This window comes from Massilia sp. LXY-5, assembly GCF_059801075.1.
In genome coordinates, this window is record NZ_JBNNEH010000001.1 from 627,846 (window position 1) to 685,516 (window position 57,671).

Here is a 57,671-nt window from a genome sequence, read left to right on the forward strand (position 1 = left end):
GCGCCTGGGCGTGACGACCATGGTCACGGCCGAGAAGGACGAGTCCCTGACCGGCGTGCTGGCGCACGAGCGCTTCGTCTTCGACACCATCATTTCGCTCACGCGTGAAGAAACCCGGCGCCGCGTGCACCGGCGTCTGACGATCATGAAGTCGCGCGGCCAGGATTTTATTGGCGGCAGCCACACGATGCGCATCGAGCCGGGCATGGGCGTGCACGTCTACCGCCGCGCCCAGTCGCGTCCGATCGCCCATGCCGACCAGCCGACCTCGGAAGAGCGCATGTCGACCGGTTCGCCGGCGATCGACAAGATGATGGACGGCGGTATCTATAAAGGTTCCGTCACGCTGGTGAGCGGCATCTCCGGTACCGGCAAGACGGTGCTGAGCGTGCAATTCCTGACCAATGCCATCAAGGAGGGCCACAAGACCCTGCTGGTGAGCCTGGACGAACACCCGGCCCAGCTGATCAGGAACGCCAAGTCGCTCGGCTTCGACCTGGCGGGCCTGGTCGAGTCGGGCGATCTGTTCATCCATTACGAGTCGCCGCTGGAACTGGAACTCGATGTCCATTTCGACCGCATCGTCAAGCTGGTCGAAGAGCAGGGGATCGATTGCGTGGTCTTCGATTCGATCGCCGTCTACGAGATGACCAGCCGCAGCGAAGTGGCCGACTACCTGTACGCGCTGGCCACCTTCTTCAAGGACCGCCTGGCGACGATCCTGTTCAACTACGAAAGCCCGGAGCTGCTGGGCGTGTCGCAGATCAGCGAAGAGCTCAAGGGCTCGCACCTGGTCGACAACATCATCCTGCTGAACTACGTCGAGGTCTCCACCGTCCTGCGCCGCGCGATCGCCGTGCCGAAGGTGCGCGGCAGCCGCAACCAGCAGATCACGCGCGAGTACACCATCGGCGTCGGCGGCCTGCTGCTGATCGACGAGAGCGACAACGACACCCAGTCCAGCGCCGTGCCGCAACTGCCGTTCTCCTCGTACTACGGCCTGCTGTCGCGCTCGCCGTCGCGCCAGAGCCCCCTGATCGAGGAAGCCGTCGTCAAGGGCAAACCCCTGCCCGAATCGCCGGACCTGCCGACCGAAAAGCCGCAGTGATCAGGGTCGAACTGCCTGGTAATACGCCGGTCGACTGGGAGGACTGGGACACGCCGCTGACGCAGTTTACGGAAGCGACGGGCCTGGTCACGTCCGCCTGGGACACGGCCGGCGTGCGCCGTATCGGGCCGAAGACGGGCTCGCGCCTGGCGAGCCTGCTGGCCCGCTCGCGGCTGTGGGACGAGGATGGTCCCGGCACGGCGCTCGAACGCACGCTGGTTGAAGCGGCCTGCGCCAGCGGCGAATGCGGCTCGGCGCAGTTCGGCGGGCTGCGCGTCTGCGCCCAGCCGCTGCTGCTGCGCGGCGAGGTGTATGGCGTGCTGGTGTTCGGCTGGCGCTTCGCCGACTTCAGTTCGCCGCTCGAGTGCGAACGCATCGCCAAGCAGATCGGCCTGGCGGGCCACCTGCTGTGGAACGAGGTGCGCCTGGACGCGCCCGTGTCCGAGGGGCGCATGGCCACCTATGCGGCGCTGCTGGGTACCTTGTCGAACACGCTCGACCGCCAGCGCGAAACCATCGATGACCTGACGCGCGTGAACCGCACGCGTGAACTGTTCCTGGCCACGGTGTCGCACGAAATGCGCACGCCGCTGTCGGCGCTGTCGATGCGCATCGAACTGCTGCTGCGAACCATCCCCGACCTGCCGCCGAAAGTCGTCAGCGGCCTCGAATCGATGCGCGTGCACGTGCGCCAGGAAGCCGGCATGGTCGACGACCTGATCGACGCCGCGCGCACGCTGACCGGGCAGATGTCGATCACCCGTTCCCCGATGGCGCTGGGCCAGGTCCTGCGCGACGCGATTTCGACCGTGGAAACCTTCGCGCATACCAAGCACATCCGGATGCTGGTCACCCCCAGCGATTACGGCGACGCCATCCGGCTCGAGGCGGACGGGCGCCGCCTGCAGCAGGTGATCTGGAACCTGCTGTTCAACGCCACCAAATTCACGCCCGAAGGCGGCCTGATCCGGATCACGATAGGACGCACCGCGGATACGGTGGCGATCGACATCGCCGACTCCGGGCAGGGCATCGAGCCGGACGACCTGCCGCACGTGTTCGGCGCGTTCAATCTCCAGCAGCAGGACAATGCGACCGGGCTGGGTCTGGGCCTGTACATCGCGCGCCGCATCGTCGAGCTGCACGAGGGCACCCTGAGCGTCAGCAGCGCCGGGCGCGGGCAGGGCGCGACCTTTGCGATCCGGCTGCCGGTCGCGCCAGGGTAAGCGCGCGCCCCGGCGGCGCCGTCACACCGCCAGCTGCTGCAGCAAATACAATCTCTGGTACAAGCCGCCTTCGATGCGCATCAGCTCCTCGTGTGCGCCCGATTCCGTAATCCGCCCGTGGTTCAGCACCACGATCCGGTCCGCATCCCGGATGGTCGACAGCCGGTGCGCAATCGCGATGATCGTCACGTGCCCGCGCAATTCGTCCAGCGCTTCCTGCACGATCTGTTCGGTCGCGCTGTCGATGCGCGAGGTCGCCTCGTCCAGCAGCAGGATGCGCGGCTCGCCGGCCAGGGCGCGGGCGATCGCGATCAGCTGCTTCTGGCCGGAGGACAAACGCGAACCGCCTTCGCCGAGCGAGGTCTCGTAACCCTGTTCCAGCGCTTCGATGAAGTCGTGCGCATGGGCGGCACGCGCGGCCGCTTCGATGCGGTCCAGCGACAAGCCGCGCCCCATGTCGATGTTCTCGCGCGCCGATGCCGCCAGGATGAACGGGTCCTGCGGTACCAGGCCGACTTCGTTGCGGAAGCGTTCGTTGTCGATGCCGGCGATCGGTTCGCCGCAGATCTCGATGCGGCCATGCTCGGCCGGGTAGTAGCGCAGCAGCAGGGATAATAAAGTCGACTTGCCGCTGCCGGTGTGGCCGACGATGCCGAAGAAGGCGCCTTGCGGGATGTCGAGCGTGATGTCGTGCAGGACGTTCTGGCCCGGCACATAGGCGAAACTCAGGTCGCGCACGCGCACGGCCGGTGCGTCGGGACGCGCTTCCAGACGCGATCCGGCGGCGCGGCCAGCCAGGTGTTCGGCGGCGCCGGCTTCGTCGAGCAGGCCGGCGACGCGCGCGGTGGCGACGACCGCCTGCTGCAGGCCGCTGAACTGCATCGTGATCTGGATGAGCGGCTCGACCACGCGTGCGATATAGCTGATGAAGGCGTACAGCACGCCGACTTCGACCGCGCCGATTTGCCGCTGGCCGAAGCTGAAGATGACCACCGCCAGCAGGATCACGTTGAGCAGGTCCAGCGCCGGGCGCAACAGGAACGCGTTGGCCTTCAGTTCGGCCAGGCGCGCATGGTAATGCCGGTCGTTGGTGGCGGCGAAGCGCTCGCCGAAGCGGCCCGCCGCATTGCTGGCCTGGAGCACCGTCATGCCGCCGATCGACTCGGCCATCTGGCCGTTGATGTCGCTGCGCAAAGCGCGTGCGCGCGTCACCGCCGGCGCCGACAGGCGCTGGTAGAGCCAGACGATCACCAGCACCGCCGGCAGCAGGGCCAGCACGATCAGCATCAGGCGCCAGTCGAGCCAGGCCATGGCGATCATGGTGCCGACCAGGACGATGCTCGAGTCGAGCAGCACGAACAGCACCTGGATGTACAGGGTTTTCACGGCCTCGGTGTCGTTCGTCACGCGGCTGACCAGCTGACCCGTGATGGCGCGGTCGAAAAAGGCCATCGGCAGGCGCATCACGTGGCCATACACCCATTCGCGCAGGCGCCGCACCGAGCGCATCGCCATGCCCGACAGGCGGATCAGCTGCAGGTAGCGCAGCCAGGAGGCGGCCCAGCCTGTGACGAGCACGCCGCCCAGCAGCAAGCCCATGCGGGTCCAGTCGGCGTGGCGCGGGACCAGGTGCTCGTCGATCAGGGCTTTGCCGAGGATCGGGCCGATCACTTCCAGGAAGGCCGACAGCATCAGCCACAGGGTCGCCAGCATCAGCTGGCGGCGGTCCGGCCAGGCGGCGCGGCGCAGCAGCGAGGCCGCCTGGGTGAGCTGGGCGCGGCCCGCTTTCACGATGGTCTCAGGCTGCGTCAAGGCTGGCCTCCAGTTGTTGGTAGCGCCACTGGCTGGCATACCAGCCATTCAGTAGCAGCAGGGTGTCGTGGTCGCCCGATTCGACAATGCGGCCATCTTTCAGCACGACGATCAGGTCGGCGTTCACCACGGCCGACAGGCGGTGGCTGGCGATGATCGCCGTCAGCTCCGGCCGTGCAGCGCGCAGTTCGGCCAGGTGTTCGAGGATGCGGGTTTCGGTGCCGGTGTCGACGGCCGACAGGGCGTCGTCGAGCAGCAGCAGCGAGCTTTGCGCCAGCAGCGAACGGGCGATCGCCACCCGCTGGCGCTGGCCGCCCGAGAGCGTGATGCCTTTTTCGCCGACCGGGGTGTCGTAGCCCTGCGGGAAGCGCAGGATGTCGTCGTGGATCGCGGCCATGTCCGCCGCCTGTTCGATCTCGGCGCGGCTGGCGCCGGGACGGGCGAGCGCGATATTCTCGGCGATGCTGGCCGAGAACAGGAAGGATTCCTGCGGCACCCAGCTGGTGGCCGCGCGCAGCGCAGCGAGTCGATAAAGCTCCAGCGGATGGCCGCCCCAGGTGACGGAGCCCGCCTGCGGCGTCGCCTGGCGCAGCAGCACGCGCAGCAGGGTCGACTTGCCGGCGCCGGTCGGGCCGACCAGGCCGAGCGTCATCCCGGGCCGCAGCGCCACCGAGACGCCGTCGAGCGCAGGCCGCTCCGCGCCGCCGTAGGCGAAGCGCAGCTCGCGCAGCACCAGCGGGCCGTCTTCGATGCGATCGAGTTTTCCCTCGTCGACCACGCTCAAGGGCGCGTCCAGCATCGGCTGCAGGCGCGCCAGGCCGGCGCGTCCGCGCTCGATCAGCGACAGCACCCAGCCGGCCGCGAACATCGGCCAGATCAGCTGGCCGAGGTACATGCTGAAACTGGTCAGTGCGCCGATGGTCAGCTGGTTGTTCCAGACCAGGTAGCCGCCCAGGCCCAGGGTCAGGGTGCTGGCCGCGGTCAGGGTCAGGCCGACCGCCGGCTCGTAGGCCGCTTCCCATTTCTGGGCGGTGAGGCTGGCGTCGGCCGCCTGGCCGGCCAGTTCCGAGAACTGCTTGCTGCTTCGCGCTTCCAGGCCCAGGGCGCGCACCGTGCGCACGCCGGACAGGGATTCCTGCACATGGTCGTTCAGGCTTGAGAAACGTTTTAGTGAATCCGTTTCCGCCGTGTGGATGTGGCGCGAGATGTACCAGAAGGCCAGGCCCATGAGCGGGAAGGGCAGCAGCGCGATCAGGGCCAGGCGGTAGTCGACCCCGAGCAGCATCACGCCCAGCACCATGATCAGGGTCAGCGTGCCGTCGAAGCCGGCCAGCATCGCCTCGCCGGCGGCCATCTCGATGGCGTCGATGTCGTTGGTGGCCAGCGCCATCAGGTCGCCGGTGCGCTGCTTCTGATAGAAGGCCGGGCCTTGCGCCGACAGGCGCGCATATAAACGCGTGCGCAGTTCGACGCCGAGCCGGTAGGCGGCCGAATACAGGCGGATGCGCCAGCTCACGCGCAGCACGTAGATCGTCAGGCCCAGCGCCAGCAATTGCAGGATCTGCACGGTGAGCTCATGGTCGGATAAGCGGTGCGCGGCCAGGCCGTCGATCATGGCGCCGACCTTGCGCGGGATCCAGACGGTGCAGATGGCGACGCCGGCCAGCATCACCGCCGACGAAGCGTAGGCTTTCCAGTGGCGCAGCACGAAATTGCCGACCAGGCTTGCGAGACTCATGAGTTTCCTTGCGTTGCTGCCCGCGCAAAGAAGGCCGCGCCCGAAAGCACAGGGCGCGGCGCGAAAAAAAAGCGGGCCGAAGCCCGCTAGTTTACTGTCTTTGATCGTCAGGCGCAGCGCGCCTCAGGAAGCCGGTCAGTTGTGCTTGCGGCGGCCCTTGGTGCCACGCAGTTCCGTGACCTTGGTCGTCCCCGGCGCCGCCACCGGCGGCGTCGCGTCGACCGGTTCGACCTTCGGCAGCTCGATCTCGACCGAGACCTCGACCGGGACGCTGGCGGCCACCGGATGCGGCGGCGCGACCGGGATGTCGAGCACTTCGCTGGCGGCCTTGGCGATCGCCGTCGGCTCGGCGCCCGGTTCGACGTCGGAGGTGACGATCGCGATGGCGGCAGCCTTCTCCGCTTCGGGTTCCGGAGCAGGCGCCGCTTGCTGGGCGGGAGCGGCCGGGGTCACGCTGGACACGGCGGCGTCGACGGTTTGCTGCGCCGCAGCGGCAGTCGCCGTGCTGATGGCATTCAGGGCGTCGACGCTGTAGCTGCGCAGCGGGGCGAAGCCGGTGCCGGCGGCGATGGAAAACAGCTCGCTGCCGAAGTTGAACATGGTGCGCAGGTTCTGCTGCGATTGGGCGCCCAGCGCGAGCAGGTCGCGCGGGTCGCGCACGGCCAGCAGCTGGCGCAGGGCATCGGACGATTGTGCGATGGCGGCGCGCGAAGCCTCGAACTGGAGCGCGACGACGCGGCTGGTGCGGTCGAGCGCTTGCTCGCTGAAGCTTTGCAACAGGTTGAAACCATTGTCGAGCTGGGTAGTGCGGGCTGCGGAGAACTGTTCTTGAAGTGAAGTCATCGTGATTCCCTTATCGGTCGGCTTATCGTTTGGCAGTTGATTCGACGGCTAATGATTCGTTATGGCGCACTGCAACATAAACAGTGTAGCCTCGTTGCTCAACGCCGCAAAGCGAAATTTGCCAATGTAGCATCGGTGCAATATTGCACTGCAGCACCCCGGCACGTCCTCATCCGGAAATCGTCGAAAACGATGGGAAATCGCTACAATCAATGCATCTGAACAGGAGCGTCCATGGACCTTGTCATCCGCAATGCCACCCTGGCCGACGGCCGCCGCGGTATCGATATCGGGGTGGTCGGCTCACGCATCGCCGCCGTCGAGCCCGCCCTGCCGGCACGGGGCGTACGCGAAATCGACGCCGGTGGCGACCTCGTCTCGCCGCCCTTCGTCGATGCCCATTTCCACATGGACGCGACGCTCAGCTACGGCCTGCCGCGCGTCAACGAATCCGGAACCTTGCTCGAAGGCATCGCACTGTGGGGCGAGCTGAAACCGCAACTGGCGCAGGAAGCGCTGATCGAACGGGCGTTGCATTATTGCGACTGGGCCGTGGCGCGCGGCCTGCTGGCGATCCGGACCCACGTGGATATCTGCGACGACCGCCTGCTCGCCGTCGAGGCCTTGCTCGAGGTCAAGCGCCGGGTGGCGCCGTATATCGACCTGCAGCTGGTTGCCTTTCCGCAGGATGGGCTGCTGCGCAGTCCCTCCGCGTTCGAGAACCTGAAACGCTCGATTGCGATGGGCGTGGACGTAGTCGGCGGCATCCCGCATTTCGAGAGAACAATGGCGCAGGGGGCGGAATCGGTGCGGCTGCTGTGCGAGTTCGCGGCCGGCAAGGGGCTGCGCGTGGACATGCATTGCGATGAGACCGACGACCCGCTCTCGCGCCACATCGAGACCCTGGCTTACGAGACCTGGCGCCTCGGGCTGCAGGGGAGAGTCGCCGGTTCCCACCTGACCTCGATGCACTCGATGGACAATTACTATGTCAGCAAACTGCTGCCGCTGATGAAGGAATCGGGCGTGGCGGCGATTGCGAATCCCCTCATCAACATCACGCTGCAGGGCCGCCACGATACCTATCCGAAGCGGCGCGGCATGACCCGCGTGCCCGAGCTGCTGGCGGCGGGCATCGACGTTGCCTTCGGCCACGACTGCGTGATGGACCCGTGGTACGGACTCGGTTCGGGCGACATGCTGGAAGTGGCGCACATGGGCCTGCACGTGGCCCAGATGACGGGGCAGGCGGCGATGCGCGAATGTTTTCTTGCCGTCACCGAGACGCCGGCACGCATCCTCGGACTCGAGGGCTACGGTATCGAACCAGGCTGCCATGCCGACTTCGTGCTGCTGGGCGCATCGAGCCCGGTGGAGGCGATCCGCCTGCGCGCCGCGCGGCGCGCCGTCGTGCGCCGCGGAGCGGTCGTGGCCGAAGCGCCGCCTGCGGCCTCGACCCTGCACCTGGACGGGCGCCCGGCCGCGGTCGATTTCCGAATCAAGCGCTGACCTCGCTTGCCCGGTGCTAGAATCGCCAGCTTGTTTATTGATTCATGAGTTTCTACCAGCCGTGAAAGACATCCAGATCCGCCCCGCCACCAGCGCCGATTTCGAGGCCATGTGGACCATTTTCTGCGCCCACGTGAGTGCCGGCGAGACCTATCCGTTCGGTCCCGAGGTCACCCGTGAAGCGGCGCAGATGTACTGGTTCGGGCAGGGCGTGACCAGCCGCGTGGCCACGCTCGGCGAGCGCGTGCTGGGCATGTACCGCGTGGTGCCGAACCAGCTCGGACGCGGCCGCCACGTCGCCAACGCTTCCTACATGGTCAGCCCGGCGGCGCAGGGCGTGGGCGTGGGCCGCCTGCTGGGCGAACACAGCCTTGGCGAGGCGCGCAGCCAGGGCTACCTGGCGATGCAGTTCAATTATGTCGTCAGCACGAACGTCGCCGCCGTCATGCTCTGGAAGAAGCTCGGGTTTTCGATCGTCGGCACCCTGCCGAAAGCGTTCCGGCACAAGCGGCTGGGCTATGTCGATGCCTACGTGATGTACCAGTTGCTGCAGGATCCGGACCACTGGCCGACCGCTGACGAGTAAGCGCGTCCGGTATTTCCGCCCGGATGCAGTGCAGCGTGGCGTTCTGTGCGATGGTAGGATGAGATTGTCAATTCATCATCCCTGAAAGCAGCCAGAATCCCATGCCATCCGCCGCCCCCGGTCCGAACGCAGCCTTCTATGTCGTGATGAACGCCGGCTCCGGTCACTCCGAAACCGAGCTGCGCGAGTCGACCATCCGCGACGTATTGCAAGCTGCCGGACGCAGCTGCCACCTCGAAGTCGTCGACGATCCCGAAAAACTGGGCGAGATCGCACGCCGCATGGCGCAGAAGGCGAAGGAGGACAACGGCGTGGTGGTCGCGGCCGGCGGCGACGGCACCATCAACACGGTGGCGCACGAGGCGGTGCGGCAGGGCTGCCTGTTCGGCGTGCTGCCGCAGGGGACCTTCAACTATTTCGGCCGCACCCACGGCATCCCCGAAGACCTGGCCGAGGCTGTGCACGCGCTGCTCGACGCGCGCGTGACGCCGGTCCAGATCGGGATGGTCAACGACCGCATCTTCCTCGTCAACGCCAGCGTCGGCCTGTATCCGCAGCTGCTCGAAGCGCGCGAGCTCGATAAACGCCACTACGGTCGCAGCCGCGTGGTGGCGATCATCTCGGCCCTCAAAACGGCGCTCGGCCGCTACCGCCCGCTGCGCATCACCCTCGACACCGAAGGGCAGACGCGCAAGCTGCGCACACCGACCCTGTTTGTCGGGAACAACCGGCTGCAGATGGAGCAGGTCGGCATGGAACCCTTGAAAATTGCGCTCGAAGAGGGAGAGCTGGCGGCCATTGCGCCGCGCTCGGTCGGCAAGATCGGCATGCTCGGCCTGATGCTGCGCGGGGCGCTCGGGCGGCTGGGCGAGGCCGAGAACGTGGTCGCGTTTTCCTTCAAACGCCTGATCGTCAAGCACGCGCGGCTGTCGCCGCGGCGGCGCATCAAGGTCGCCACCGATGGCGAAGTAACGCATATGAACATGCCGCTCGAGTTCCGGGTGGTGGAGGGGAGGTTGAAGCTGCTCAAGCCGGCGGCCGAAGCCGCCGCGAGCGCGCCCGTATCGGCCGAGCGGGCCTGAATTGCGGCCAGCCTTCTGCTAGAGTAGGGTGTCCGCGCCCGGAGGCGCGCTCCCAACCGATACGAGGTGCGCATGTCTGGTTCGATGCTGGTGCTGGCAGCCGCCGGCGCATTCGTGGCAACCCATTTCATCCTGTCCCATCCGCTGCGCGGGCCGCTGGTGCGCGCCGTCGGCGAGAAGGGGTTTCTCGCCCTCTACTCCCTCGTTGCCTTCGTCACGCTCGGCGCCACCGTCTGGGCCTATCGCAGGGCGCCGGCGACAAGGCCGCTGTGGGAAGTCGGCGACGGCCTGTGGGCCTTCGTCACCGTTGCCATGCTGATCGCCTCCATCCTGCTGCTCGGATCGCTGATCCGCAATCCGGCCCTGCCCGGCGCCGCCAGGAGCGCTGCGACGGCCGAGGCGCGCGGGGTCTACGGCATCACGCGCCATCCCATGATGTGGGCCTTCGCGATCTGGGGCGCCTGCCACATCCTGGTCTATCCGGTCGAAAAGAACATCATCGTGGCCGGCGCCATCATCGTGCTCGCCCTGGTCGGCGCCGCGCTCCAGGACCGCAAGAAGGCCGCGCAGGACCCGCAGGGATGGAGCGCCTGGCAGGCGCGCACCAGCTACCTGCCGTTCGCGGCGATCGCGGCGGGCAGGGCGCGCTTCGGCGGCTTCGGCGGGCATGCGCTCGGCGGCGGCATCGCCGTCTGGCTGCTGGCCACCTGGCTGCACATTCCGGCTTCCGGCTGGGCGGCAGGGATCTGGCGCTGGCTGACCTGAATCATTCCACCCGCTGCACACGCACCCCATACAGGTCGACCCGATTAGACGGCCCGCCCGTGCCGCCGGCGCCGCTGAAGCTGGCGTTGCTCTCCAGGTAGCTCATGTTATAGAAATCGGCGAGCCGTACGCGGTAGGCGCCCGGCTGCAGGTGAGCCGGGAGTGGTGTCGACAGCGGCGCCGGCGTGTTTGCGCGCGCCGGTTTCGTGTGTGGCAGCTGGACCACGCCCTGCGCGATCGGGCGGCCGGCCGCGTCCTCGATCGTCATCCACTTCACGCCGCCGCTGATGCCGAGGTTGATCTGGTTCGCCTCGTTGCGGTAGCGCAGCTGGATGCGGTAGTCGCCGGCGCGCTCGATGCGCAGGTCGCGCAATTCGAAGCGGTCTTGCGGTGCGCCCCAGCCGGCGATGCGCGGTGCGGCATCCGTCGTCATCTTCAGGTTCGACGATACGCGCGCGTCCGTGATCGCGATTTCGGTTGCGGCATCAAGGCAGCGCGGCACGCTGTGGTGGCTGCGGTTGCCGGCGTTTGAAAATTCCGCCTCGACGGCATAGCAGGCATAGGGATGCGCTTCGGGATCGAGCCAGGCGCCGCGTGCCAGTTTTGCCGCCACCAGCTTGCCGTCGCGGTAGACGTGATAGACGGTTTTCGCCTTGGCGCCGGCCCCGTTGTTGCCATTGTTTCCGCCTGCAGTAAAGCGCAGGCGGGTATGGCCCGATATATCACGGTCGAGGGCCTCGATGACGGGTTCACGCGGACCGAACACCGCGGGCGATTCGAGGTAGGGATCCGCGTTCACACGGCGGATGCCATTGTCTCCCTTGATGACGGCGCCGAGCGCGATCTCGATGACGTCGCCGTCGCGCAGGCGGGCCCACGGGATCGTGGCACCGGTCGGCGCGCCGTTGAGCAGCACCTGCTCGACCTTGTGATAACCCTCGCCCGTGCCCGCGGGCGGAAGCAGCAGGCGCACGGTGACACTCGCACCGCGCAGGCGCAGGCTGTGCAGCGTGACCTGGTTCGTGCCGGCGAAGGTCTCGCGCCGCAGTTTCGCCGTCACGAAGGGCTGCAGCCGGATGCCGTCATCGAGCGCCGTCACGCCGAACACGTTCTCGATCACCATGCCCAGATAGGCGCCGACCGACCATAGCTGGCGCCGCGAATTGATCACGGGGCCGATCAGGGCAGGGTTTTTCTCGTCGAGCAGCAGCGGCTGGCCGCTCAGCCATTCGAGGTTCTCCATGTTCGACATGTTCAGCGCCGCGCCGCGTACCAGCGAATCGTAGGCGGCATCGGCCACGCTTGCATTGCCACTCATGGCCGCGGCCTTGAGGCCGTAGGCCGTCACGAAGGGCCAGATCGCGCGGTTATGGTAGACCGGCGTACCTTGCTGCTGCGGCCAGATCACGGGCGGTCCCATCGGGCCGTGCGGATAGCGCGCGAGGATGCTGCGCGCCTGTTCGCTGCTCGCGATGCCGGTGACGATGGCCAGCGATTGCCCGAGCCAGTCGAATTTATGCAGCGGCGCGCCGTCGAAATGGGCGGCGGTGAGACTGCTGTACATGCCGGCGTCGGGCAGCCACAAGCGCGCGTTGATGGCCTGTTTCAGCGCGCCGGCCCAGGCGCCGTACCGGGATGCGCGCGCGCTGTCGCCCGCATCCTGCGCGAGGCGCGCCGCCAGCGTCAGCGCCTTGTAGTACGCCGCATTGGTCGAGACCGATTTCGAAACCGCCATCGAGGCCAGGTCGTCCGTGATCCAGGACGCGTAGCTCTGGTCGCGCCAGTCGAGGAAGGATTGCTCGCCCGTGTACAGGCCATCCTGCGCATCGAAGGCGGCGATGCGGTCGTTCTCGATCGTGTTCGACAGGGCCGCCAGGGCGCGCGCGGCAAAGGCGGCGCGCTCGTCCGGCGGCAGCATGCGCAGGGTTTCCTCGGCCGCGAAGGCCCAGGCGACGCGGTCGGTGCTGACCGGCCAGCTGCCGCCGCTGCCCGTGTCCTGCACGATTTGTAGGCCGTCCGGCGTGCCGGCCACTTGCGGCGCTTTCGGCACCCCGGCACGGTAGCCGGCCAGCTTGAATTCGAGCGAATTGCGCACCCGCTGCGGATCGAGCAGGGCGAGGCCCAGGTCGGCCGCATACGACAGGTCGCGGGTCCACACGTAATGCCACTTTTCACCGGTCTCGAAGCAGTCGCAGGCAATCGCAGCGCCGCCCTTGTAATTGCCGTCGCGGATTTCGCTCACCGCATCCTGGCGCATCTCGTTCGCCGCCAGCGCGAACAGGGCGTCGAAGGCAAGGTTCCCGCTGCGGAGAATGGGCAGCTCGGCGCGCTCGGCATAGTTCGTGTGCTGCGGCACCGGGTCGCGCAGTGTCATCGTCGTCGAATGGGTGTAGCTGCGCAGCTGGGCTTCGGGGTCAAGCAGCGAGAAGCGCGCCGTTTCCTGCCTGCCGTCCCAGGTGGCGAAGGCGAGCGTGGCGACGCGTGCGCGGCCCGCATGCGGATCGGCGGCCGGGCCGCTCTTGCGCTCGGCCAGGCGCGTCACGCGCAGGATCGGCGCCCCTGCCTGCTTCGCGTCCAGCGTGAAGCGGTAAGTGGCGGTGCTGCGTACGAACAGCGTGGCCTCGGGGCCAGCGTGGGTGGCGAGCCGCACCGGCTGGCCTGGCTTGACGGCGACGCTGGTGTCAACGCTCGGCACCCATTCGCGGCTCCAGTCGCGGGTGCCCAGTTTAAAACCGTGGTTGCCGGGGCTGACCTGGATGTCTGCCTCGTAGACGCCATGGCCCTTGTGCTGCAAGGCGTTGTCGAGGCCCCAGGCATTGAAGCCGCCGCGGACAAAGAAGGCTTCGCGCAGCGGGCCGGGATCGGCGGCGACGGTGCTGCAGGCAAGCAGGAGGGTGGGCAGCAGCCAGCGGGGCGAAATCATGGAAGCCTTTCAATCTGAAACTTAGCGGTATTCGTGCCGTTCGATGATGCCGCGCAGCGCATCCTGCGAGCGCAGCACGGGGAAGTCCTCGCTGCGATAGGTCTTCGGCGTGACGAAGCGCAGCGTGCCGATCGTGGCGGCATACGAAGGCCGGGCTTGCGTCACCGCCAACCTGCGGCCGTCGAGCGCCGCACGGCGCGTGCCCAGCGCCAGCGTCACTGCCTTGCCGGGCCCCAGCCTGAAGCTGGTCAGCGAGCGGCTCTTGTCCTTGTTCAGCCAGGCCATGCGCAGGGTGCGCGGTGTGCTGCCGCGCAGGGTGAAGGTCCAGCGCTCGCCATGTTGCGCGCGCACGAAATCGACGCCGACTTCTTCGCCCGCGCCGAAGGGCAGCAGGGCTTTGAATCGCGTCCAGGCGGCGGGAATCGCCGGCTCGAAGGCGAGCGTATCCTGCGGCAGGTCGGGTTTGAAACCGACGTAATCCTGGTAGCCGTTGCGCGCATATTCGGCCACGCTCCAGGACTGGGCGAAGGTGCCGCTCGGCTTCAGGCGGCCATTCTCATGGGGCAGGGCATCGAGGTTCTCGCTCATGCTGCCCAGGGTGCCCAGGCCGAGGATCTGCCGGCCGAGGTTTTGCGTGAGTTGCCAGCTCAGGTCCTGGTAGCCGAAGCGGTTCAATGCGGTTACCGTAAAGCCCGCGTTCCAGCCCCAGATGGTGCCGTTGTGGTAAGCCGCGTCCTTGTGGTGGAAGGCCGGGTTCTCGTGGCGTGGGTGGAAGTACGGGTCGTCCTGGCTCAGCGAGGCGATGCCGTAGGGGTAGAGCAGCGCCGACACCGCATTCTTCGTCACGCGCGCCTGCACGACGGGCGGGACGAAATCGTCGAAGGGGATGGTCGCCAGCATCAGCTGGTTGGGCCGCACTTTGATGTCGCGGCTGCCGTCTTCGCGCAGGCGGTCGGCCATGGTGGAGCCATCCCAGAACAGGCGCAGGAAGCTGGCGCGGGCTTTGGCCGCCAGCGCGCGCCATTCGCCTGCGCGCTGATGGTCGCCGGCCTGCTCGGCCAGCCAGGCGCCGGTGTCCAGGGCCGTGTACCAGAGCGCCTGGATGTCGTTGGCACGCGCTCCCCGGTCGGACCAGGGCTGGTGCGTCGGGTTCTCGACGCGCGCATCCATCCAGGTGTCGGACGCTGCATGTTTCAGCAGGCCGTCGGCGTCGACATAATTGGCGATGGCGCCCTCGAAATAGGGCACGGCCAGCTTGTACATCTCGGCGGCGAACGCCTTGTCGCCCGTGTAGCGGATGTATTCATGGGCTTCGCGCAGCATCCAGGGTGTGCCGTCGACCGTGTTGTAGATGATCTCGTCCGGGGATACCCGGTTCGGGATGCGGCCATAGTCCTTGTCGCGCGGGGTGCGCAGGTTCTGGAAGCGGGCGAAGTTCGCCAGCACGGCGCGCGCGTCGGCGAACTGGCCGGTGACCAGCAGGGTGCCGGGCAGGGCGATAAAGGTATCGCGGCCCCAGTTCTCGCGGAACCAGGGCAGGCCGGCCCAGATGCCGGCGCCGTATTCGTCGACGACGAATAAACGCGCGGCGGCCTTGGCCCAGTTCAGCGCCTTGTTGTATTCGAGGTCGCTGGTGGCGAGGTAGCTGCTCGTCAGCGCCGCGTGGGTGGCGCGGCGTTCGTCGCCGATCGGGTCGCCGGCGGCCAGCCTGCGCGCGCGGCCCGCTGCCTCCTCGGCCGTCGCACCGAAAGCCGCGACCACGGTGAAGGAAGCCGTCGGCGCGCCGGCGCGCAGCAGCAGGCCGTCTTCCAGCACGAAGGGGAGCTGGCTTGCCAGCGCCATGAACTGCGTCGCGCCCTTGCCTGGGGCCACGGTGACGATGCCATTGTCGAACGTGACCGCGCCCTGGGTCTTCAACAAAGGCCGGATCGCCAGCCGCGCCGGCTGCGCACCCGTCACGCGCAGCGCCAGCGCATGCTTTTTCGAGAGCAGGGCCAGTTCCTCGGTACTGCCGTTGGCATACGCAACGCGGTGACCGAAGGGCAGCACCTGTTCGCGCCCGGACGCGCGTTCGTTGCGCACGCCGTCCAGGTAGCTCATGTAGTTATGGAAGACGGTCCCGCTCTTGAACACGTAGCCGGCGCCGAGCTCGTGGCTGTGCGTAAAACCTTCGAAATAGCCGGCCAGGTTGTCGCCGGCGACGAAGCGTGCTTGCTGTCCCGGCGCGGCCTCGATCGCCATGGAATTGAAAAAGGCGTCGACGCCGGGCTTGTCGACGGCAGCGGCGGGCGCCAGCGCAAGCGCGAGGGACAGCGAAAGGAGCGTGCGCCGCATCATGCCCCCGGCAGTTCGATGAGCAGCGTCGCCTTCGGCGCCAGGCGCAATTCGCGTGTCAGGTCGACCGTCTTGCCGCTCAGGAGATCGACGCCGTTTGCCGTCCCCTTCAGCATCTCCTCGAAGCGTGCGGTCGGCAGGACCATCTCTTTGTCGTTGTTGTTCATTGCGACCATGATGCGTTTTTTATCGTTGTATCGGAAGTAGACCCAGGTATTGTTCTCGGGGCCGAAGTGCATGAGCTTACCGGTGTGGATCACCGGCTCGCCTTTGCGCCAGTTGGCGAGCTGGCGCACCAGCGCCAGGGCCGCGCGCTGCTGGGCGGAGAGGCCGGCGCCTGTGAATGCGTTGCGCTTGTCGCCTGCCCAGCCGCCGGGGAAGTCGATGCGGTAGCTGGCATCGTCGCGCCCCTTGACGGTGCTCGTCATGAGGATCTCGTCACCCGTATAAAACTGCGGGATGCGCGGCATCGTCATCAGGAACACCAGGTTCATGCGGTAGCGGTCGAAGTCTTCGCCCACGACGCTGAACATGCGCGCCATGTCGTGGTTGCCGCCGAACAGAACGAGTTTATCTGGCTCCGGATACAGATGGTCCAGCGACAGCGTCTCGTAGACGTCGTTCAGGCTGTTTTCCTCGGGCTTGGCCAGGGCGCTGCGCATGCTGTCGACCAGCGGGAAGTCCATCAGGCCGGGCAGCGAGGAGACGTAGCCGTCGGCGTTGACCTTGCCGCGCTGCCAGTGCGCGACCACCGGCACACGCGTGCTCCATTCCTCGCCCACCATGTTCAGGTTCGGGTATTCGTCCATCAGGCGCTGCGTGTAGCGGGTGAGGAAGGCGCCGTCGGAATAGCCGTAGGTATCGATGCGCAGGCCGGACAGGCCCGCGTACTCGATCCACCAGATATTGTTCTGGATGAGGTAATTCGCCACCAGCGGGTTGGTCTGGTTCAGGTCGGGCATCGCCGGGCCGAACCAGCCGGCCGTGAAATTGCGGCGATCCGCCTGTGCGGCATATGGGTCCTGCACGGCGACGCGGTGGTGCGCCGTGGGCACGAACCGGCCGCCGAAATTGATCCAGTCCGGCGTCGGCAGGTCCTTCATCCACCAGTGGTGCTTGCCGATGTGCGAGAGCACCACGTCCTGGATCAGGCCGATGCCGCGTTGTTTCGCTTCCCGCGACAGCCGCACGAAGTCCTCGTTGCTGCCGTAGCGCGGATCGATCCGGTAGTGATTGGTGGCCGCATAGCCATGGTAGGAATACGCCGGCATGTCGTTTTCGACCAAGGGCGTGGGCCACAGCTGGGTGAAGCCGAGGCCGGCGATGTAGTCGAGGCGGTCGATCGCGCCCTGGATGTCGCCGCCGTGGCGCCCGCCGGGCTTCTTGCGGTCGGCTTGTTCCAGCATGCCGGGGACGCTGTCGTTGGATGGATCGCCGTTGGCGAAGCGGTCCGGCATGATCTGGTAGATGGCGTCACGGTTGCCGAACCCCTGGCGCATGGCGGAACCCGCCTCGCGTGCGCGCAGCTGGTAAGGGTAGCGCAGGGGTGCGCCGTCGCCCGCGAACACGATGTCGAAGCTGCCGGGTTGCGCATCCGGCGCGATCTCGAGATCGATGAACAGGTAATTGGCGTTCGCGACCCGGGTGGTGGAGGCGATGCGCACGCCCGGGTAGTCGATGGCCGGCTGCAGCTTGCCGATGCCGGCCCCGTGCACCATCAGTTGCAGGCCAGTGTGGCGCATGCCGGTCCACCAGAAGGGCGGTTCGAGGTGTTGGACGGCAGGCGCGGCGCCGGCAGGCGCCAGGCAAGCGGCGGCGAGGAAAAGTGTTGCAAAAGAGCGTCGCATGGCGGGACTCGGTTAAACAAAATCGGGATAAAAATTACCGGGCTCGGCGCATCGGTGCCGAGGCCAGCCGCTGTGTAAAAACCGGGCGGCGCCAACCGGTTTTCCAATGACATCGATACCATTGCGTGAATTGCACCAAGTTAGTGCAATTACGCACTAACTTGGTGAAATGCAAGCAGGATGTAGTACGACTACACGTATGCACAGGTGCCTTTGTAGCTGCGATACAACGATAGTGCATGTCATTCTATATAAGAGCGTAGGAAAATGACCAGAACCGTAGTGTGGATGAACTCCCGTTGACAGTGCATCTAGTTTTAGTACAGAATTCTTGCCAGAACGTCTAAAAAAGACGTTGATTCAGGATCCCGTGCCGTGGCTGTCGCTGTTTTTCGGGAAATTACACAGTTTGATCTGAGGGGACACATGACTATTTTCGCCAACAAGCGCGCCGCTGGTACGGGCCTTGTATTCCAGCTGAGCCCAGTTGCGGCCGGCTGCGCCATTTTCGTGTCGGCCATGGCCGGCAATGCTTACGCACAGACCACCACCGAACAGGCCGAGCCGGTCGTCGCGACCGTCAAGGTCAGCGGCATCCGCCGCGGTATCGAAGACGCGATCTCGGTCAAGAAGGATTCGAGCTCGATCGTCGAAGCCATCTCCGCCGAAGACATCGGCAAGCTGCCGGACGTCAGCATCGCCGAATCGATCGCGCGCCTGCCAGGCCTGGCGGCCCAGCGCGTCGGCGGCCGTGCCCAGGTCATCAGCGTGCGCGGCCTGTCCCCGGACTTCTCGACCACGCTGCTGAACGGCCGCGAACAGGTCAGCACCGGCGACAACCGCAGCGTCGAATTCGACCAGTACCCATCCGAGCTGCTGAGCGGCGTCACCATCTATAAAACCCCTGACGCGGCACTCGTCGGCCAGGGCCTGTCGGGCACGATCGACATGCAGACCGTGCGTCCGCTGTCCTTCGCCGGCCGCACCGTCGCCATGAACGCGCGCCTGGAGAAGAATTCGCTCGGTTCGATCTCGAACGCGAATTCGCTCGGCAACCGCTTCAGCATCAGCTACATCGACCAGTTCCTGAACCGCACCCTGGGCGTGGCGATCGGCTATGCCCACCTCGATTCGCCGGTGCTGTCCCAGGAAACCGGCCTGTACGAGCCATGGAAGATCCAGTCCCTGTCGGGCGTACCTGCGAATACCTATATCACCGAAGGCATCAAGGCAGTCGGCCGCAGCGGCGACAACAAGCGCGACGGCATCATGGGTGTGGTGCAGTACCGTCCATCGAAAGAGTGGACCAGCACCCTGGACGTCTACGCCTCGAAATTCCAGCGCGAAGAGACCGCTAACCAGATCGAAATCAACCTCGGCGGCTACAACGGCGGCTACAAGCCTGACGTGTTGTTCAACCCGGTCACCACCGCCAACGGCGTCCTGACCGGCGGCACCGCCAACAACGTGTACCCGCTCGTGCGCGGCATGTACAACAACCGCGAAGACAAGATCCGCGCGGCTGGCTGGAACAACCTGGTCAAGCTGGGCGATATCACCGTCAACGCCGACCTGAGCATCTCGAAGGCCAAGCGCAACGAGCTGAACCTGGAAAACAACACCCAGTTCACCAACGCCGCCGGCGATCCGTTCCTGGACAACGTCGGACTGGCATTTGCCGGCGGCGCTTTCCCGAGCATTCGCCCGACTCGCGACTACAGCAACCCGTCCAACCTGTTCGTGCGCGGCACGATCTACGGTTCGGGCTACGGCAAGGTGCCGAGCGTCGAGGACGAGCTGAAGTCGGCCAAGCTGGCCGCCAACTTCCCGCTGCCGGAATCGATGGCCACCTTCTTCTCGAGCGTGGACGTGGGCGTCAACTACTCCGACCGCAGCAAGAAGAAGCGCCAGCCGGAAGGCGACATCACCCTCAAGGGCAATGCCTTCACGGTGCCGGGCGAGCTGCAGTATGCACCGGTCAACCTGGGCTTCGCCGGCGCCGGCGTCATCCCGTCGTGGAACGTGCCGGCCGTCGTGGCCTACGGCATGGTGTTCCAGCCGAGCGATACCAAGGACTACCTGATCGCCAAGGCATGGGACGTCAACGAAAAGATCACGACCTCCTTCGTCAAGGCGAATATCGAGCATGAATTCGGCTCGGTCAGCCTGCGCGGTAACGTCGGCGTGCAAGTCCAGCGCACCGACCAGTCGTCGACGGCCAACTACTTCGACGGCACCGCCCCGGCCGGCAGCCAGGTCAAGCCTGTCACCGATGGCAAGACCTACACCGATGTCCTGCCAAGCATGAACCTGGCCTTCGGCTTCGAGGGTGACCAGACCCTGCGCTTCGCCGCAGCCAAGCAGGTGGCGCGTCCGCGCGTCGACCAGCTGCGTTCGGCCCTGGACTTCGGCGTCGACAAGACCAACTTCAAGCCGGGCGGCAGCGGCGGTAATGCGCAGCTCGATCCATGGCGCGCAAATGCCTTCGACGTCTCGTACGAGAAGTATTTCGGCAAGAAGGCTTACCTGGCCGCTGCGCTCTTCCACAAGAAGCTGACCAGCTACATCTACACCCAGACCAACGACGCCTACGATTTCAGCAAGTTCGTCCCGGGTACGATCGCCAAGACCCCGATCGGTAACTACACTGCGCCATACAATGGCCAGGGTGGCACCCTGAAGGGCCTGGAACTGTCGGGCTCCATGCCGCTGAACCTGGTCACCCCTGTGCTCGACGGCTTCGGCGTCACCGCCAGCGCGACCTTCAGCAAGAGTGGCATCTCGATCAAGGATCCGGGCGGCAGCATCGGCGAAGACATCCCGCTGCCGGGCCTCTCGAAGCGCGTGACCAACCTGACCGTGTACTACGAGAAGAATGGTTTCGAGACCCGCGTCAGCCAGCGTCGCCGTTCCGACTTCGTCGGCGAGATCGGCAACTTCAACGGCAACCGCAGCCTGCGTTACGTGGTCGGCGAGAACGTGGTCGACTTCCAGGTCGGCTACAACTTCGAGACCGGCACGCTGAAAGGCCTGGGTCTGCTGCTGCAGGTGAACAACATCACCAACGCGGCCTACGAGACCTATGCGGCCCGCCGCGACCAGCCGCTCGAGTACCAGAAATACGGCCGTACCGTCCTGCTGGGCGCGAACTACAAGTTCTAAGCCACACCGCGTTTTTACCCTGGAAACCCCGTCGCGCCAGCGGCGGGGTTTTTTTTCTTTGGCGCCGTCCACGCGCCGCCCTGTCCCGTTTGTCTCCAAATTTGCACGTTGCCCGCCCTGAGCGAGTAAACTAGCGCTTTATTCAGTATCGTTTTTCGAAAGTCATCCATGTCCGACACCCCCATCCCATCGTTTGCCGACCTCAACCTCCCTGCGCCCATCGTCAAGGCACTCAAGGACGTCGGCTACGAAGCACCGTCGCCAATCCAGGCCGCCACCATCCCCCTGTTGATGGAAGGCCGCGACGTGCTGGGACAGGCGCAGACGGGCACCGGCAAGACCGCGGCCTTCGCGCTGCCGGTGCTGGCGCGCATCGACACCAAACAGACCACGCCGCAGGCGCTGGTGCTGGCACCGACGCGCGAACTGGCGATCCAGGTGGCCGAAGCCTTCCAGAGCTACGCTGCGCACATGAAGAACTTCGCCGTGCTGCCGATCTACGGCGGCCAGAGCTACGGCCCGCAGCTGCAGGCGCTGCGCCGCGGCGTGCAGGTCATCGTCGGCACTCCGGGCCGCGTGATCGACCATATCCAGAAGGGCTCGCTCGACCTCTCCCAGCTGAAAACGCTGGTGCTGGACGAAGCCGACGAAATGCTGCGCATGGGCTTCATCGACGACGTCGAGCAGATCCTGCAGCAGATCCCGGAAGAGCGGCAGATCGCGCTGTTCTCGGCCACCATGCCGCCGGCGATCAAGCGCATCGCCAAGACCTACCTGCGCGATCCGCAGGAAGTCACCGTCGCCGCCAAGACTGGCACCGCCGACAACATCACCCAGCGTTACTGGCTGGTGTCGGGCATGCAGAAGCTCGACGCGCTGACGCGCATCCTGGAAGCCGAGCCTTTCGACGGCATGATCATCTTCGCCCGCACCAAGCTCGGTACCGAAGAACTGGCGACCAAGCTGCAGGCGCGCGGTTTCGCCGCCGTCGCCATCAACGGCGACATGGCCCAGCAGGCACGCGAGCGCACCATCGAGCAGCTCAAGAACGGCAAGATCGACATCCTGGTCGCCACCGACGTCGCCGCGCGCGGCCTGGACGTCGAGCGCATCAGCCACGTCATCAACTACGACGTGCCGTCGGACCCGGAAAGCTACACCCACCGCATCGGCCGTACCGGCCGCGCTGGCCGCAGCGGCGACGCGATCCTGTTCATCACGCCGCGCGAGCGCGGCCTGCTCAAGGCGATCGAGCGCGCCACGCGCCAGACGGTCTCGCAACTGACGCTGCCGACGATCAAGGCCGTCAACGACGTGCGTATCGCCAAGTTCAAGGAACAGATCGCGGCGACCCTGGCCGCCGGCGGCCTCGAGCAGTTCCGTTCGCTGATCGAGGAATTCGAGCAGGAACAGAACGTGCCGGCAGTCGACATCGCCGCCGCCCTGGCAAAGCTGGGCCGCGGCGACGTGCCGCTGCTGCTGGAAAAGCAGGACCGCGAGCCGAAGGCATCGACCTGGGAAGAGCGCCCAGCGCGCACCGACTTTGTCGAGCGCCTGCCGCGCGCGCCGCGTGAAGCGGGCTTTGGTAGCGGCTTCAAGAAGGAACGCATTGCGCGCGCACCGGACGAAGGCATGGCGACCTTCCGCATCGAAGTGGGCCACGCGAACGGCGTCAAGCCCGGCAACATCGTCGGCGCCATCGCCAACGAAGCCAACATCGATTCCAAGATGATCGGCCGCATCGAGATCTACGACGATTTCAGCACGCTCGACCTGCCGGCCGATATGCCGCCGGACCTGATCGATCACCTCAAGACGGTGTGGGTGGCCGGCCAGCAGTTGCAGATCACGCGCGACGGCGAAACGCCACCGCCGAAGAAGGCGCCTGCCAAGAAGTCCTTCGGGGCGGAGCGCCGGTATGGCGAGAAACCGGGATTCAAGGCGGACAAGCCGCCGTTCAAGAAGGCGCGGCCGAAGGCGTAATGTCGATGCGGCTTCGGCCGCATGGATGAGATGAGCGGCGAATCAGTCTTCTGGCTGATTCGCCGTTTGCGTTTCGGAGTGCCGTAGGGTGGGCTCTCGAGCCCGCGCGGATGCGGCCCGTGCAGATCGAAACATCATTTGGCCGCAAAGGTGTGCGCATTGAATTGCTGCACCGCTGTGCGAACGGTGCGAACGCGTGGGCTCGAGAGCCCACCCTACGCTGCACCGCTGCTACGGACTATCGGACGGCCTTCTCGTCCGCAAACATCCACAGCAGCGCCTCGCGCAGCTCGCTGCTCCAGAAGCCCTCGTTGTGCTTCTGCTCCGGCACGATTTTCAATACCGTGTTCGCCGCCGGATGCCCGCTGGCCTGTACCACCTGCGCCATGTGCTGCACGTCCGGCACCATCGAATCGCCTTCCTTCTCTCCCATCAGCAGGTAGACCCGCGCATCCTTCGGCAGCGGGTGCTGCGCCATGAAGTCGAAGGAGGGCGCCGCCGTCCAGTAGGCGGGCGAGAACACGCCGGCCTTGCTGAACACCTGCGGGTACTGCGCGATCGCGTAGTGCGACGCCAGTCCGCCCATCGAGCTGCCCATGATCGCCGTATGCGCGCGGTCGGGCAGGGTGCGGTATCTGGCGTCGATATACGGCTTCAGCGTCCTGACGATGAAGTCCGTGTACTGCTTGCCCTCGGCCGCGCCGAAACGCGGGTTGTCCCAGGCGTTCAGTTCCGTGATGCGCTTGTCGCCGCCGTTGTCGATGCCGACCACGATCAGTTCCAGCTTCCCCTCTTTCGAGAGCGCGTCCAGCGTCTCGTCGACCTTCCATTCGCCCACGAACGAGGTCGCGTCGTCGAACAGGTTCTGGGCGTCGTGCATGTACAGCACCGGATAGCGCTTGTTCGACGTCGCGTAACCCGGCGGCACGTACATGCGGATCTGGCGCTTGCGGTTCAGGCCAGGGATCTCGAGCAGCTCGGGCAGCAGGCTGACGCCGGGCAGGGCGGTCGAGGTTTTGGCGGGCGCCGGCATGTCGGCGGCGCAAGCGAGCGAAGCGGCGAGCAGGAAGGGGGCGAGGCAGAGTCGGATCGATGGCATGAAGGAGGTCTCTCTTGTTATTCAGTGTGAAGCGGCGAATGCGGGCGTGGCGGCCGGCGCCGCCTTGCTGTCGCGCACCAGCAGCCACAGTGCGCTCGACACCGCCAGGCAGCCGCCGCAGATCAGGAACAGCAGGCTTTTGTCGGCTGCCGTGTTGAGCGCGAAGCCGACCACGGTCGTGGCCAGTTGCGGCAGCACCACCGACAGGTTGAACAGGCCCATGAAATAACCCATGCGGCTCTTGTCGACCTTCTCGCTCATGATCGCGAAGGGCAGGCTGACCACCGCCGCCCAGCCGATGCCGACCACCGCCATCAGCACGTACAGCACGCCGGGCGAGCGCGCGAACAGGGCGATTGCGAAGTAGGCCAGCGCCATGATGCCGATGCAGGCCGCCTGCGTGCGCACGCGTCCGAAGCGCGTGACCAGGGGCGCCAGCACCAGCGCCGGCAAGAGGAAGCCGACCACGTTCATGACGGCGAAGGAGATCGCGATCACGTGGCCCGATTGCGCCGCCGCCTGTTCGGCGCCGGCACCGGGCGTGACCACGTGCTGCTGGATGAACGAGATGATGTAGACGAACATCGCCTGCACGCCGAACCAGGTAAAGGCGTGCGCGGCCCACAGGCGCCACAGTTGCGGCCAGTCGGTGGCGGAGGCGGCTTCTTTGCTGACCGGTGCAATCTCGCGCGGCTCTTCGATCAGCAGCACGGGCAGGATCGAGAACACCAATATCAGCAGCACGCCCACCGAAATGAGGGTGTAGTTGTCGATGAAGGCGCCGATCAGATACGCCATCACGCCCCAGAAGCCGGAAATCGTCTGCATCCAGGTATAGCCGCGTGTGCGGGCGTCGCCGTCCGGCGTCACGTCCGCGATCAGGGAGCGGGTCGGATTGAAGCCGACGTTGATCGACAGGTCGAGCGTCAGCGCGATGATCACGGCCACCACAAGTAGGTTGCCGATGCCGAGCAGGTCCGCGACGACCTCGATCCGCGGCAGCAGGAACACGGACAGCGCCGCCAGCACGCCGCCGATCAAAATAAACGGCCGGCGCCGCCCGCCCCAGAACCAGGTTTTGTCGCTGATAAAACCGATGATCACCTGGCCCAGGATGCCGGCCAGCGGGCCGGCGGCCCAGACGATGCCGATCTCGTGGATGTCGAGGTGGTATTTGGTGCTGAGCAGCCAGCTGAGCGCCGAAATCTGGATGCACAGGGCAAAGCCCATGGCCGTGGCCGGCAAGCTGCTCAGGGCATAAAAGGCATTGCTCAGCCGGCGCTGCATGTCGAGCATGGGTGTCTCCCGCTTTTTAGTTAAATTCTCTGTTATTTGACTACAAATCCGCCCCCTGGAATGGCGAGCGTGATGATTCTACTACCACTTAGCCTGATTGACACCCGGAAAACGCCATGTTATTTTGCTACAAATATAGTTAGGTAACTTAGTCTGCAACAGCCCGTCCTCATGGCCTACGGACGGGGACGCTCCCCAGCCTCTTCCTCGACTTCCGCATTGGCGCGGTATCGATAGCGAGCACGTGGCGCGTTCGCCACACATATCGAGCCCGGACCCGGGCCATTGGGGACACAGATGGACATGCATACCAAGGCGCTCAAACCACGCCTGTCGTTCTGGCAGTTGTGGAACATGAGCTTCGGCTTCTTCGGCATCCAGTTCGGCTGGGCGCTGCAAAACGCCAACGCCAGCCGCATCTTTTCCACGCTTGGCGCGGATGCCGACAATCTCTCGCTGTTCTGGCTGGCCGCGCCGGTGACGGGCCTGCTGGTGCAGCCGGTGATCGGCTATGCGAGCGACCATACCTGGCACCCGAAATGGGGCCGCCGCCGTCCGTTCTTCTTCGGCGGCGCGCTGCTGGCCGCGATTGCGATGTTCCTGATGCCCAATTCCTCGATGTTGTGGATGGCGGTCGCCGTCCTGTGGATGATGGACGCCGCGATCAACATCTCGATGGAGCCGTTCCGCGCCTTCGTCGGCGACAAGCTCGACGCCTCGCAGCAGACCGCCGGCTTTGCGATGCAGACCTTCTTCATCGGCTGCGGCGGCGTGATCGCCTCGCTGCTGCCGCAGATCCTGGCCTGGCTGGGCGTGTCGAACGTGCCGGTCGACGGCGCCATTCCCGACACCGTGCGCTATTCCTTCTATGCCGGCGCCCTCGTATTCTTCCTGGCCGTCAGCTGGACCGTGTTCAGCGCCGACGAACTGCCGCCGCCCGACCTCGAATCCTTCCACAAGGAGCGCAAGCACGCGCGCAACCTGAACGTCGCCTTCGTCGAAATCCTGAGCGGTTTTACGAAGATGCCGAAAACGATGGTGCAGCTGGCCTTCGTGCAGTTCTTCACCTGGATCGGCCTGTTCGCGATGTGGATCTACACCGGCAGCGCGATCGCCGACACCATCTACGGCACCCGCGACGCCCAGTCGGCCGCCTTCCAGGAAGCCGGCAACTGGGTCGGCGTCATGTTCGGCGTCTACGGCGGCGTCTCCGCCCTGGCCGCCTTCATCCTGCCGGTGTTCGCGCGCGCCACCAGCCGCAAGATCGTGCACGCGACCTGCCTCGCCATCGGCGGCATCAGCCTGGCGGGCATCGTCGCCATCGGCAGCAAGGAAATGCTGATGCTGCCGATGGTCGGCGTCGGCATCGCCTGGGCCAGCATCCTGACGATGCCGTATGCGATCCTGGCGGGCGCCTTGCCGGCCAGCCGCATGGGTTATTTCATGGGCCTGTTTAACTTCTTCGTCGTGATCCCGCAGATCGTCAGCGGTTTGCTGCTCGGTTTCGTCACCCGCGAATTTTTCAACGGCCATACCGTGCAAACGCTGGCGCTGGGCGGCGGCTGCATGCTGCTGGCAGGCGTATTGACGCTGTTCGTGACCGACAAGGCAGGGTCCTAGACCTGCGCGCCATCCTTTTCGCTCCTGTCGTATCGTAACGTTTTACTAACAAACACACGCGATCACAGGAGCGAAGCATGACGATTCAGACCGTGGCAACGACGCCATTTGCCGGCCAGCGTCCGGGTACCTCGGGCCTGCGCAAGAAGGTGACCGAGTTCCAGCAGCCGGGCTACCTCGAGAATTTTGTCGAAGCGATTTTCCTGACCCTGGGCGACTGCAGCGGACGCACCCTGGTGCTCGGCGGCGACGGCCGCTATTTCAACCGCGACGCGATCCAGACCATCCTCCACATGGCCGCCGCCCACGGCGTGGCGCGCATGCTGGTCGGGCGCGGCGGCATCCTGTCCACGCCGGCGGTGAGCTGCGTGATCCGCAAGCACGGCGCCTTCGGCGGCATCGTGCTGTCGGCCAGCCACAACCCCGGCGGCCCGGACGGCGACTTCGGCATCAAGTACAACATCGAGAACGGCGGCCCGGCCCCGGAAAAGGTCACCGAGGCGATCTTCGCCCATACCCAGACCCTGAGCGCTTACCGCATCAGCGATGCACCGCCGGTCAACCTCGATGAAATCGGCACCACCTCGCTCGAAGGCATGCAAGTGGAGGTCATCGACCCGGTCGCCGACTACGCGGAGCTGATGGGACGCCTGTTCGACTTCGACGCCATCCGCGCGCTGTTCAAGCGCGGCTTCACCATGAAATTCGACGGCATGAGCGCCGTTTCCGGACCCTACGCAAGGGCGATCATCGAAGGAGTGCTCGGCGCGCCTGCGGGCACCGTCATCAACGGCGAGCCGCTGGAAGATTTCGGCGGCCACCATCCGGACCCGAATCCCGTCAACGCCGCCGAACTGGTCGCCTTGATGAACGGCCCCGACGCGCCCGACTTCGGCGCGGCGTCGGACGGCGACGGCGACCGCAACATGATCGTCGGCCGCGGCATCGCGGTGACGCCTTCCGACAGCCTGGCCATCATCGCCGCGAATGCGACGCTGGCGCCGGGCTACGCGGCCGGCATCAAGGGCATCGCCCGTTCGATGCCGACCTCCACCGCCGCCGACCGCGTGGCCGAGGCGCTCGGCATTTCCTGCTTCGAGACCCCGACCGGCTGGAAGTACTTCGGCAACCTGATGGATGCCGGCATGGTCACGCTCTGCGGCGAAGAGAGCTACGGCACCGGATCAAGCCACGTGCGCGAGAAGGATGGCCTGTGGGCGGTGCTGTTCTGGCTGAACCTGCTGGCCGTGACGGGCAAACCAGTCGAGCAGCTCGTTGCCGAACACTGGGCGCGCTTCGGCCGCAATTATTATTCGCGCCACGACTACGAAGCCGTCGACGCCACGGCAGCGGATGCCATGATGGCCGCGCTGCGTGCGAAGCTGCCGAAGCTGGCCGGCCAGACCCTGGGCGGCTATCGCGTGGCGCTGGCCGACGATTTCGTCTACACCGACCCGGTCGACGGCTCCGTCGCCTCGAAGCAGGGCGTGCGCATCGTCATGAGCGACGGCTCGCGCATCGTGTTCCGCCTGTCCGGTACCGGCACCGAAGGCGCCACCATCCGTGTCTACCTCGAACGCTACGAGGCCGACCCGGCACGCCACCATCTCGAGACCCAGCAAGCCTTGTCCGGCCTGGTCGCGATTGCCGACGGCGTGTCCGAACTGCGCCAGCGCACCGGCCGCCAGCGGCCGAGCGTGATTACCTGACCACTTTTTACCAGGAACCCTGCATGAAATTATCCGCACTTGCCGTCTCCCTGCTGTTCGCCACGCAAACGGCGAATGCGGCCCCCGCACCCTGGGCCGCGCCGTCGAAACCTTTCGTGTGGGAGAACGCGACCGTCTACTTCCTGCTGACGGACCGCTTCAACAACGGCAATCCGGATAACGACCATGCCTATGGCCGCAAGGACGATGCCGCGAAGCTGCGCGGTTTCATGGGGGGCGACTTCGCCGGCATCACGGCGAAGATCAAGGAGGGTTATTTCAACGAGCTGGGCGTGACCGCCCTGTGGATCACGCCGCCGGTCGAGCAGATCCACGCCGGCACCGACGAAGGGACCGGCAAGAGCTACGGCTTCCACGGCTACTGGGCGCGCGATTTCACCGCCATCGACGCCAACCTCGGCACCGAGGACGAGCTGCGCACCCTGGTCGAAACCGCCCATGCGCACGGCCTGCGCGTGCTGTTCGACGTGGTCATGAACCACACCGGCCCGGTCACCGGGAGCGATCCGGTGTGGCCGGCGGACTGGGTGCGTACCGGTCCCACCTGCACCTACAAGGATGCGCGCACGACGATCGACTGCACGCTCGTCAAAAACCTGCCGGACATTCGCACCGACAGCAACAAGCCGGTCGCGCTGCCGCCTGCGCTGGTCGAGAAATGGAAACGCGAAGGGCGCTACGAGCGCGAAGTCAGGGAGCTCGACGCCTTCTTCAAGCGCACCGGCTATCCGCGTGCGCCGCGCTACTACCTGGTGAAATGGCATGCCGACTGGGTGCGCAAATATGGCGTCGACGGCTTCCGGGCCGACACGGTAAAACACACCGAGCCGGGCGTGTGGAAGGATCTCAAAAAAGTCGCGAGCGCCGCCTTCGAGGACTGGAAGAAGGCGAATCCGGCGAAGAAGCTGGGCGACACTCCGTTCTACATGACGGCCGAGGTCTACAACTACGCCATCAAGCATGGCCGCGCTTTCGACCTGGGCGGCATGACGGTGGACTATCCGGCGCAAGGCTTCGACAGCATGATCAACTTCGCGATGAAGGCGGACGCCGTCGAGTCGTACGAGAAGCTGTTCAGCGAGTATTCACAGGCGCTGCAAGGGCCGATGAAAGGCTATTCGGTGCTGAACTACCTCAGCTCGCACGACGACGGCGAACCGTATGACGCGTTGCGCCAGCGTCCTTACGAGTCGGCCAACAAACTGCTGCTGGCGCCGGGCGCAGCGCAGATCTACTACGGCGACGAGACGGCACGCCTGTTGAAAGTGGAGGGCGCCGAGGGCGACGCCACGCTGCGCTCCTTCATGAACTGGGACGAACTGGCGGCGAACGCCCAGCGCGGCCTGAACCGCGTGATGGATGTACGCGAGCACTGGGCGAAACTGGGGCGCTTCCGCCAGGCCCATCCCGCCGTCGGTGCCGGCGTGCACCGCATGATCCAGCACTATCCGTACACCTTCAAACGCACGTATGAAAAGAACGGTGTGGTCGACCGCGTTGTCATCGCGCTGGGGCTGCCGGTCGACAAACCGGCGGCAGTGCCGGTGACGGGCGTCTTCCTCGATGGCCAGACCGTGCGCGACGGCTATTCGGGCAAGACGGCGGTCGTCAAAAACGGCAAGGTGCAGTTCGATGCGCGTTATCCGGTGGTGCTGATCGGGCAGGAGTAGGACCCGGCCGGCACAGGTAGTTGCCGACGTGTTCATACCTGTTATGCATGCGATATTAGCTGTGAAAACTTTGTTACTGGAGCGTTGTATGGCGCCCACCTGATTGTGGTGAAAGTTTCACACAAGCTACATTTTTTGCATTGAGTGATTGTTTGTTGTTTCGTAGGAGTTATCCTACCTGGGCATCTCGTCCATACAAACAACAGGCTTACTCATGAACATGTCGAACTTCAAGATTGGCACACGTCTCAGCGGTGCTTTTGCAATTCTCCTCCTGTTGCTGGGCGTCGTGCTCGCCAGCGCCCTGTGGCAGCTCTCGCGCATCGATGAGGCCAAGGCCATCATGGTCGGCACGAACTACAAGGCCAAGCTGGCGGCCGCCTGGCGCGAGGGCGTGGCCACCAACAGCGTACGCACGCTCGCGAAAGCCAATACCATCGATGCGGCCGAGGAAAAACACCTGGATGCCGAAATGAAGGCAGTCAGCGCCCAGGTCAGCAAGGTGCAGGACGAACTGGCCGCCCTGGTGACGAGCGAGAAGGGCAAGGAAAACCTGCGCCTCGTCGCCGAGCAGCGCAAGGTCTACACCACGGTCCGCAACGACCTGTTCAAGCGCAAGGCCGATTGGGGCGTGGACGACGTGTTCAGGAAAAACGTGGACCAGACCCTGGTGCCGGAGATGAAAAAATACCTGGCCGCCGTCGACAATGTCGTCGCCTACCAGGATTCGCTGTTCCAGGCCGCGAACACCCGCATCGACGAGGTGTATGCCGATTCGCGCAAGATCCTGATCGCGCTGGGCGTGTTTGCCCTGGCCTGCGGCGTCGCGCTCGGCACCACGCTGACGCGCAGCATCACGCGTCCCCTCGCGCGCGCAGTGGCGCTGGCCCAGCAGGTCGCGTCCGGCGACCTGACCGCCGATATCCGCGTGTCGTCGAAAGACGAAGTAGGGGCATTGCTGTCGGCCCTGAAAGACATGAACGAAAGCTTGCTGAAGACCGTTGCCGAAGTGCGCACCGGCACGGACACGATTGTCACGGCTTCCCAGCAGATCGCCGCCGGCAACCTGGACCTGTCGTCCCGGACGGAACAGCAGGCAAGTTCGCTGGAAGAGACGGCGTCCTCGATGGAGGAGCTGACCAGTACCGTCAGGCAGAACGCCGACAACGCACGCGAAGCGAACGCGCTGGCGCAGGACGCATCGAGCATCGCCACCCGTGGCGGCCAGGTCGTCTCCCAGGTGGTCGACACGATGGCTTCGATCAACGAATCGTCGAAGAAGATCGCGGACATCATCGCGGTCATCGACGGCATCGCCTTCCAGACCAACATCCTGGCCCTGAATGCCGCGGTCGAGGCGGCGCGCGCCGGCGAGCAGGGCCGCGGTTTCGCCGTGGTCGCGTCCGAAGTGCGCAACCTGGCGCAGCGCTCGGCGGCGGCGGCCAAGGAAATCCGCGGGCTGATCACCGATTCCGTGAGCAAGGTCGAAACCGGCGGCCACCTGGTCGAAGAGGCGGGCGCCACCATGCAGGAGATCGTGCAGGGTATTTCGCGCGTGACCGCCATCATGTCCGGCATCGCCAGCGCGAGTGCCGAGCAGACGCTGGGCATCGAGCAGGTCAATGCGGCGATCACGCAGATGGACGACGTCACGCAGCAGAATGCGGCCCTGGTCGAAGAGGCCGCAGCCGCGGCCACGTCGCTCGAGGAGCAGGCCGCCTCCCTGGCGCAGCTGGTCAGCACCTTCAAGCTCGACGGCAGCGCCGGTGGCCAGGCGGCCATGCACGCGGCGGGCGAGCGTGCAGGCGCATCGGTTCGAGCGTCGGGGCGCCTGGCCCTGGCCTGAGTCGCCAGGCAGGGGCGGTCGTGCGTGAACTGCTACCGCAAAAGGATTGAAGCACGCTGCCGGTAGCGGTACGTGAACGACGATGCCTGGCTTTGGCGCACTGCGTAGCGTGCGGACGGTCCGGGGTATTCCTCCAGCGACCAGGTGTGGATGACGCAGTTGTCATGCAGCCGGCGCTGGCCGGGTTGCCGCAATACGCGGCAAGCCGTCTCCATGGCCACGCCAGCTTCGCACAGCATGCGGGTTGCGGCGTACATTCCCTGCGCGCGCAAGATATTGATCGACGCATCGATCAGCTCGGCGGATACATGGTTTTCACGAGGGTTCATCAGGGGACTATAGTCCCGGATCGACCGGGTGTGTGAATTCGTTCAATGGCGCACCGCAACTGTATGCGGGCGCCATCCGGCCACGCATGGGGCGGCCGGCAATCGATAGCCGGCTGGTAGCAATCAAACAATGCTATCCTGTGCGCCTCCCAGGTATCCCAGCCGTACAGCACTGCCATGATCACCGAACCAGACACCGAACAAAAATCCAGCCGTGCCTCCTACGCCGACGGCCCGCGCCTGCTGGCCGACATCGGCGCCACCCACGCCCGCTTCACGCTCGAGACGGCGCCCGGCGTGTTCCGCCAGACCGCCGTCCTGCGCTGCGACGACTACAGCGGCATCGTCCCGCTGCTGAACGCGTATCTCAGCCCATCCATCGCCGAGCAGAAGGGCGAGCGCATCACGCATGCGGCCTTCGCCATGGCCAATCCGGTCAGCGGAGACATGGTGCGCATGACCAACCGCGACTGGCAGTTTTCGACCGACGAAGTGCGGCGCACGATGGGATGGTCGACCCTGGTCATCGTCAACGACTTCACGGCCCTCGCCATGGCGCTGCCGGGCCTGCAGGCGAACGACGTGCTGCAGGTCGGCGGCGGCAAGGCCCAGCCGCACGCGGTGGCGGGCGTGCTCGGCGCCGGCACGGGTCTCGGCGTGTCGGGCGTGATCCCGACGGCCGACGGCTTCGTCACCCTGGGCAGCGAAGGCGGCCACGTCAACTTCGCCCCGAGCGACGAGCGCGAGTTCGCGATCCTGCAATACGCCTGGCGCGAGTGGCCGCACGTGTCGAACGAACGCATCCTGTCCGGTCCCGGCATGGAACTGGTCTACCGCGCCCTGGCGGAGCGCAACGGCGTGCAGGCGCCCGCGCGCACGGCCGCCGAGATCGTCGCCTGCGCGCTGGACGAACGCGATGCGCTGTGCCTCGAGGTGCTCGAATGCTTCGCCGGCATGCTCGGCGGCGCGGCGGCCAACCTGGCGCTGACCCTCGGCGCCTTCGGCGGCATTTTTATTGGCGGCGGCATCGTGCCGCGCATCGCGCAGTGGTTTGCGACCTCTCCGTTTCGCGCGCGCTTCGAGGCGAAAGGGCGTTTTACGGACTACCTGGCCGCGATCCCGACCTATGTGATCATGACCCCCAATCCCGCCCTGCGCGGCGTGTCGACGATCCTGTCCGAACACCTGCGCGGGCGCAGCGGCGCGAATACCCTGATGGAGCGCGTCCAGCACCTGCAGCACGAACTGTCGCCTGCCGAGCAGCGTGTGGCCGCCCTGGTGCTCGAGCATCCCCGTAAAGTGCTGTCGGAGCCGATCGCCGAGATCGCGCGCCTGGCCGACGTCAGCCAGCCGACCGTGATCCGCTTCTGCCGCTCGCTCGGCTTCCAGGGCCTGGCCGAATTCAAATTGAAATTCGCCGGCAGCCTGACCGGTTCGATCCCGGTGCGCCACAGCCAGGTGCGCATGAGCGACAGCACCCATGACCTGTCGGCCAAGGTGATCGACAACACCGTCTCCGCGATCCTGAAATTCCGCGACGGCCTCGACGTGCACGCGATCGACCGCGCGATCGCGATGTTGAAAAATGCCGGCAAGGTCGAGTTCTACGCGATGGGCAACGCGCGCGTGGTCGCGCTCGACGGCCAGCATAAATTCTTCCGCTTCCGCATCCCGACCACGGCCCACGGCGACGCCCACCTGTTCCAGCTCGCTGCCGAACTGCTCAAACCGAACGATGTGGTCATCGCGATTTCGACGGCGGGGCAGGCGCCCGAACTGCTGTCGGCCGTGGACGCCGCGCGCCGCGCCGGCGCCGGCGTGATCGCCATCACCAGCAGCAAATCGGCGCTGGCGAAGAAGGCGGACGTCTGCCTGGCGGTCGACCACGCCGAGGACAGCACGGTCTTCCTGTCGATGATTTCGCGCATCCTGCAGCTGCTCCTGATCGACATCATGGCGGTCGGGATTTCACTCGGTGCCCAGGCGGGGCAGGATGGGGACATCGAGGCGAGGAAGCTGCTCATTTCGCACCTGGACGTGTAGCGCCGGCATGGACGACAGCAAACGCGACGAACTCCTACGAATGGGCTGGGAGATACACGCTGCCGTCGAAGAGGCTTACCGGCTTCATCCGGCGACAAGGAACGACCCCGGCGCATGGCAGGCCAGGCAGCGCCTGCTGCTGGCTGACATGGCCATCCATTTGCTGCAGACGGCGATCGGGCCCGGGGACATCGAGCTCGAGAAACTGCGAAACAACCTGCACGCGATTCTCACCATTTCAGACCAGTTCTTGCCGCAGGCCGGGTTGAAGCGGGCGACTGAAACCTTGTATGCCGGGCGCTGACATCAGGGGCGCCGCCAGCGGTATTGGTCAACAAAGGCCTGCCTGGACAAAATAGCAAGCTGGCCACTCCAGGGTGCCAGGGACAGGCTTTATGATGAAGGCCGGGCATGCTAAAGTGCAAGTTGGGCGGTTTTACAATATCCGGCAGATTTCCCGCCGCGATGCCGTCGACGTGGCTGGGAATTGATGAAAACACGCAGTTACCTCCTCTTGATGCTGGTTGCGATCATCGTGCCGGTGGCTTGCCTGGCAATCCTCGGCTTATCGATGTTGCTGCGCTTCGAGCAGGAGTCGCGTTTTCGCAGCATCGAGGAAATCGCGAAATCGACCTCCCTGATGATCGACGGCGAAATCGCCGCCGCTGAAGCATCCGTCACCACGATCGCCCATTCGCACGATCTCAGGACGGACAACTTCGAGCGCCTGTACACCCTCCTGTCCGCGACGCGGACCTCCCCCCTGAGCTGGACCCTGATCGCCGACTACGAAGGGAACGGGCTGCTCAACACGCTGATGCCCTACGGTACGCCCCTGGCCAGGCGTTCAGGGAAATGGGCGGCAATCGCCTACGATAAGCAAAAGTCGTCTGTCGGCGGTTACTTCATCGGCGCGCGGTCGCAGCGCGGCGTGGTGTCGGTCAACGTTCCGGTGCCTGCGTCGGCCGGCAAGAAATACGTCGTCACCCAGATTTTCGATCCAAACTATTTCAATAAAGTCTTCCGCAAGAACACGCTGCCCGCGAGCTGGATCGTCGGCGTGTTCGACGCGAACGGCGTCTCGATCGCGCGCAACCGCAATCCGGAGAAAATGATAGGAGGGCGGGTGCGCCCCGAACTGTTCGACGCCTCCCGCCGCCGGCAAAGCGGGCTGGTACGCCACATGACCCGGGACGGCATCGAGGTCTACGACACCTTCGTGCGCTCGGAATTGACCGGCTGGACCGTTGCCGTCGGGGTGCCGGTCGCGGAAATCGAATCGGCTGCGCGCATGACCACCTGGTTCGCCGCGATGGCCTTGTTGGGCGTGCTGGGAGGCGCGGTGGGAATTGCCGTCTTCTTCGGCCACCGGATCGACAAGTCGCTGCGCAACGCCACCCTGGCGGCCCATGCACTGGCGCTGGGACGCGTGACCCCGGCCACCCGCTCGCAGCTGAACGAAGTGAACGTGCTGCTGGAAGAACTGCACCGAAGCAGCCTGGCCCTGTCGCAGGAAAGCGCGGCGCGCGAGGCACTCGAGCGCGAGCGCGCACGCCTGTTGACGAGCGAACGCGCCGCCAGGAAGCAGGCCGAAGCCCAGAGCGACGCCAAGGACCATTTCATCTCGATGCTGAGCCATGAACTGCGCAACCCGCTTGCGGCCATCAGCGGGGCGATGTCGGTGATCCGCCTGCCGTCCATGCCGGCGGCAAAAACCGAAAAGGCCTGGGAGATCGCGACGCGCCAGTTGCGGCAGCTGACCCGAATGGTGGAAGACCTGCTCGACGTGCGCCGGGTCTTGTCCGGCAAGGTGATGATCGAGAAAGCGCCCGTAAATATCGGCAGCGTCGTGAAATTCTGCTGCGATTCCAGGATCATGGCGACAGCCTCGACGCACGAATGGCAGATCCATACCGAGGACGCCTGGGTCATGGGCGACAAGACCCGCCTCGAGCAGGTCGTCGACAACCTGCTGGTCAACGCCATGAAATATTCGCCCGAGGGCAGCACGATCAGCGTCCGCAACGACGCGGCCGACGGCATGGCGGTGATCGAGGTGATCGATAAAGGTGTCGGCATGGAGGCCGATGTTTTGCCGACCATCTTCGACTCCCTGGTGCAGGGTCCGACGACCATCGACCGTTCCCTTGGTGGATTGGGACTGGGCCTCTCGATCGCGAAAGGGCTGGTCGAACTCCACGATGGAACGATCGCTGCGCACAGCGAAGGCGTAGGCAGGGGCAGCACCTTCGTCGTACGCTTGCCGCTGGCCGAACCGGATGCGGAGGCTGTTCCTCAACCATAGAAAGGAATGCGCGCCACTGTTAGGCAAGGCACATTTGATGCGATTTGTATATTTTATAATTCGCCGACATATGCCCACTTGCCAGCGGCAGCGCCATCCAATCTTATGTAAGGGGCATTCATGCATGCCGATATTGAACGAATTAAGACGGGCATCCCGGAGCTCGACGCGGTCCTGCGCGGCGGCCTGATCCGCCGCCGTGTCCACCTGATCGAAGGCCGGCCGGGAACCGGCAAGACCACCCTCGGGCTGCGCTACCTGATCCACGGCGCCTCGCTCGGCGAAGGCTGCCTGTACCTGACTTTGTCGGAAAGCCGGGAAGAGCTGCTCGCGAACGCGCACAGCCACGGCTGGAACCTGGACGGCATCGAGATCGAGGAAATCATGCCGATCGCGCCGGACACCAGGGCCTCGCAGACGATCCTGCTGCCGACCGACAGCGAGCTGTCGGCCCTGGTGGCGCGGATCGCCGAACGCATTGCGCACAGCGGCGCCAGGCGGGTCGTCATCGATTCGATGGTCGAAGTGCGCCTGCTGGCGCGTGACAGCGCCCATTACCGGCGCCAGATCATCGACCTGCGCCAGCGCCTGGCCGAGTTCCAGGCGACCGTCATCCTGCTCGACGACCTGACCTCCGACGGCCGCGAGTTCGAGCTGCAAAGCGCGGTGCACGGCGTGGTCACGCTCGAACAGCTCGAGCGCAGCTTCGGTGCCACGCGGCGCCGGCTGCGCGTGGTCAAGCTGCGCGGCGGCGACTTCCAGAGCGGCTGGCACGACTACGCCATCAAGAAAAGCGAAATCCTGGTCTTCCCCAGCTTGATCGCCCAGGAGCACCATCGCGACGACGACGTGCTCGACATCCTCAGCAAGGTCGATAGCCTCGACCGCCTGGTCGGCGGCGCGCTCATCGCCGGCAGCTCGACGATGGTGGTCGGCCCGTCGGGCTCCGGCAAGTCCACGCTGGCCCTGCAATACGCGCTGTCGGTCGTCGAAAGCGGCCGCCAGGTCGGCTACTTCACCTTCGACGAGTCGGAGGTCACGCTGCGCTCGCGCATGGTCGAACACATGCACCAGGACGACGCGACCGACGAACAGCGCCTGTTCCACCTGCAGCGGGTCAATCCCTCGCGCATCTCGCCCGGCGAATTCATCTGGAACGTGCGGCGCCTGGTCGAGGACCGCGGCGCGCGCCTGATCATCATCGACTGCATCAATTCCTATCTCGACGTGATTCGCGAGGAAAAGTCGCTGCTGCTGCAGATGAACGAACTGTTCTCCTACCTGAGCAACATGAACGTGACCTCGATCATCGTCGGCGCCCACTCGGCCCGACTCGATACCTCGAAGGAACCGGACGCGCTCAGCATCATCACGGACAACATCATTTCGCTGCGCTACTACGAGCACGACAACGTCGTGCGCAAGGCCATCTGCATGCTCAAGCGCCGCCACGGCCGCCATGAGCACGACGTGCGCGAATTCCACCTGACCGATGCGGGTATCGAGATCGGCGCGCGGGTCGCGGTACCGGTCGTCGAGTCGGGAGGCATGCCCCTTGAGTTCTGACGCGCTCGGCGCCGTCGCGGCCATCTTCGCGCCGATCGAAGGCGACGCCCACACGCTGCGCCTGATGCTGGAAGAAGAGGGCGTGCAGGTGCAGGCCTGCGCCGACGCGCAAGCCTTCTATGCCGCCCTCGGCGACTGCACCTGGTGCGCGGTCGTCACCGAGGAAGGCCTGGACCGCTGTTCGCTCGAAGGCCTGGATGCGAGCCTGCGGCGCCAGCCGCCCTGGTCCGACCTGCCGGTGCTGACGCTGGCCGGCCCGGACGGCGGCAAGGTCGACAGCAACCGCTTCGCGCGCCTGGCGCGCATCGGCAATATCACCCTGATCGAACGGCCCACCTCGCGCGAGGTGCTCCTGATGTCGATCCGCGCGGCCCTGCGCACGCGCCGCCTGCAGTTTGCCCTGCGCGATCAATGGCAGGCCTTGCAGGAGCACGCCGGCTCGCTCGAGGAAGCGGTGCGCGAACGCACGCTGTCGCTGGAGCGCGAAGTGGGCGAGCGGCGCCGCGTCGAACGGGCGCTGGCCGAGGCGCGCCGGCTCGAATCGCTGGGCCGGCTGACAGGGGGCGTGGCGCACGACTTCAACAACATCCTGCAGGTGATCTCGGGTTCGGAGACACTGCTGCGCATGCTGCTGGCAAAGGACGCCAATCCGCGCAGCGAGCGCGCGCTCGACAGCATCCGGCGCGCCGCCGGCCACGGCGCCGCCCTGACGCAGCAACTGCTGGCCTATGCACGCAGGCAGCCGCTGAACAACGTCGCCCTCGACCTGCCCCTGTACCTGAACGCCGCCGCCGAACTGCTGCTCGGATCGCTGGGACCGGGGATCGACTTGCGGCTGCAGATCGCACCCGCGCTGTGGCCGGTGTCGGTCGATCCGGCCCAGCTCGACGCGGCCTTGCTGAACGTGGCCGTCAACGCGCGCGACGCCATGCCCGACGGCGGCAAGCTGGTGCTGGACGCGCGCAACCTGCACCTGCCCGATGCGGCCCTGCCGGAGGCGGGCGAGCTGGCCGGCGAATTCGTCTGCCTGGCGATGACCGACGAGGGCGAGGGCATGTCAGACAAGACGGCGCGCCAGGCCTTCGAACCCTTTTTCACGACCAAGGCGGTAGGCAAGGGCACCGGCCTGGGCCTGTCGCAGGTGTACGGCTTCGCCAGCCAGAGCGACGGCCTGGCCTTCATCCGGCGTGAAGCAGTGGGCACCACGGTCGGCATCCTGCTGCCGCGCAGCAGCCGCAAGGCCGAGGCGGTGCAGGGTGGCACGGCCGAGGTGGCGCCGCACTCCCTGTCCGGGGTGCGGGTCCTGTGCGTCGAGGACGATCCGGTCGTGGCCGAGACCATGTCCTCGCTGCTGGCGGTGCTCGACGCCGAGATCACGATCGTCGACAGCGCCGACGCCGCCATCGAGGCGGACTTCGACGAAGTCGACCTGGTACTGTCGGACGTCATGATGCCCGGCCGGCTGGACGGCATCGGCCTGGTGAACTGGCTCGCCAGTCACCATCCGCAGATCCCTGTGGTGCTCACCAGCGGCTACATGGTCGATCCGGGCCGCCTGCAGACCTTGCGCATCCAGTTCCTGCGCAAGCCCTATACGCTGGGTGCGCTGACCAACGCCATCTCGCTGGCGCTGTACAAGGCGGCCAGTTCCTAGGCGCCGCCCGGCTCACTCCTCGACGAACACCACGGCCGTGCGCGGCGGAATGTCGAAGCTGCCGGCGGTGCTGTCGAAGCGCGCTTGGGCGGCGCGCTTGTCGCCGGCCGTGGCGGCGGCCTGCACCGGATGCAGGCGCAGCCGCATGCCGCGCGCCGCTTCGTCGGTGACGGTGTGCGCCAGCTTGTCGACATTGATGAAGTAACGGATGCCGGTAAAACCCGCGCCTGGGTAGCCGCGCCCGTCCAAATGGGCCGCGATCACGGTCGCTTCCTGCTGCGGCCCGACGTTGAAGAAGCGCAGGCGCTGCGCCACCTCGTCGGCCGTGCGCAGGCGGAACAGCGTCGAACTGGCGCGGATCGCCAGCAGGTCGCGGAAGGCGTCGCGCGTAAAAGCGATGTCTTGCGGCTGCGGACGCAAGGCCGGGTTGGCCAGCAGCGGCTTGAACAGCGGCCAGTCCTGCGCGTTGTCCGGCGCGGGCGGCAGGCCGGTGCCGAAATGATTGGTGCGGTAGGTCCAGTCGAGGCGGTTGAACCAGTCGCCGGAATTGAAGCTGTTGCGGTCCAGCGATTTGGAACGCAGGATGTCGGAACCGGCGTGGAAATAGGCCACGCCCTGGCTGAAGGCGTTGATGGCCAGGCCGAGTACCTGCACGCGGGCGCGCTCGGGCGTGGAGGTGGCGAGCGGCAGCTTGAGGGCGTTGGCGTCGTACAGGGTCTGGTTGTCGTGGTTCTCGACATAGTTGACGGTCTCGCCGGGCTGGCTCGCATAGCCGGCCGGCTGGCCGCCGTAGTCCATCTGCGCCAGCTTGCGCGTGACGCCATCCGCATTCACCAGCGGATAGCTGCGCAGGGTGCCGGCCAGGCCCACGCGGATCATGTCGGCGGCCTGCAGCAGGTCCGAGCGCGGGCGTTTGTCCGCCCTGGCGTTGGCGTCGTAGACGAGGCCGTTGATATAACCCTGGCGCTTGATCACGGCCTCGCCCGCGTCTCCGGCACCGCCGCCGCGCGCGGCGTCGCGGGCGCGGTCGCTGAAGGTGCCGATGCCGCTGCCGTTGAGCGACAGCTGCGAGGCCTGCACGAAGCGCGCGCCGTTTTCCACCTCGCCGAAATTCCAGCCCTCGCCGATCAGCTGCACGCTGCGGCCGGCGGCCTTGTCCACCGCTGCCTGCAGGCGCTCCATCGCCGCACGCGGCTGGTGCCCCATCAGGTCGAAGCGGAAGGAATCCATGCGGTAGTGCTTCGCCCACAGCACCGCCGAATCGATCATGAGTTTAGCCATCATGCGGTTCTCGGTCGCGGTGTTGTCGCAGCAGGTCGACTGCGCCACGGCGCCGGCCGCGTCGAGCCGGTGGTAGTAGCCGGGCACAATGCGGTCGAGGACCGATTTCTCCTTCTGGCCGGCGGCAAAGGTGTGGTTGTAGACCACGTCCATGCCGACGCGCAGGCCGGCGCGGTGCAGATTCATCACCATCTCGCGCAGCTCGATGATGCGGCGTGCACCGTCGCGCGGGTCGCTGGCGTAGCTGCCTTCGGGCGCGTTGTAGTGGTACGGGTCGTAGCCCCAGTTGTAGCAGTCGGTGCGGGCGGTCTTCATGACCAGCGCCTGCTGGCGCTCGCTGCTTGCCGCACCCGCCGGTTTCGGCAGCGCGCACCCGGTCTCGGGGACGCTGGCGATGTCGTAGACGGGCAGCAGGTGGATGTCGGTGAGACCTGCTTTTGCCAGCGCCTGCAAATGGCGCATGCCGTTCGAATGCGTTTCGCCGAAGGCCGTGTACTTGCCGCGCTTGTTCACGGGCACGCTGGTGTCGTCGCGCGAGAAGTCGCGCACGTGCAGTTCGTAGACGCTCATGTCGGCCGACGCCCTGACGGTATCGGGGGCGCGGTGCATGTCCCAGCCCTGCGGCTTGAGCCTGGCCGCGTCGAGGTCGGCGATGTAGCTGCGCTTCGAGTCGGTGGTGAGGCTGACCGAATACGGATCGGTGACCAGGTTGCGCACCAGGCCGCTGCCGTCGGCAACCACGTCGACGGCATACTTGTAGTACCGGCCGGACAGGTCGCCCGCGGCCTGTGCGCTCCAGGCGCCGGTCGTTGCGTCGAAGGCCAGCGGGTGGATCGCGCGGGCGCGGCCCGTGCCCTTGTCGTAGATGCACACCGCTGCCTGCTGCGCGGTCGGCGCCCACAGTGTGAAGGTCGTGGCGCTTGCGCGCGGGATGGCGCCGAGGTCGGGGATGGCTTCGGCGGCCGCGTACAGGTCGTCGAGGGCACCGGCCGCCTGCAGGCGCGTGGCGGCGAGCACGGTACCGCTCGCGTCTTCGCGCACCAGCACCAGCTGTTCGCGGTGCAGCTGCGCGATGCGGGAGAGGTCGGCGTCGTTCAGGGCCAGCACCGGGCCGGGCGCGACGTACTTGAAGCGCTGCGCCGCCGCGGGCGGAACGGCGCCGGCCTGCACTGCAAGTTCCAGCACGCCCGCCGCGCCTTGTACCTTCGCGCCGGCGGCGGCGACGATCGCTCCGCCCGGGGAGTGGTAGAGGCGGAAGCGGCCCTCGCTTGCCATGCCGGGCCATTGGGCGAGGCGGCGATCGAGCCAGACGGCGCGCGCTTCGAGTCTGGCCGGGGCCGCGTGCAGGACCGTGGCGAAAGCGGGGCTGTCGCAGGCCTGCAGCGGAATGGCGGCGTGGGCCTTGCCGGCAAGGCCGAGGAAAGAGAGGAGGAGGGCGCGGCGGATGGATGAGCTCATGCGCCGCATTTTAAAGGATGCCGGATATCGTACTCACGATATCCGGTATTCGAGCCTGCATCAGGCCTTGACGGCCGCCGGTGCCTGCGCAGTCTCGTTGCTGCGATAGTGGTCGACCATCCTGTAGCGCTTCGCGTACAAGCCGAACGCGATCGCGGCCAGCAAGGCAAAGGCCGCGAAGAAGTACATCTGGAAGGCGATCAGGCCCAGGCCCGAGTCGCGGATCCTGCCCAGCACAGCGTCGTTCTTGACGGCCGCGTTGACGACCAGCACCCACAGGTTGCCGACCGTGACGGCCAGGCTCCACAGGGCCATGATCGCGCCCTTCATCGAGGCCGGAGCCTGGCTGTAGGCGAATTCGAGGCCGGTGGCCGAAACCAGCACTTCGCCCATCGTCAACAGCGCATACGGCAGGATCTGCCAGGCCATCGAGGTCGGGGTGCCGGCGTCCATCGAGACCTGGATGGTGCCGATCACCAGCCAGGACAGGGCCGAGAAGGCGATACCGGCCGTCATGCGGCGCAGCGGCGTCGGCGTGAAGCCGATCTTTTGCAGCATCGGGAACAGCACCAGGTTGTTGAAGGGGATGAGCAGCATGACCAGCAGGGGATTGAGGGCCTGCATCTGCGCCGGCAGCAGCGTGAACTCGTTGCCGAAGACGGAGAAGGTCGTGATCATCGAATTGGCCTGCACCACCCAGGTCGAGGCCTTCTGGTCGAACAGCGACCAGAAGGGCGTGACCAGCGAAAACACGATCAGGATGCGCAGCACCGCGCGCACGCCGTCGACCGCCTCGTCCGGATGCAGGCCGCGCGCACGCTCGAGCTGCATCGAAGTGCCGATGCCGCCGAAAGCGAGCAGCAGTACCAGGGCCGTGCAGGCCGCGATCACGAAGCCCCATTGCGGCGTCATCGCCAGCGACAGCACGGCACCCGCCACGCCGGCCAGGGCGACGGTGAGGCCGGGACGCCCTGCGCCCGGCGCATGCGCGAGCAGGGCGCTCTTCGCCACGCGCGTGAACGAATGCGGCGAGGCCGCGGCGGGCGGCACGTGCACGTACTTGCGGCGGCCGCTCCACAGCACCATGGTGGCGATGAACATCATCACGCCGGGGATGCCGAAGGCCACCGCAGGCCCGTAGTTTTTCAGGAACAGCGGCATCAGCAGCGAAGCGAAGAAGGAACCGAAATTGATGATCCAGTAGAAGGCGTCGAAAACGAGCTTCGCTTTTCCCTTGTTGGTCTGGTCGAACTGGTCGCCCACAAACGATGCGACCAGCGGCTTGATGCCGCCCGAGCCGAGCGCGATCAGGCCCAGGCCGAGGTAGAAGCCCTTGACGTTGTCCTCGAAAATGGCAAGGCAGGCGTGGCCCGCGACGTAGACGAGGCTGAGCCAGAACACGGTGTTGTACTTGCCGAAGAAGCGGTCGGCCAGCCAGCCGCCCAGCAGCGGGAAGAAGTAGACGCCGATGACGAAGGTGTGGAACACGTGCTTGGCTTCGCCCGTGCGCTCGGACTCCGGCAAGAAGAGCAGCAGGGTCGAAATCAGGAAGGGCGTGAGGATGTTGCGCATCCCGTAGAACGAGAAACGCTCGCAACCTTCGTTGGCGATGATGTAGGGGATCTGGCGGGGCATGCGTCCGCTGGTGGCGGTCGTCGTCGGCTGGCTCATGGCGCATCCTGAAATGGACAAGACGCGATCCTATGACGCCGTTGGGGTCTTTGCAACTAAAAAAATCAGCTCATCCAGAGGCTTCGTAGTTTTGCTACTTCATCCCAAAGCAGTACCGCTGGTATTTTTATTTAAGTCTTTGAATACAAAGGAAATATGCATGAAAAATGCAGCTGGGTGCGGATTGTAAAATTGAAAAAGCTGCTGTATATTGCGTAAAAACCACCAACCGGACCTCGTCATGACCCAGACCTCCACGCACAACAATGACTGGTGGCGCGAAGCCATCATCTACCAGGTGTACCCGCGCAGCTACCTCGACACGAACGGCGACGGCGTGGGCGACATCCCCGGCATCACCGCGAAGCTCGACTACATCGCGAGCCTGGGCGTGAACATCGTCTGGCTGTCCCCTTACTTCAAGTCGCCGATGAAGGACTTCGGTTACGACATCTCCGACTACTGCGACGTCGATCCGCTGTTCGGCACCCTGGCCGACTTCGACGCGATGGTCGCCAAGGCGCATTCGCTCGGCCTGAAAATCATGATCGACCAGGTGATGGCGCACACGGCCGATGCGCACCCGTGGTTCGCCGAGAGCCGCTCCAGCCGCGACAACCCGAAGGCCGACTGGTATGTCTGGGCCGACGCTGCCCCGGACGGCAACCCGCCGAACAACTGGATGTCGGTCTTCGGCGGCTCCGCCTGGCAGTGGGACACGCGCCGCAAGCAGTACTACATGCACAACTTCCTGGTCAGCCAGCCGCAATTGAACTTCCATAACCCGGACGTGCAGAAGGCCCACCTGGACGCGCTGCGCTTCTGGCTCGAGCGCGGCGTCGACGGCGTGCGCATGGACGCCTGCAACTACCACTTCCACGACACCCAGCTGCGCAGCAACCCGCCGGCGACCACCCGCGACACGGCCTCGGTCACCGACGTCAACCCCTACGGCATGCAGTCCCACATCTACGACAAGACGCGTCCGGAAAACATCGCCTTCCTGCAGCAGATCCGCGCGCTGCTGAACGAATACAGCGCCGTCTCGATCGGCGAAGTCGGTGCCGACGACGCCCTGGCCTGCATGGCCGAGTACACGGCCGACGGCGACAAGCTGCACATGGCCTACAGTTTCAACCTGCTCACGCCGCAGTTCACGGCCGCGCACATCCGCACCCAGGTCGAGGAATTCGAAGCGCGCGTCAAAGGCGGCTGGGCGTCCTGGTCGGTCGGTAACCACGATGCGATCCGCGTCGTCACGCGCTGGCGCGGCGAGGATGCGCCAGCGGCGTTCGCGGCGATGGTGCTGGCGATGCAGCTGTCCCTGAAAGGCACGCCTTGCCTGTACCAGGGCGACGAACTGGCGCTGCCGGAAGCGGACGTGCCGTATGAACTGCTGCAGGACCCGTACGGCATCACATTCTGGCCGGAATTCAAGGGCCGCGACGGCTGCCGCACCCCGATGCCGTGGACGAATGCCGCGCCCAACGCCGGCTTCACCACCGGCACGCCCTGGCTGCCGGTCGCGGTGCCGCATCTTGCCGCGTCCGTGTCGCAGCAGGAGTTCGACTCCGCATCGGCCTTGAACGCGGCACGCCGCATCATTCACTGGCGCCAGAAGCTGCCGCAGCTGACGCGCGGCGACATCTCCTTCTTCGATGCGCCGGAGCCGGTGCTGGCGCTGCGGCGCACCCTGGACGGTGAAGCGACCGTGCTGGCCGCCTTCAACCTGTCGAACGTGCCGGTAACGATAGCCTGGCCGGAGACGGCGGGCGCTCACGACCTGGAAGGCCACGGCCTGCCGGGCGAAGCGGCAAACGGCCGCGTCACGCTGCCGGCTTACGGCGCCTGGTTCGGTACGCTCGCCTGATGGGCAACGCGCCCGACGCCGAGAAGTTCGAGCGCACCGCGTTCGCCGACGGCCCGCGCCTGCTGGCCGATATCGGCGCCACGCACGCGCGCTTCGCACTGCAGACGGCGCCCGGCACCTTCCGCCATGTGGCCGTGTTGAAGTGCGAGGAGTTCGACGGTGTCGATTCGCTGGTGCGCTTCTACCTGCGCGACCACCTCGACCTGAACCTGCAGCACGCCGCCTTTGCGGTGGCCAATCCCGTCAACGGCGACCAGGTACGCATGACGAACCGCGCCTGGGAATTCTCGACCGAGGCGGTGCGGCGCGAGCTGGGCCTGTCGACGCTGCTGGTGGTGAACGATTTCACGGCGCTGGCGATGGCCATTCCCGTGCTGCTGCCTGCCGACCTGCTGCAGGTCGGCGGCGGCAAGCCGGCGGCGAATGCCGTCATCGGCGTGCTGGGGCCGGGAACGGGCCTCGGCGTCTCGGGCCTGATTCCCACGAGCGACGGCTTCGTCACCCTGGGCAGCGAAGGCGGCCACGTGAACTTCGCGCCCGGCGACGAGCGCGAGTTCGCGATCCTGCGGCACGCCTGGCGCGCCTGGCAGCACGTGTCGAACGAGCGCCTGATTTCCGGGCCCGGCATGGAATTGATCCACGAGGCGCTGGCCTTGCGCAATGGCGTGCAGGCCCCAGGCCGTACGGCCGCCGACATCCTGGCCGCGGGCCTGGATGAAAACGATGCCCTGTGCATCGAGGTGCTGGAAGTCTTCTGCGGCATGCTGGGCGCCGCGGCGGCGAATCTCGCCGTGACCCTGGGCGCCTTCGGCGGCATTTTTATTGGCGGCGGCATCGTGCCGCGCATGGGGGAGTGGTTCGCACGCTCTCCCTTCCGCGCGCGCTTCGAGGCCAAGGGACGCTTCTCGCACTACCTGGCCGACATTCCCACCTATGTCATCACGACGCCGAATCCCGCCTTCCACGGGGTCGCGACCATCCTCTCCGAACACCTGCGCGGACGCAGCGGCGCCAACACGCTGATGGACCGCATCAAGGGGCTGCGCCACGAACTCACGCCCGCCGAGCAGCGCGTGGCGACGCTCGTGCTCGAGCAGCCGCGCCTGGTGCTGAACGAACCGATCGCGGATATCGCGCGCGGTGCGGAAGTCTCGCAGCCGACCGTGATCCGCTTCTGCCGCTCGCTCGGCTTCCTCGGCCTGGCCGATTTCAAACTGAAGTTCGCGAGCAGCCTGACCGGTGCGATCCCGGTGCGCCACAGCCAGGTGAGGAACAGCGACAGCACGCATGACCTGTCGGCGAAGGTGATCGACAACACCGTGTCGGCGATTTTGAAATTCCGCGACGGGCTCGACGTGCACACGCTGGACCGTGCGATCGAGCTGGTGAGCCGCGCACGCCGGGTCGAGTTCTACGCGCTGGGCAATGCGCGCGTGGTGGCGCTCGACGGCCAGCATAAATTCTTCCGCTTCCGGATTCCGACCGCGCTGTATGGCGACTCGCACCTGTTCGCGCTGGCGGCGGATCTGCTCGGGCCGGGCGACGTGGTGATCGCGATCTCGAATTCGGGGCGCTTGCCGGAGCTGCTGCAGGCGGTCGACATCGCCCGTTCGCGCGGCGCCGACGTCATCGCCATCGGCAACAGCCAGTCGCCGCTCGCACGCAAGGCCAGCGTGTGCCTGGCGGTCGATCACGCCGAGGACAGCACGGTGTTCCTGTCGATGATTTCGCGGATCCTGCAGCTGCTGTTCATCGACATCATGGCGGTGGGCTTGTCGGTCGATGCGCACAATGGGCGAGAAGGCGATGTGGAGCAGCGCAGGCTCTTGATTTCACACCTGGACAGTTGAGTAACGTAGGGTGGGCACTTGTGCCCACGCGGTCTGACATGTGCGTCGATGCGGCTTCAACACCATCGCTCACGCGCGCGAAAAGATGTCGGTACTCGTGTCGACTGCTTCATCGTTCGACCGCGTGGGCTCAAGAGCCCACCCTGCGTTACGCGTCCGTTAACGATGTTGTCGATTGCGCGTAGCGCAACTTCATTCCGCCGATTTGGTCTCCACCCGCCGAATCCCGCGCCGCCACTCGTCGAGCGACACCACCGTATCGTTCGCCGTGTCGTCCACCAGAATCTGCTCGCCCGTTTTCGCCACCAGAAAACTCTCGCGCCGCTGCACCTTGTCCGCACGGTTCTCGACAAAACTCAGCTGCCAGTACGACGTGCCGTTGATGACGCGCGGTGTCGGGTCGTCTTCGATCACGGCCCCGTGCGCCTTGCCGCGCGAGCGCTTTTCGATGTCCTGCGACCAGGCCTTCACTTCCGGCAGCGCCAGCAGTGCGGCCATCGCCTGTTCGCGCGTGACGGCCGGTTCGGCCTTCTGCTGCACGATGGGCTTGGCCGGCTGCGGCGGCGCGGCCGGCGGCTGCCTGTCCTTGCAGCCGGCGAGCAGGGCCGCGGCCAGCAGGGAGAAACTCAGCAACTGTGCGCCGCGTGAAATCATGATGGAACCTCGTGGAAAACGTGCGGCCATACTAGCCGATGTGTAGATGCCGGGCAATCTCGGCATGCCGGCCTGACGGACGCTTCCCGGTGTGGGGTGCTAGACTCGTCGCATGTTCGTTTGCCACCCCGGAGGAAACACGATGACCGTATTTCGATTTGCGGGCGCCATGCTGCTGGTCGCCACCCTGCACGGCGCGGCGCTTGCGGCGCCGGAACCGAAGGCGCAGGCCGAGATTGCGCACCTGCTCGACTACGTGGCGACGCCGGGCTGCCAGTTCAACCGCAACGGCAGCTGGCACGACGGGTCGGAGGCGCGTGCGCATCTGCAGAAGAAGTACGACTACCTCGTCAAGCGCGACCTGGTCACGAACGCGGAGTCGTTCATCGAGCGTGGAGCGACGCAGAGCAGCATGAGCGGCAAGCCGTATCTCGTGAAGTGCGGGGGAGGGAAGGCGGTGGCCAGCGCGGTGTATATGAAGGAGGAGTTGAAGCGGTTTCGGGGGAAGGCGAGCCAGTAAATCGTGCGCCGGTCCCGGGCAGTGTTTTCACGCGAACGGTTTGCAGCCGCACATGCGTGGGCATGCCCACGCGGATGCTAGCCCAACTGCAAACCGTTCTCCTCGCACCACCCCGCCAGCACCGCCCGCGTCTGCGCCTCGCGGAAGTCATGCCAGCGCTCCGTCAGGCCACGCTCCTCGACCAGTTCGCTGAAATGGCGATACGCATCCGAACGCTTGAACATCTGGCGTACGCGATCGGCATCGTCAGCCATCGCTGCGTCGGCGAAATCGAACACCAGTTCCAGCCCGAGATCGAGCTCGCTCATGTGTGGCACGGAAATGTAGCGCTCCGAGGTATCGATATCGTCCGGCAGGGACGCCAGTTCCCCATCGACCATCTCCGAGCGGATGTGCACCTGGCCCGTATCGAGGGATACCCAGGCTTTGTCCGGGGTTCCCGGCTCCGACACAATCAATACCGCATCCTCGAGGTCTTCCGCATTCACGACAGGCATCGCAATCTCCCAAAAGTAAAAGCCCGCAAGGCGCGAACCGTGCGGGCTTTTCAAACTGCAGCAGGGCGCCGGCGAACCGGCGCCCAAGGACATTACATCATGCCGTCCATACCGCCCATGCCGCCCATACCACCCATGCCGCCCATGCCGCCGGCTGGCTTGTCTTCAGCCAGTTCCGACACCATGCAGTCGGTGGTCAGCATCAGGCCGGCGATCGACGCTGCGTTTTGCAGTGCCGAGCGGGTGACCTTGGCTGGGTCCAGCACGCCCATTTCGACCATGTCGCCGTAGGTGCCGTTGGCGGCGTTGTAGCCGTAGTTGCCGGTGCCGCCCAGCACTGCCGAGACGACGACCGATGCTTCTTCGCCTGCGTTCTGGACGATCATGCGCAGCGGCTCTTCCATTGCGCGCAGGACGATCTTGATGCCGGCTTCCTGGTCAGGGTTGTCGCCCTTGACTTGCAGGTTGGCGCGGGCACGCAGCAGGGCGACGCCGCCGCCTGGCACGATGCCTTCTTCAACGGCTGCGCGGGTGGCGTGCAGCGCGTCTTCCACGCGTGCTTTCTTTTCCTTCATTTCGACTTCGGTGGCAGCGCCGACCTTGATCACGGCAACGCCGCCGGCCAGCTTGGCCACGCGCTCTTGCAGCTTTTCGCGATCGTAGTCCGAGGTCGCTTCTTCGATCTGGACGCGGACCATCTTGACGCGCGCTTCGATGTTTTCAGCCGAACCTGCACCGTCGATGATGATGGTGTTTTCCTTGCCGACTTCGATACGCTTGGCCTGGCCGAGTTCAGCCAGCGTGACCTTTTCCAGGGTCAGGCCGACTTCTTCCGCGATCACCTGGCCGCCGGTCAGGACAGCGATGTCTTCCAGCATGGCCTTGCGACGGTCGCCGAAGCCAGGCGCCTTGACGGCAACGGTCTTCAGGATGCCGCGGATGTTGTTGACGACCAGGGTCGCCAGCGCTTCGCCTTCGATGTCTTCGGCGACGATCACCAGCGGACGGCCGGCCTTTGCAACTTGCTCCAGTACCGGCAGCAGGTCACGGATGTTCGAGATCTTCTTGTCGCACAGCAGAACGAACGGATTGTCGTGGATGGCGACTTGCTTGTCCGGGTTGTTAATGAAGTAAGGCGACAGGTAGCCGCGGTCGAACTGCATGCCTTCGACGATGTCGAGTTCGTCGTTCAGCGACTTGCCGTCTTCGACGGTGATGACGCCTTCTTTGCCGACTTTTTCCATCGCTTCAGCGATGCGCTCGCCGATCGAGTAGTCCGAGTTGGCCGAGATCGCGCCGACCTGGGCGATTTCTTTCGAGGTGGTGCATGGCTTGGAGATCTTGGCCAGCTCTTCGACGGTGGCAGCAACTGCCTTGTCGATGCCGCGCTTCAGGTCCATCGGGTTCATGCCGGCGGCAACGAACTTCATGCCTTCGCGGACGATGGCTTGTGCCAGCACGGTCGCGGTGGTGGTGCCGTCGCCGGCGTTGTCGCTGGTCTTCGAAGCGACTTCCTTGACCATCTGCGCGCCCATGTTCATGAGCTTGTCTTTGAGTTCGATCTCTTTCGCGACCGAGACGCCGTCCTTGGTGACGGTCGGGGCGCCGAACGAGCGGTCCAGCACGACGTTGCGGCCTTTAGGACCCAGGGTGACCTTGACTGCATTGGCGAGGATGTTGACGCCTTCAACCATCTTGGCGCGCGCTGCGTCGCCGAAAATTACTTCTTTAGCTGCCATTTTTTATTTCTCCGAGAGATATTCTGAGGGGAGGATTACTTGACCAGCACGGCCATGATGTCTTCTTCGCGCATCACCAGCAGTTCCTGGCCGTCGACCTTGACGGTCTGGCCCGAGTACTTGCCGAACAGGACGCGGTCGCCAACCTGGACTTCCAGTGCACGCAGCGTGCCGTTGTCCTGGACTTTGCCATTGCCGACGGCGAGGATCTCGCCCTGGTCCGGCTTCTCGGCGGCTGCATCAGGGATGATCAGGCCGGAGGCAGTCTTGGTTTCCTGGTCGAGACGCTTCACGATAACGCGATCGTGCAGAGGGCGAAGGTTCATGCAAAACTCCTTTATTCAGTGGTTTGGACTAGCTTTGTTTGCGTTGTTTGCCGCGTCGCATACTGCGCCGCAGCTTTGAAAGAGGTTGTTAGCACTCTCATCTAACGAGTGCTAATTATAGGGACGACATCAGGGTATTTCAAGCGGCGATGTTGCAAAATAAATTGCAAGAGCTTGTTTTGCCTCAACTGCCGGGATGACGCGGCAGCTTGCTGGGCCGTGGCCGGCGCAGGTACGGAGCGGAGAGACTAGCACCGATGCCAAGACGGCTGACGCACTGTTGGTGGGGAATTGATCGGTGTCAAACGAGGGGATGGAAGGCGATAAGGACTGCGCTTCCGGATATGCAGGCGCAGCGCTGCTACCGAAATGCAGCCAGATAAGCCTTGCCGCGCGCGGCTACCCGCCGCGACGCTATACACTATGGTCCCCGCCGGGCAGGGCGCAGGCTGTGCTCTCCTGTTGACTGTCTAACCAGAACAGACCTATAGTTACGAATGATTTCCGAATTCCAAGACCTATCCGACAAAATCGAGCGGCTCGCCGAGCTGGTCGTGTCGCTGCGCAGCGAGAATGCGCAACTGCGCCAGACCAACCTGTTACTGAACGAAGTGAACATGGCGCTCGTCGAACGCCTTGTCGAGGTCCAGCACAAGGTCGAAGCCGTGATCGAGCAATTGCCTGCGCCGGAAGAAGCGGAAGACGCGGAAGGTAGCGCGGAAGAGAGCGCGGCAGACGCCGCCGAACCCCTGGATGCCGAGGCTGCCCGATGATTTACCTGGATGTGACGATCATGGGCCAGCCTTACCGCCTGGCCTGCAAGGAAGGCGAACAGGCGACGCTGCGCGATGCCGTGCGCTATCTCGACGGCAAGATGACCGCGCTGCGCGATTCGGGCAAGGTCAAGGGCAACGACCGCATCGCGGTCATGGCCGCGCTCAGCGTGGCCGCGGAATTCCTCTCGGTGAAGTCGCCGCAGGGACCGCTGTCGGACATGACGATGCTCGAAGTGAAACAAAAACTCGAAGCGATGCACAAGGTCCTCGACCACACCCTGGCGCCGCAGGAAAATTTGTCCTGACCGGGCAAATTCGTTTGACATGACGGTTCAAGCGAGTAAACTGCGAGGCACCCTGCGGTGTTCGAGATTGCCATATATTCCTTGAACCATTTACATGCATAGGTTGCGGGATAGTGTTTGATGGGCGTGAGCGTCGCTAGTTCGACGAACCCGAAATTGAACTGACTGTGACCACCTTGAGCCATCAGGTTCGGGATGCCGGCAAAAAACGGCACAGGCGGGGCTACATTCCATGAAGCGGTTGCGAGCAAAAGCACGCAGCCGCTTTTTTACGCGCGCAGGTTTTATCGGCCTGCTTTTTTTTCAGGAGATCCGATGCGCTACTGGTTGATGAAATCCGAGCCCGATGAAGTCAGTTTCGACGACGTTCTCGCCGCACCGGGCCAGACCGTCGCCTGGTTCGGCGTAAGAAACTATCAGGCCCGCAATTTCATGCGCGACGCCATGCAAATCGGCGACGGCATCCTGTTTTATCACTCCAGTTGCGCCGTTCCCGGTGTCGCGGGAATAGCGGAAGTGGCGAGCGGCCCTTATCCCGACGCTACCCAATTCGACAGTGCCGGCAAATACTTCGACCCGAAAGCGACACAGGCGCAGCCGCGCTGGATATCGGTCGACGTCCAGGCGAAAGAAAAGGGGCGCTATTTGACGCTGGCCGAGATGCGCGCCATGCCCGTATTGGAAGACATGGTCCTGCTGCAGAAAGGCAGCCGCCTTTCCATTTCGCCGGTGACGAGCGGGCAGTGGAATGCGATCCTGGAATTCATGCGCACGAAAGATTGAGGAGCTTGCGGTTCGGTGCGCGAAAGCGCTTGCAATAGTTCGATGGTTAGCTAATAATCGATTCCATGAGCACCGTATTCAAAGCCCTCTCCGATCCGACCCGCCGCAAGGTGTTGCAGCTGCTGCAGGCCGGGCCCATCGGTGCGGGAGAATTGGCGGCGATGTTCGACGTTTCCAAGCCGACCATGTCGGCGCACTTCGCCGTGCTCGTCAACGCCGGCCTGATCGAGGCCGACAAGCAGGGGCGCACGGTTACGTACCGCTTGAAGCTGTCGGTGCTGGAAGAGGCCTTGCTTGCCTTTGCCCAGACGTTTGGATTGCAGGTCACGCGGCCGCAACCCGGCCATCTCGATGTCGGATCGAACGAGGAGAAGTCATGAAAAGCACTTTCCCGCTGGGCCGTGCCTTGCTTGGTGCGGTAATGATCGTCGGCGCGTGCGCAGCCCTGAAATGGGCCGCGCCGGAACACTTGTCGCTCGAGTGGTCGCAACGCCTGACCGGTGCCTTGCTCGGCTTTGTCGTGGTGTTCTACGCGAACGCGATTCCGAAATCGCTGACGGCGCTGGCGCGCTTGCGCTGCTCGCCCCAGGCCGAGCAGGCGGCGCGCCGCTTCGCTGGCTGGAGCCTGGTGCTGGGCGGACTCGGCTACATGCTGGCCATGCTGTTCGCGCCGCTGGCCTCCGCGCACCTGCTCGGCGGTGGCGTGCTGGTCGTGGCGCTGGCCGCGGCCCTGTGGCGCTGCTTCGGCGCCGGTTCGGCGGCCGCCCGCGGTTGAGGAGGGCGCCGCCTCAGGCAACTCAGGCGGCCCGCTTCAGCCATTCGCGCGGCGAAGCACCCATCTGCGCAGTAAAGGCGCGCGTAAACGTGGACGGACTCGTATAGCCCGTGCGGCTGCTGACGAGTTTGACCGGCATGCCCTGGCGCAGCAGCCTGCCGCCGAGGGCGATGCGCCAGCGGCTGAGATATTCGCCGGGCGGAATCCCCATCACCTCGCGGAAATGTTCCACGAAGCTGGCGCGCGACATGCCGGCGAGCCTGGCCAGTGCGGCAAGGGTCCACAGCTCGTGCGGGCGCTCGTGGATCGCCGTCAGCGCCGCCGACACCTGGCGGTCCGCCAGGCCGGCCAACAAGCCCAGCGACAATTTTCCGTTGTCGAATTCGCGGCGCACTACCTGGACCAGCAACACATCGCACAGCCGGTCCAGGATCAATTCGCGGCCGGGCGCCGTGCCTGCCGCCTCGCCGAACAGCAGATCGAGTGTCGGCCCCAGCCCAGCGATCTCGGCCAGCGGCATATGCAGGCAGCCGGGCAGCACCCGGACCAGCGGATTGGCCTTGCCCCCTTCGAAGACGATGTCGGCGCACAGCAGCAGGGCAGTGTGCCCGGCGGGAACCTGCAAGCGATGGTTGGTGCCGTGCGGATAAAAAACCAGCGAAGGCAGGTCGATGCGCAGGAGCGCGCCATCGTCGTGCACGAACTCGACCGGCCCCTGGCGCACCAGATGCAGGTGGCCGGCACTGCCATTCTCATGGAACTGGTTGGCGTCGCAAAACGGACCGTTGTAGAAGATGCGGGCGCTGAATGCCTGGCGACCCAGCAAGGATGACAGTTTGTCCATTTCAATAAAGTTCGACGCAGAGCCGCGTATTCTGGACGATTTGCGTAGTTTCCGTGTGGAAATTATCGTCAAATTCGTCGAAAATGCAACGCTTTGCCGGCAGCCCGCCGCTTTCTGTCCACTCTACTGTCATGAAAAACCTCCGGATCAAATACCTCATCGCAACGGTGACCAGCGCACTGATTGCCGTGACCCTCGCCGTTGGCGGCCTCGGTTATTTCTCGACCCAGCGTGCGGTCGAATTGCTCGAGAACTCGACCTTGCGCACTGCCAACCAGCAGCTCGCCCTGGCAAGCATGGTGCACCGCATGGAAACCAATCGCAGCCAGCTGCTGCAGGCGCTCCAGCACAATCCCGACAGCAAATATGCTGTCATGCATGACCACCCCCTGGCAAACCACTTCAACAATATCAACAGCAACACGGCCGCGCTGCTGGCGGAGCGCGACAAGCTGCTCGATTCCTTGCGCAGGCCCGAAACGCGAGCAGCCGTCGCCCGCTGGCGCCAGGACAGCCAGGAATTTGGCGTCGAGCTGATCGGCAACGCCGCGCGCGCGCTCGAGGGCGGCGATTGGGACAAGGCGCAGGAGATCCTGATCCGCCAGGTCAACCCGAGCTACCTGAAGGGCCAGCAAGCCTACAAGGCCCTGCAGGATTACATGAGCACGCGCAACGTCCACGAGAGCGAGGCACTCCATGCCGAACTGCGCAGCCTGAACCGCCTGATTGTCGGTGCCATCGCGTTCGCCGTCCTGCTCGCCGTTGCGGCTACGCTGTACCTGGTCGCGGCCATTACCCGTCCGCTCGGCACCGCGGTCGACCTGGCGCGGCGCGTCGCCGGCGGCGACCTGAGCGCGCAGATCGTGGTCGATACACGCAACGAATTCGGCCAGCTGCTCGGCGCCTTGCGCGACATGAACACCAGCCTGGCCGGCATCGTGGGCGAGGTGCGCAGCGGCAGCGACGTCATCGCCACGGCCTCAAGCCAGATCGCCGCCGGCAACATGGACCTGTCTTCGCGTACCGAACAGCAGGCCAGCTCGATCGAGGAAACGGCCGCGTCGGTGGAGGAGCTCACCACGACGGTGCGCCAGAACGCGGACAATGCGCGCCAGGCCAACGGCCTGGCGGCCTCGGCCTCGGATGTGGCCACGCGCGGCGGCGCCGTGGTGCGCGAGGTCGTCGGTACGATGGGCGCCATCAACGATTCGGCGCGCAAGATCGTCGACATCATTGCCGTCATCGACGGCATCGCGTTCCAGACGAACATCCTGGCGCTGAACGCCGCCGTCGAGGCCGCCCGTGCCGGCGAACAGGGCCGCGGCTTTGCCGTCGTCGCCTCCGAAGTACGCAGTCTCGCCCAGCGCTCGGCCGGCGCGGCAAAGGAAATCAAGGCCTTGATCACCGACTCGGTCGAGAAAGTCGACAGCGGCAGCCGCCTGGTCAATCAGGCAGGCACGACAATGGAAGAAATCGTCCATAGCGTACGTCGCGTGGCCGCCATCATGGAGGAGATCACGGCGGCGACGAGCGAGCAGAGCGCAGGCATCGAACAGATCCACGAGGCCGTCAGCCAGATGGATCAGGTCACCCAGCAGAATGCCGCCCTGGTCGAAGAGGCGGCCGGCGCCGCACAGTCGCTGCAGGACAGCGCGGCCGGGCTGGTGCAGCGGGTCAGCGTTTTCAAGCTCGGCCACGCTGTGCATGAGCGGCGTCCCGGAGTGCGTCCGGCTGCCGCGTATCCGAAGCTGGGAAGCGCCGCCACCCGGGCGGAGTGGGCCGCGTTCTGAAGCGCGTCGCCGCGCTGGCGGACGGTGGGGGAGCGCCCGCCGTCTGGCGCAAATAGTTGCACGTGAAGAACGGCAACAATTCACTGTTTGACATAGAATCCACGCTTTCTCTCGTCGGATTCTTCAATGTCCACGGCATCGCCCTCGCTCGCCACACTGGAAGCCAACCTGACTTCCACCCTCGTCGCCAAAATACGGGATTTCGCTATCTTCATGCTGTCTCCGGATGGACGCGTGGCGACGTGGAATGCCGGCGCCCAGCGCGCCAAGGGCTATACGGCCGACGAGATCATCGGCCACGCCTTCGAATGCTTCTATACGGAGGAAGACCGCCTGGCCGGGGTCCCGCGCCAGGCGCTGGCCACCGCGCAGGCGGCCGGCGTCTTCGAAGCCACCGGCTGGCGCGTGCGCAAGGACGGCACCCGGTTCTGGGCGCACGTGGTGATCGATCCGCTC

General features: G+C 65.3%; 43 protein-coding genes and 1 other RNA gene (2 of these 44 cut by a window edge). 28 read left to right on the top strand and 16 right to left on the bottom strand.

The window, feature by feature from the left end; all coding sequences use genetic code 11:
• Together ACI48I_RS02775 and ACI48I_RS02780 are read left to right on the top strand one after the other, a co-directional pair.
• Positions 1-1,108, top strand: the 3' portion of a protein-coding gene (locus ACI48I_RS02775; RefSeq protein WP_193688527.1) for an ATPase domain-containing protein. 452 nt of this gene lie to the left of the window's left edge; the window shows 1,108 of its 1,560 coding nt (coding positions 453-1,560); its start codon lies beyond the left edge, outside the window; it ends in the stop codon at positions 1,106-1,108.
• On the top strand, positions 1,105-2,334 hold the full coding sequence (locus tag ACI48I_RS02780) for a sensor histidine kinase (RefSeq protein WP_498573272.1): 1,230 nt from the start codon (positions 1,105-1,107) through the stop codon (positions 2,332-2,334). Before ACI48I_RS02775 ends, ACI48I_RS02780 begins: the two co-directional genes overlap by 4 nt.
• A 21-nt stretch (positions 2,335-2,355) precedes the next feature.
• On the opposite strand, the gene ACI48I_RS02785 is transcribed toward ACI48I_RS02780, so the two are convergent.
• From ACI48I_RS02785 to ACI48I_RS02795, 3 genes are all read right to left on the bottom strand, one after another.
• A complete protein-coding gene (locus ACI48I_RS02785) occupies positions 2,356-4,047 on the bottom strand; it encodes an ABC transporter ATP-binding protein (RefSeq protein ID WP_227496743.1) in 1,692 nt (563 codons plus the stop codon).
• 85 nt (positions 4,048-4,132) lie between these two features.
• A complete protein-coding gene (locus tag ACI48I_RS02790; RefSeq protein WP_498573273.1) occupies positions 4,133-5,884 on the bottom strand; it encodes an ABC transporter ATP-binding protein in 1,752 nt (583 codons plus the stop codon).
• Between the two features lie 135 nt (positions 5,885-6,019).
• Complete coding sequence (locus tag ACI48I_RS02795; RefSeq protein WP_498573274.1) at positions 6,020-6,727, bottom strand: phasin family protein; 708 nt, start codon at positions 6,725-6,727, stop codon at positions 6,020-6,022.
• A 234-nt stretch (positions 6,728-6,961) separates the two neighbouring features.
• Between ACI48I_RS02795 and ACI48I_RS02800 the strand changes: the two genes are divergently transcribed.
• The 4 genes from ACI48I_RS02800 (at position 6,962) to ACI48I_RS02815 (ending at position 10,669) form a co-directional block, all read left to right on the top strand.
• Positions 6,962-8,236 (top strand): amidohydrolase family protein, encoded by a 1,275-nt coding sequence (locus ACI48I_RS02800; protein WP_498573275.1) that lies wholly within the window; start codon positions 6,962-6,964, stop codon positions 8,234-8,236.
• Positions 8,237-8,297: 61 nt separating this feature from the next.
• Positions 8,298-8,822, top strand: coding sequence for a GNAT family N-acetyltransferase (locus tag ACI48I_RS02805; RefSeq protein WP_227496692.1), 525 nt, complete (start codon positions 8,298-8,300; stop codon positions 8,820-8,822).
• Positions 8,823-8,923: 101 nt separating this feature from the next.
• On the top strand, positions 8,924-9,904 hold the full coding sequence (locus tag ACI48I_RS02810; RefSeq protein WP_498573276.1) for a diacylglycerol/lipid kinase family protein: 981 nt from the start codon (positions 8,924-8,926) through the stop codon (positions 9,902-9,904).
• Between the two features lie 72 nt (positions 9,905-9,976).
• Positions 9,977-10,669 (top strand): NnrU family protein, encoded by a 693-nt coding sequence (locus tag ACI48I_RS02815; protein WP_193688534.1) that lies wholly within the window; start codon positions 9,977-9,979, stop codon positions 10,667-10,669.
• A gap of 1 nt (position 10,670) precedes the next feature.
• Here the strand turns inward: ACI48I_RS02815 and ACI48I_RS02820 are convergent, their stop codons facing one another.
• From ACI48I_RS02820 to ACI48I_RS02830, 3 genes are read right to left on the bottom strand one after another with little or no spacing between them, the layout of a single operon-like run.
• Positions 10,671-13,592, bottom strand: coding sequence for an MGH1-like glycoside hydrolase domain-containing protein (locus ACI48I_RS02820; RefSeq protein ID WP_498573277.1), 2,922 nt, complete (start codon positions 13,590-13,592; stop codon positions 10,671-10,673).
• Positions 13,593-13,613: 21 nt separating this feature from the next.
• The gene (locus ACI48I_RS02825) at positions 13,614-15,929 is read right to left on the bottom strand and encodes an amylo-alpha-1,6-glucosidase (protein WP_498573278.1); all 2,316 of its coding nucleotides are present in this window, start codon (positions 15,927-15,929) and stop codon (positions 13,614-13,616) included.
• Positions 15,926-17,773: a glycoside hydrolase family 13 protein gene (locus tag ACI48I_RS02830; RefSeq protein WP_498573279.1), complete on the bottom strand. Its 1,848-nt coding sequence runs from the start codon at positions 17,771-17,773 to the stop codon at positions 15,926-15,928. The genes ACI48I_RS02825 and ACI48I_RS02830 overlap by 4 nt, the downstream gene beginning before the upstream one ends.
• 426 nt (positions 17,774-18,199) lie before the next feature.
• Between ACI48I_RS02830 and ACI48I_RS02835 the strand changes: the two genes are divergently transcribed.
• A complete protein-coding gene (locus ACI48I_RS02835) occupies positions 18,200-20,935 on the top strand; it encodes a TonB-dependent receptor (protein WP_193688538.1) in 2,736 nt (911 codons plus the stop codon).
• Between the two features lie 168 nt (positions 20,936-21,103).
• Positions 21,104-22,918 carry a DEAD/DEAH box helicase gene (locus ACI48I_RS02840; protein WP_498573280.1) on the top strand — a complete coding sequence of 605 codons (1,815 nt, stop codon included), beginning with the start codon at positions 21,104-21,106 and terminating at the stop codon, positions 22,916-22,918.
• 238 nt (positions 22,919-23,156) lie between these two features.
• On the opposite strand, the gene ACI48I_RS02845 is transcribed toward ACI48I_RS02840, so the two are convergent.
• Together ACI48I_RS02845 and ACI48I_RS02850 are read right to left on the bottom strand one after the other, a co-directional pair.
• A complete protein-coding gene (locus ACI48I_RS02845; protein ID WP_193688540.1) occupies positions 23,157-24,017 on the bottom strand; it encodes an alpha/beta hydrolase in 861 nt (286 codons plus the stop codon).
• Positions 24,018-24,038: 21 nt separating this feature from the next.
• Positions 24,039-25,313 carry an MFS transporter gene (locus ACI48I_RS02850; protein WP_193688541.1) on the bottom strand — a complete coding sequence of 425 codons (1,275 nt, stop codon included), beginning with the start codon at positions 25,311-25,313 and terminating at the stop codon, positions 24,039-24,041.
• A gap of 297 nt (positions 25,314-25,610) precedes the next feature.
• Between ACI48I_RS02850 and ACI48I_RS02855 the strand changes: the two genes are divergently transcribed.
• The 4 genes from ACI48I_RS02855 (at position 25,611) to ACI48I_RS02870 (ending at position 32,179) form a co-directional block, all read left to right on the top strand.
• Positions 25,611-26,933 carry an MFS transporter gene (locus tag ACI48I_RS02855; RefSeq protein ID WP_193688542.1) on the top strand — a complete coding sequence of 441 codons (1,323 nt, stop codon included), beginning with the start codon at positions 25,611-25,613 and terminating at the stop codon, positions 26,931-26,933.
• A 77-nt stretch (positions 26,934-27,010) separates the two neighbouring features.
• Positions 27,011-28,642 (top strand): alpha-D-glucose phosphate-specific phosphoglucomutase, encoded by a 1,632-nt coding sequence (locus ACI48I_RS02860; RefSeq protein WP_498573281.1) that lies wholly within the window; start codon positions 27,011-27,013, stop codon positions 28,640-28,642.
• A 23-nt stretch (positions 28,643-28,665) separates the two neighbouring features.
• The gene (locus ACI48I_RS02865) at positions 28,666-30,333 is read left to right on the top strand and encodes an alpha-amylase family glycosyl hydrolase (RefSeq protein WP_498573282.1); all 1,668 of its coding nucleotides are present in this window, start codon (positions 28,666-28,668) and stop codon (positions 30,331-30,333) included.
• A 214-nt stretch (positions 30,334-30,547) separates the two neighbouring features.
• Positions 30,548-32,179 (top strand): methyl-accepting chemotaxis protein, encoded by a 1,632-nt coding sequence (locus tag ACI48I_RS02870; RefSeq protein WP_498573283.1) that lies wholly within the window; start codon positions 30,548-30,550, stop codon positions 32,177-32,179.
• A 32-nt stretch (positions 32,180-32,211) separates the two neighbouring features.
• Here the strand turns inward: ACI48I_RS02870 and ACI48I_RS02875 are convergent, their stop codons facing one another.
• Positions 32,212-32,508: a hypothetical protein gene (locus ACI48I_RS02875; RefSeq protein WP_193688546.1), complete on the bottom strand. Its 297-nt coding sequence runs from the start codon at positions 32,506-32,508 to the stop codon at positions 32,212-32,214.
• A 177-nt stretch (positions 32,509-32,685) separates the two neighbouring features.
• Here ACI48I_RS02875 and ACI48I_RS02880 point away from each other — a divergent pair, with 177 nt between their 5' ends.
• From ACI48I_RS02880 to ACI48I_RS02900, 5 genes are all read left to right on the top strand, one after another.
• Entirely contained in the window at positions 32,686-34,551 is a 1,866-nt protein-coding gene (locus ACI48I_RS02880; protein WP_498573284.1) for a glucokinase, read from the top strand.
• A gap of 7 nt (positions 34,552-34,558) precedes the next feature.
• Positions 34,559-34,855, top strand: a complete 297-nt coding sequence (locus ACI48I_RS02885; protein WP_498573285.1) for a hypothetical protein — start codon at positions 34,559-34,561, stop codon at positions 34,853-34,855.
• A gap of 186 nt (positions 34,856-35,041) precedes the next feature.
• A complete protein-coding gene (locus ACI48I_RS02890; protein WP_498573286.1) occupies positions 35,042-36,856 on the top strand; it encodes a sensor histidine kinase in 1,815 nt (604 codons plus the stop codon).
• 120 nt (positions 36,857-36,976) lie between these two features.
• A complete protein-coding gene (locus ACI48I_RS02895) occupies positions 36,977-38,422 on the top strand; it encodes an ATPase domain-containing protein (protein WP_498573287.1) in 1,446 nt (481 codons plus the stop codon).
• On the top strand, positions 38,412-40,076 hold the full coding sequence (locus tag ACI48I_RS02900) for a response regulator (RefSeq protein ID WP_498573288.1): 1,665 nt from the start codon (positions 38,412-38,414) through the stop codon (positions 40,074-40,076). Before ACI48I_RS02895 ends, ACI48I_RS02900 begins: the two co-directional genes overlap by 11 nt.
• A gap of 12 nt (positions 40,077-40,088) precedes the next feature.
• Here ACI48I_RS02900 and ACI48I_RS02905 read toward each other — a convergent pair whose 3' ends face one another.
• Complete coding sequence (locus ACI48I_RS02905) at positions 40,089-42,815, bottom strand: alpha-1,6-glucosidase domain-containing protein (protein ID WP_498573289.1); 2,727 nt, start codon at positions 42,813-42,815, stop codon at positions 40,089-40,091.
• A gap of 60 nt (positions 42,816-42,875) precedes the next feature.
• Positions 42,876-44,486, bottom strand: coding sequence for a POT-type proton-dependent oligopeptide transporter (locus tag ACI48I_RS02910; protein ID WP_498573290.1), 1,611 nt, complete (start codon positions 44,484-44,486; stop codon positions 42,876-42,878).
• A 241-nt stretch (positions 44,487-44,727) separates the two neighbouring features.
• Between ACI48I_RS02910 and ACI48I_RS02915 the strand changes: the two genes are divergently transcribed.
• Positions 44,728-46,356 (top strand): alpha-glucosidase, encoded by a 1,629-nt coding sequence (locus tag ACI48I_RS02915; RefSeq protein ID WP_498573291.1) that lies wholly within the window; start codon positions 44,728-44,730, stop codon positions 46,354-46,356.
• Positions 46,356-48,206, top strand: coding sequence for a glucokinase (locus tag ACI48I_RS02920; RefSeq protein WP_193688554.1), 1,851 nt, complete (start codon positions 46,356-46,358; stop codon positions 48,204-48,206). The genes ACI48I_RS02915 and ACI48I_RS02920 overlap by 1 nt, the downstream gene beginning before the upstream one ends.
• Positions 48,207-48,398: 192 nt before the next feature.
• Here ACI48I_RS02920 and ACI48I_RS02925 read toward each other — a convergent pair whose 3' ends face one another.
• Entirely contained in the window at positions 48,399-48,860 is a 462-nt protein-coding gene (locus ACI48I_RS02925) for a hypothetical protein (RefSeq protein WP_498573292.1), read from the bottom strand.
• A 142-nt stretch (positions 48,861-49,002) separates the two neighbouring features.
• On the opposite strand from ACI48I_RS02925, the gene ACI48I_RS02930 reads away from it, so the two are divergent.
• Positions 49,003-49,380, top strand: a complete 378-nt coding sequence (locus tag ACI48I_RS02930; RefSeq protein WP_227496693.1) for a YfeK family protein — start codon at positions 49,003-49,005, stop codon at positions 49,378-49,380.
• A 77-nt stretch (positions 49,381-49,457) separates the two neighbouring features.
• Here the strand turns inward: ACI48I_RS02930 and ACI48I_RS02935 are convergent, their stop codons facing one another.
• From ACI48I_RS02935 to groES, 3 genes are all read right to left on the bottom strand, one after another.
• Positions 49,458-49,877, bottom strand: coding sequence for a UPF0158 family protein (locus ACI48I_RS02935; protein WP_193688556.1), 420 nt, complete (start codon positions 49,875-49,877; stop codon positions 49,458-49,460).
• Positions 49,878-49,969: 92 nt separating this feature from the next.
• Positions 49,970-51,616 (bottom strand): chaperonin GroEL, encoded by a 1,647-nt coding sequence (gene groL / locus ACI48I_RS02940; RefSeq protein WP_193688557.1) that lies wholly within the window; start codon positions 51,614-51,616, stop codon positions 49,970-49,972.
• Between the two features lie 35 nt (positions 51,617-51,651).
• Positions 51,652-51,942: a co-chaperone GroES gene (groES, locus tag ACI48I_RS02945; RefSeq protein ID WP_193688558.1), complete on the bottom strand. Its 291-nt coding sequence runs from the start codon at positions 51,940-51,942 to the stop codon at positions 51,652-51,654.
• A 497-nt stretch (positions 51,943-52,439) separates the two neighbouring features.
• Between groES and ACI48I_RS02950 the strand changes: the two genes are divergently transcribed.
• The 6 genes from ACI48I_RS02950 (at position 52,440) to ACI48I_RS02975 (ending at position 54,581) form a co-directional block, all read left to right on the top strand.
• Positions 52,440-52,715, top strand: coding sequence for a hypothetical protein (locus tag ACI48I_RS02950; RefSeq protein ID WP_193688559.1), 276 nt, complete (start codon positions 52,440-52,442; stop codon positions 52,713-52,715).
• The gene (locus ACI48I_RS02955) at positions 52,712-53,023 is read left to right on the top strand and encodes a cell division protein ZapA (protein ID WP_193688560.1); all 312 of its coding nucleotides are present in this window, start codon (positions 52,712-52,714) and stop codon (positions 53,021-53,023) included. Before ACI48I_RS02950 ends, ACI48I_RS02955 begins: the two co-directional genes overlap by 4 nt.
• Positions 53,024-53,069: 46 nt before the next feature.
• Positions 53,070-53,251: non-coding RNA, 6S RNA (gene ssrS, locus ACI48I_RS02960), on the top strand.
• Between the two features lie 87 nt (positions 53,252-53,338).
• Positions 53,339-53,806 carry an EVE domain-containing protein gene (locus tag ACI48I_RS02965; RefSeq protein ID WP_498573293.1) on the top strand — a complete coding sequence of 156 codons (468 nt, stop codon included), beginning with the start codon at positions 53,339-53,341 and terminating at the stop codon, positions 53,804-53,806.
• 65 nt (positions 53,807-53,871) lie between these two features.
• Positions 53,872-54,186 (top strand): metalloregulator ArsR/SmtB family transcription factor, encoded by a 315-nt coding sequence (locus ACI48I_RS02970; RefSeq protein ID WP_193688562.1) that lies wholly within the window; start codon positions 53,872-53,874, stop codon positions 54,184-54,186.
• Positions 54,183-54,581 carry a hypothetical protein gene (locus tag ACI48I_RS02975; RefSeq protein ID WP_498573294.1) on the top strand — a complete coding sequence of 133 codons (399 nt, stop codon included), beginning with the start codon at positions 54,183-54,185 and terminating at the stop codon, positions 54,579-54,581. The genes ACI48I_RS02970 and ACI48I_RS02975 overlap by 4 nt, the downstream gene beginning before the upstream one ends.
• Positions 54,582-54,603: 22 nt before the next feature.
• On the opposite strand, the gene ACI48I_RS02980 is transcribed toward ACI48I_RS02975, so the two are convergent.
• Positions 54,604-55,425: an AraC family transcriptional regulator gene (locus ACI48I_RS02980; RefSeq protein WP_498573295.1), complete on the bottom strand. Its 822-nt coding sequence runs from the start codon at positions 55,423-55,425 to the stop codon at positions 54,604-54,606.
• A 131-nt stretch (positions 55,426-55,556) separates the two neighbouring features.
• Between ACI48I_RS02980 and ACI48I_RS02985 the strand changes: the two genes are divergently transcribed.
• Positions 55,557-57,215, top strand: a complete 1,659-nt coding sequence (locus tag ACI48I_RS02985; RefSeq protein WP_498573296.1) for a methyl-accepting chemotaxis protein — start codon at positions 55,557-55,559, stop codon at positions 57,213-57,215.
• A gap of 126 nt (positions 57,216-57,341) precedes the next feature.
• On the top strand, positions 57,342-57,671 hold the start of the coding sequence (locus ACI48I_RS02990; protein WP_227496694.1) for a response regulator. Its footprint extends 2,580 nt past the window's final position; 330 of the gene's 2,910 nt are visible here — the first part of the coding sequence; the start codon lies at positions 57,342-57,344; its stop codon lies off the right edge, out of view.

Bases quoted from the DNA above. Each gene is read 5' to 3' on its own strand.
- ACI48I_RS02785 (WP_227496743.1), bottom strand. From the start codon at position 4,047: ATGCTGGCGACCCTGTGGCTGATGCTGTCGGCCTTCCTGGAAGTGATC.
- ACI48I_RS02790 (WP_498573273.1), bottom strand. From the start codon at position 5,884: ATGAGTCTCGCAAGCCTGGTCGGCAATTTCGTGCTGCGCCACTGGAAA.
- ACI48I_RS02795 (WP_498573274.1), bottom strand. From the start codon at position 6,727: ATGACTTCACTTCAAGAACAGTTCTCCGCAGCCCGCACTACCCAGCTC.
- ACI48I_RS02800 (WP_498573275.1), top strand. From the start codon at position 6,962: ATGGACCTTGTCATCCGCAATGCCACCCTGGCCGACGGCCGCCGCGGT.
- ACI48I_RS02810 (WP_498573276.1), top strand. From the start codon at position 8,924: ATGCCATCCGCCGCCCCCGGTCCGAACGCAGCCTTCTATGTCGTGATG.
- ACI48I_RS02815 (WP_193688534.1), top strand. From the start codon at position 9,977: ATGTCTGGTTCGATGCTGGTGCTGGCAGCCGCCGGCGCATTCGTGGCA.
- ACI48I_RS02820 (WP_498573277.1), bottom strand. From the start codon at position 13,592: ATGATTTCGCCCCGCTGGCTGCTGCCCACCCTCCTGCTTGCCTGCAGC.
- ACI48I_RS02825 (WP_498573278.1), bottom strand. From the start codon at position 15,929: ATGATGCGGCGCACGCTCCTTTCGCTGTCCCTCGCGCTTGCGCTGGCG.
- ACI48I_RS02830 (WP_498573279.1), bottom strand. From the start codon at position 17,773: ATGCGACGCTCTTTTGCAACACTTTTCCTCGCCGCCGCTTGCCTGGCG.
- ACI48I_RS02835 (WP_193688538.1), top strand. From the start codon at position 18,200: ATGACTATTTTCGCCAACAAGCGCGCCGCTGGTACGGGCCTTGTATTC.
- ACI48I_RS02840 (WP_498573280.1), top strand. From the start codon at position 21,104: ATGTCCGACACCCCCATCCCATCGTTTGCCGACCTCAACCTCCCTGCG.
- ACI48I_RS02845 (WP_193688540.1), bottom strand. From the start codon at position 24,017: ATGCCATCGATCCGACTCTGCCTCGCCCCCTTCCTGCTCGCCGCTTCG.
- ACI48I_RS02850 (WP_193688541.1), bottom strand. From the start codon at position 25,313: ATGCTCGACATGCAGCGCCGGCTGAGCAATGCCTTTTATGCCCTGAGC.
- ACI48I_RS02855 (WP_193688542.1), top strand. From the start codon at position 25,611: ATGGACATGCATACCAAGGCGCTCAAACCACGCCTGTCGTTCTGGCAG.
- ACI48I_RS02860 (WP_498573281.1), top strand. From the start codon at position 27,011: ATGACGATTCAGACCGTGGCAACGACGCCATTTGCCGGCCAGCGTCCG.
- ACI48I_RS02865 (WP_498573282.1), top strand. From the start codon at position 28,666: ATGAAATTATCCGCACTTGCCGTCTCCCTGCTGTTCGCCACGCAAACG.
- ACI48I_RS02870 (WP_498573283.1), top strand. From the start codon at position 30,548: ATGAACATGTCGAACTTCAAGATTGGCACACGTCTCAGCGGTGCTTTT.
- ACI48I_RS02875 (WP_193688546.1), bottom strand. From the start codon at position 32,508: ATGAACCCTCGTGAAAACCATGTATCCGCCGAGCTGATCGATGCGTCG.
- ACI48I_RS02880 (WP_498573284.1), top strand. From the start codon at position 32,686: ATGATCACCGAACCAGACACCGAACAAAAATCCAGCCGTGCCTCCTAC.
- ACI48I_RS02885 (WP_498573285.1), top strand. From the start codon at position 34,559: ATGGACGACAGCAAACGCGACGAACTCCTACGAATGGGCTGGGAGATA.
- ACI48I_RS02890 (WP_498573286.1), top strand. From the start codon at position 35,042: ATGAAAACACGCAGTTACCTCCTCTTGATGCTGGTTGCGATCATCGTG.
- ACI48I_RS02895 (WP_498573287.1), top strand. From the start codon at position 36,977: ATGCATGCCGATATTGAACGAATTAAGACGGGCATCCCGGAGCTCGAC.
- ACI48I_RS02905 (WP_498573289.1), bottom strand. From the start codon at position 42,815: ATGAGCTCATCCATCCGCCGCGCCCTCCTCCTCTCTTTCCTCGGCCTT.
- ACI48I_RS02910 (WP_498573290.1), bottom strand. From the start codon at position 44,486: ATGAGCCAGCCGACGACGACCGCCACCAGCGGACGCATGCCCCGCCAG.
- ACI48I_RS02915 (WP_498573291.1), top strand. From the start codon at position 44,728: ATGACCCAGACCTCCACGCACAACAATGACTGGTGGCGCGAAGCCATC.
- ACI48I_RS02920 (WP_193688554.1), top strand. From the start codon at position 46,356: ATGGGCAACGCGCCCGACGCCGAGAAGTTCGAGCGCACCGCGTTCGCC.
- ACI48I_RS02925 (WP_498573292.1), bottom strand. From the start codon at position 48,860: ATGATTTCACGCGGCGCACAGTTGCTGAGTTTCTCCCTGCTGGCCGCG.
- ACI48I_RS02930 (WP_227496693.1), top strand. From the start codon at position 49,003: ATGACCGTATTTCGATTTGCGGGCGCCATGCTGCTGGTCGCCACCCTG.
- ACI48I_RS02935 (WP_193688556.1), bottom strand. From the start codon at position 49,877: ATGCCTGTCGTGAATGCGGAAGACCTCGAGGATGCGGTATTGATTGTG.
- groL (WP_193688557.1), bottom strand. From the start codon at position 51,616: ATGGCAGCTAAAGAAGTAATTTTCGGCGACGCAGCGCGCGCCAAGATG.
- groES (WP_193688558.1), bottom strand. From the start codon at position 51,942: ATGAACCTTCGCCCTCTGCACGATCGCGTTATCGTGAAGCGTCTCGAC.
- ACI48I_RS02950 (WP_193688559.1), top strand. From the start codon at position 52,440: ATGATTTCCGAATTCCAAGACCTATCCGACAAAATCGAGCGGCTCGCC.
- ACI48I_RS02955 (WP_193688560.1), top strand. From the start codon at position 52,712: ATGATTTACCTGGATGTGACGATCATGGGCCAGCCTTACCGCCTGGCC.
- ACI48I_RS02965 (WP_498573293.1), top strand. From the start codon at position 53,339: ATGCGCTACTGGTTGATGAAATCCGAGCCCGATGAAGTCAGTTTCGAC.
- ACI48I_RS02970 (WP_193688562.1), top strand. From the start codon at position 53,872: ATGAGCACCGTATTCAAAGCCCTCTCCGATCCGACCCGCCGCAAGGTG.
- ACI48I_RS02975 (WP_498573294.1), top strand. From the start codon at position 54,183: ATGAAAAGCACTTTCCCGCTGGGCCGTGCCTTGCTTGGTGCGGTAATG.
- ACI48I_RS02980 (WP_498573295.1), bottom strand. From the start codon at position 55,425: ATGGACAAACTGTCATCCTTGCTGGGTCGCCAGGCATTCAGCGCCCGC.
- ACI48I_RS02985 (WP_498573296.1), top strand. From the start codon at position 55,557: ATGAAAAACCTCCGGATCAAATACCTCATCGCAACGGTGACCAGCGCA.